This window comes from Burkholderia sp. Tr-20355, assembly GCF_017104685.1.
Lineage (GTDB): Bacteria > Pseudomonadota > Gammaproteobacteria > Burkholderiales > Burkholderiaceae > Burkholderia > Burkholderia seminalis.
Window position 1 is genome coordinate 1 of record NZ_JAAGPK010000043.1, and the last position, 51,904, is coordinate 51,904.

The 51,904-nt window shown below is 69.2% G+C and carries 41 protein-coding genes and 1 pseudogene; 25 read left to right on the forward strand and 17 right to left on the reverse strand.

Features of this window, described 5'->3' with window-relative positions; genetic code table 11:
- Nucleotides 1-150: 150 nt before the first annotated feature.
- Nucleotides 151-1,227 (forward strand): annotated as a pseudogene (locus G3N62_RS14100) (ATP-binding cassette domain-containing protein); the annotation flags it as partial.
- Nucleotides 1,228-1,243: 16 nt separating this feature from the next.
- On the opposite strand, the gene G3N62_RS14105 reads toward G3N62_RS14100, so the two are convergent.
- Nucleotides 1,244-2,323: an MBL fold metallo-hydrolase gene (locus G3N62_RS14105; RefSeq protein WP_034189165.1), complete on the reverse strand. Its 1,080-nt coding sequence runs from the start codon at nucleotides 2,321-2,323 to the stop codon at nucleotides 1,244-1,246.
- A gap of 304 nt (nucleotides 2,324-2,627) precedes the next feature.
- On the opposite strand from G3N62_RS14105, the gene aceK reads away from it, so the two are divergent.
- From aceK to bioB, 9 genes are all read left to right on the forward strand, one after another.
- Nucleotides 2,628-4,445 (forward strand): bifunctional isocitrate dehydrogenase kinase/phosphatase, encoded by a 1,818-nt coding sequence (aceK, locus tag G3N62_RS14110; RefSeq protein WP_034189164.1) that lies wholly within the window; start codon nucleotides 2,628-2,630, stop codon nucleotides 4,443-4,445.
- Between the two features lie 68 nt (nucleotides 4,446-4,513).
- A complete protein-coding gene (can, locus tag G3N62_RS14115; RefSeq protein ID WP_034189163.1) occupies nucleotides 4,514-5,284 on the forward strand; it encodes a carbonate dehydratase in 771 nt (256 codons plus the stop codon).
- A 102-nt stretch (nucleotides 5,285-5,386) separates the two neighbouring features.
- The gene (locus tag G3N62_RS14120; RefSeq protein ID WP_069706973.1) at nucleotides 5,387-6,064 is read left to right on the forward strand and encodes an SDR family oxidoreductase; all 678 of its coding nucleotides are present in this window, start codon (nucleotides 5,387-5,389) and stop codon (nucleotides 6,062-6,064) included.
- 39 nt (nucleotides 6,065-6,103) lie between these two features.
- Nucleotides 6,104-6,541, forward strand: coding sequence for a YchJ family protein (locus tag G3N62_RS14125; protein WP_034189161.1), 438 nt, complete (start codon nucleotides 6,104-6,106; stop codon nucleotides 6,539-6,541).
- A 106-nt stretch (nucleotides 6,542-6,647) separates the two neighbouring features.
- Complete coding sequence (locus G3N62_RS14130; RefSeq protein WP_034189160.1) at nucleotides 6,648-7,913, forward strand: CocE/NonD family hydrolase; 1,266 nt, start codon at nucleotides 6,648-6,650, stop codon at nucleotides 7,911-7,913.
- Between the two features lie 468 nt (nucleotides 7,914-8,381).
- On the forward strand, nucleotides 8,382-9,728 hold the full coding sequence (gene bioA / locus G3N62_RS14135; RefSeq protein WP_069706972.1) for an adenosylmethionine--8-amino-7-oxononanoate transaminase: 1,347 nt from the start codon (nucleotides 8,382-8,384) through the stop codon (nucleotides 9,726-9,728).
- On the forward strand, nucleotides 9,725-10,909 hold the full coding sequence (bioF, locus tag G3N62_RS14140; RefSeq protein WP_124670239.1) for an 8-amino-7-oxononanoate synthase: 1,185 nt from the start codon (nucleotides 9,725-9,727) through the stop codon (nucleotides 10,907-10,909). The genes bioA and bioF overlap by 4 nt, the downstream gene beginning before the upstream one ends.
- Entirely contained in the window at nucleotides 10,906-11,628 is a 723-nt protein-coding gene (gene bioD / locus G3N62_RS14145) for a dethiobiotin synthase (protein WP_034189157.1), read from the forward strand. Before bioF ends, bioD begins: the two co-directional genes overlap by 4 nt.
- Before the next feature lie 41 nt (nucleotides 11,629-11,669).
- Nucleotides 11,670-12,689: a biotin synthase BioB gene (gene bioB, locus G3N62_RS14150; protein ID WP_034189156.1), complete on the forward strand. Its 1,020-nt coding sequence runs from the start codon at nucleotides 11,670-11,672 to the stop codon at nucleotides 12,687-12,689.
- A gap of 62 nt (nucleotides 12,690-12,751) precedes the next feature.
- On the opposite strand, the gene G3N62_RS14155 is transcribed toward bioB, so the two are convergent.
- The 3 genes from G3N62_RS14155 to G3N62_RS14165 form a co-directional block, all read right to left on the reverse strand.
- The gene (locus G3N62_RS14155; RefSeq protein WP_124670240.1) at nucleotides 12,752-13,828 is read right to left on the reverse strand and encodes a suppressor of fused domain protein; all 1,077 of its coding nucleotides are present in this window, start codon (nucleotides 13,826-13,828) and stop codon (nucleotides 12,752-12,754) included.
- A gap of 50 nt (nucleotides 13,829-13,878) precedes the next feature.
- A complete protein-coding gene (locus tag G3N62_RS14160; protein WP_059558851.1) occupies nucleotides 13,879-14,604 on the reverse strand; it encodes a copper homeostasis protein CutC in 726 nt (241 codons plus the stop codon).
- A 122-nt stretch (nucleotides 14,605-14,726) separates the two neighbouring features.
- Nucleotides 14,727-16,013, reverse strand: a complete 1,287-nt coding sequence (locus G3N62_RS14165) for an EAL domain-containing protein (RefSeq protein WP_034189153.1) — start codon at nucleotides 16,011-16,013, stop codon at nucleotides 14,727-14,729.
- Nucleotides 16,014-16,296: 283 nt separating this feature from the next.
- On the opposite strand from G3N62_RS14165, the gene G3N62_RS14170 reads away from it, so the two are divergent.
- Complete coding sequence (locus G3N62_RS14170) at nucleotides 16,297-17,964, forward strand: Na+/H+ antiporter (protein WP_034189152.1); 1,668 nt, start codon at nucleotides 16,297-16,299, stop codon at nucleotides 17,962-17,964.
- A 96-nt stretch (nucleotides 17,965-18,060) separates the two neighbouring features.
- On the opposite strand, the gene G3N62_RS14175 is transcribed toward G3N62_RS14170, so the two are convergent.
- Both G3N62_RS14175 and G3N62_RS14180 read right to left on the reverse strand, forming a co-directional pair.
- On the reverse strand, nucleotides 18,061-21,633 hold the full coding sequence (locus tag G3N62_RS14175; RefSeq protein ID WP_124670241.1) for an indolepyruvate ferredoxin oxidoreductase family protein: 3,573 nt from the start codon (nucleotides 21,631-21,633) through the stop codon (nucleotides 18,061-18,063).
- Between the two features lie 1,702 nt (nucleotides 21,634-23,335).
- Complete coding sequence (locus G3N62_RS14180; RefSeq protein WP_069245716.1) at nucleotides 23,336-23,893, reverse strand: DapH/DapD/GlmU-related protein; 558 nt, start codon at nucleotides 23,891-23,893, stop codon at nucleotides 23,336-23,338.
- Nucleotides 23,894-24,253: 360 nt separating this feature from the next.
- Here G3N62_RS14180 and G3N62_RS14185 point away from each other — a divergent pair, with 360 nt between their 5' ends.
- Nucleotides 24,254-24,868, forward strand: a complete 615-nt coding sequence (locus tag G3N62_RS14185; RefSeq protein ID WP_124670242.1) for a glutathione S-transferase N-terminal domain-containing protein — start codon at nucleotides 24,254-24,256, stop codon at nucleotides 24,866-24,868.
- A gap of 23 nt (nucleotides 24,869-24,891) precedes the next feature.
- Here G3N62_RS14185 and G3N62_RS14190 read toward each other — a convergent pair whose 3' ends face one another.
- Both G3N62_RS14190 and G3N62_RS14195 read right to left on the reverse strand, forming a co-directional pair.
- A complete protein-coding gene (locus G3N62_RS14190; RefSeq protein WP_059558857.1) occupies nucleotides 24,892-25,860 on the reverse strand; it encodes an ion channel in 969 nt (322 codons plus the stop codon).
- 170 nt (nucleotides 25,861-26,030) lie between these two features.
- Complete coding sequence (locus G3N62_RS14195; protein WP_034189147.1) at nucleotides 26,031-27,050, reverse strand: sulfate ABC transporter substrate-binding protein; 1,020 nt, start codon at nucleotides 27,048-27,050, stop codon at nucleotides 26,031-26,033.
- A 451-nt stretch (nucleotides 27,051-27,501) separates the two neighbouring features.
- On the opposite strand from G3N62_RS14195, the gene dapA reads away from it, so the two are divergent.
- Entirely contained in the window at nucleotides 27,502-28,395 is an 894-nt protein-coding gene (gene dapA, locus G3N62_RS14200; protein ID WP_124670243.1) for a 4-hydroxy-tetrahydrodipicolinate synthase, read from the forward strand.
- 185 nt (nucleotides 28,396-28,580) lie between these two features.
- Here the strand turns inward: dapA and G3N62_RS14205 are convergent, their stop codons facing one another.
- Nucleotides 28,581-29,624, reverse strand: a complete 1,044-nt coding sequence (locus G3N62_RS14205) for a LysR substrate-binding domain-containing protein (protein WP_059558898.1) — start codon at nucleotides 29,622-29,624, stop codon at nucleotides 28,581-28,583.
- Between the two features lie 106 nt (nucleotides 29,625-29,730).
- Here G3N62_RS14205 and G3N62_RS14210 point away from each other — a divergent pair, with 106 nt between their 5' ends.
- Complete coding sequence (locus G3N62_RS14210; protein WP_059558860.1) at nucleotides 29,731-30,999, forward strand: MFS transporter; 1,269 nt, start codon at nucleotides 29,731-29,733, stop codon at nucleotides 30,997-30,999.
- A gap of 26 nt (nucleotides 31,000-31,025) precedes the next feature.
- On the opposite strand, the gene G3N62_RS14215 is transcribed toward G3N62_RS14210, so the two are convergent.
- Together G3N62_RS14215 and G3N62_RS14220 are read right to left on the reverse strand one after the other, a co-directional pair.
- Complete coding sequence (locus G3N62_RS14215; protein WP_124670244.1) at nucleotides 31,026-33,221, reverse strand: TonB-dependent siderophore receptor; 2,196 nt, start codon at nucleotides 33,219-33,221, stop codon at nucleotides 31,026-31,028.
- Nucleotides 33,222-33,357: 136 nt separating this feature from the next.
- Nucleotides 33,358-33,996 carry a glutathione S-transferase gene (locus G3N62_RS14220; RefSeq protein ID WP_034189142.1) on the reverse strand — a complete coding sequence of 213 codons (639 nt, stop codon included), beginning with the start codon at nucleotides 33,994-33,996 and terminating at the stop codon, nucleotides 33,358-33,360.
- A 111-nt stretch (nucleotides 33,997-34,107) separates the two neighbouring features.
- Here G3N62_RS14220 and G3N62_RS14225 point away from each other — a divergent pair, with 111 nt between their 5' ends.
- The 3 genes from G3N62_RS14225 (at nucleotide 34,108) to G3N62_RS14235 (ending at nucleotide 37,732) form a co-directional block, all read left to right on the forward strand.
- Nucleotides 34,108-35,028, forward strand: coding sequence for a LysR substrate-binding domain-containing protein (locus G3N62_RS14225; protein WP_059558865.1), 921 nt, complete (start codon nucleotides 34,108-34,110; stop codon nucleotides 35,026-35,028).
- Nucleotides 35,029-35,282: 254 nt separating this feature from the next.
- Nucleotides 35,283-35,567 carry a hypothetical protein gene (locus G3N62_RS14230; protein ID WP_124670245.1) on the forward strand — a complete coding sequence of 95 codons (285 nt, stop codon included), beginning with the start codon at nucleotides 35,283-35,285 and terminating at the stop codon, nucleotides 35,565-35,567.
- Nucleotides 35,568-35,611: 44 nt separating this feature from the next.
- Nucleotides 35,612-37,732 (forward strand): phospholipase C, phosphocholine-specific, encoded by a 2,121-nt coding sequence (locus G3N62_RS14235; protein WP_124670246.1) that lies wholly within the window; start codon nucleotides 35,612-35,614, stop codon nucleotides 37,730-37,732.
- An 18-nt stretch (nucleotides 37,733-37,750) separates the two neighbouring features.
- Here the strand turns inward: G3N62_RS14235 and G3N62_RS14240 are convergent, their stop codons facing one another.
- A complete protein-coding gene (locus G3N62_RS14240; protein WP_034189138.1) occupies nucleotides 37,751-38,374 on the reverse strand; it encodes an alpha/beta hydrolase in 624 nt (207 codons plus the stop codon).
- A gap of 350 nt (nucleotides 38,375-38,724) precedes the next feature.
- Between G3N62_RS14240 and G3N62_RS14245 the strand changes: the two genes are divergently transcribed.
- From G3N62_RS14245 to G3N62_RS14260, 4 genes are read left to right on the forward strand one after another with little or no spacing between them, the layout of a single operon-like run.
- On the forward strand, nucleotides 38,725-39,666 hold the full coding sequence (locus G3N62_RS14245) for a glyoxylate/hydroxypyruvate reductase A (protein WP_049028960.1): 942 nt from the start codon (nucleotides 38,725-38,727) through the stop codon (nucleotides 39,664-39,666).
- A gap of 31 nt (nucleotides 39,667-39,697) precedes the next feature.
- A complete protein-coding gene (locus G3N62_RS14250) occupies nucleotides 39,698-40,630 on the forward strand; it encodes a hydroxymethylglutaryl-CoA lyase (protein ID WP_034189136.1) in 933 nt (310 codons plus the stop codon).
- A 26-nt stretch (nucleotides 40,631-40,656) separates the two neighbouring features.
- Nucleotides 40,657-41,163, forward strand: a complete 507-nt coding sequence (locus G3N62_RS14255) for a YbaK/EbsC family protein (protein ID WP_034189135.1) — start codon at nucleotides 40,657-40,659, stop codon at nucleotides 41,161-41,163.
- Nucleotides 41,160-41,366, forward strand: a complete 207-nt coding sequence (locus tag G3N62_RS14260) for a DUF1289 domain-containing protein (protein WP_034189134.1) — start codon at nucleotides 41,160-41,162, stop codon at nucleotides 41,364-41,366. Before G3N62_RS14255 ends, G3N62_RS14260 begins: the two co-directional genes overlap by 4 nt.
- Before the next feature lie 243 nt (nucleotides 41,367-41,609).
- Here the strand turns inward: G3N62_RS14260 and G3N62_RS14265 are convergent, their stop codons facing one another.
- Nucleotides 41,610-42,512, reverse strand: a complete 903-nt coding sequence (locus tag G3N62_RS14265) for a DMT family transporter (protein WP_059558901.1) — start codon at nucleotides 42,510-42,512, stop codon at nucleotides 41,610-41,612.
- A 112-nt stretch (nucleotides 42,513-42,624) separates the two neighbouring features.
- Here G3N62_RS14265 and G3N62_RS14270 point away from each other — a divergent pair, with 112 nt between their 5' ends.
- A complete protein-coding gene (locus G3N62_RS14270; RefSeq protein WP_034189293.1) occupies nucleotides 42,625-43,116 on the forward strand; it encodes an Lrp/AsnC family transcriptional regulator in 492 nt (163 codons plus the stop codon).
- Between the two features lie 33 nt (nucleotides 43,117-43,149).
- Here G3N62_RS14270 and G3N62_RS14275 read toward each other — a convergent pair whose 3' ends face one another.
- Nucleotides 43,150-44,046, reverse strand: coding sequence for an alpha/beta hydrolase (locus tag G3N62_RS14275; protein ID WP_034189132.1), 897 nt, complete (start codon nucleotides 44,044-44,046; stop codon nucleotides 43,150-43,152).
- Nucleotides 44,047-44,335: 289 nt separating this feature from the next.
- On the opposite strand from G3N62_RS14275, the gene G3N62_RS14280 reads away from it, so the two are divergent.
- Nucleotides 44,336-45,295 carry a nitronate monooxygenase family protein gene (locus G3N62_RS14280; RefSeq protein ID WP_059558873.1) on the forward strand — a complete coding sequence of 320 codons (960 nt, stop codon included), beginning with the start codon at nucleotides 44,336-44,338 and terminating at the stop codon, nucleotides 45,293-45,295.
- Nucleotides 45,296-45,413: 118 nt separating this feature from the next.
- Here G3N62_RS14280 and G3N62_RS14285 read toward each other — a convergent pair whose 3' ends face one another.
- From G3N62_RS14285 to G3N62_RS14295, 3 genes are all read right to left on the reverse strand, one after another.
- Entirely contained in the window at nucleotides 45,414-46,376 is a 963-nt protein-coding gene (locus G3N62_RS14285) for a LysR family transcriptional regulator (RefSeq protein WP_059558877.1), read from the reverse strand.
- 184 nt (nucleotides 46,377-46,560) lie between these two features.
- On the reverse strand, nucleotides 46,561-47,637 hold the full coding sequence (locus tag G3N62_RS14290) for a porin (protein ID WP_034189129.1): 1,077 nt from the start codon (nucleotides 47,635-47,637) through the stop codon (nucleotides 46,561-46,563).
- 345 nt (nucleotides 47,638-47,982) lie between these two features.
- Nucleotides 47,983-48,477 carry a hypothetical protein gene (locus tag G3N62_RS14295; RefSeq protein WP_034189128.1) on the reverse strand — a complete coding sequence of 165 codons (495 nt, stop codon included), beginning with the start codon at nucleotides 48,475-48,477 and terminating at the stop codon, nucleotides 47,983-47,985.
- A gap of 346 nt (nucleotides 48,478-48,823) precedes the next feature.
- On the opposite strand from G3N62_RS14295, the gene G3N62_RS14300 reads away from it, so the two are divergent.
- Both G3N62_RS14300 and G3N62_RS14305 read left to right on the forward strand, forming a co-directional pair.
- On the forward strand, nucleotides 48,824-49,855 hold the full coding sequence (locus G3N62_RS14300) for a bile acid:sodium symporter family protein (protein WP_034189127.1): 1,032 nt from the start codon (nucleotides 48,824-48,826) through the stop codon (nucleotides 49,853-49,855).
- 185 nt (nucleotides 49,856-50,040) lie between these two features.
- Entirely contained in the window at nucleotides 50,041-51,879 is a 1,839-nt protein-coding gene (locus tag G3N62_RS14305; protein WP_124670247.1) for a phosphodiesterase, read from the forward strand.
- The last annotated feature ends 25 nt before the right edge of the window (nucleotides 51,880-51,904 follow it).

Here is a 51,904-nt window from a genome sequence, read left to right on the forward strand (position 1 = left end):
TAGAGTGGACGGTGTAGACGGTGTATGGCTCGGTGTCGATGTACACGTTGGCGCTCCCATCCTGCGTGTCGTTTTGATTGTTAATCAGCCGTGCCCCGCCCAGATCTACACTGCCCTTGACACTCTTGCCCTACACTACGCTCTTCCGATCGCGCGGCGCTCGACGGCTGGCGCGGCGGCGTCGTCATCGTCAGCCACGATCGTGCGCTGCTCGCCGGCGTGCAGCGCATCGTCGAGCTGACGCCGCACGGTGCGCGCTCGTATGGCGGCAACTACGCGCTCTACCGCGCGCAGCGCGACGCGGCGCAGCAGGCCGCCCAAGCGGCGCTCGACCATGCACGCACCGAGCGCGGGCGCGTACGGCGCAGGCTCGAACAGGAACACGACACGATCCAGCGTCACGCGGCCGCATCGCTGCGCGACGCGAAGACGGCGAACCTGTCGTCGGGGGCGAAGCAAAGCCGCAAGGGGGCGGCGCGCAACATCATGGGGGCCGTCCGGCGTCAACAGGGCGACTTCAAGGCGACGCTCGACGAACGCGTGCAGGAAGCGGCCGCGCGCGTCGAAGAAGATGCCCCCGTGCTCGTATCGCTGCCGGGTACCGAGGTCAGCGCGCGCCGCCAGCTGTTCACGCTCGACCGTGCGCAACCGCCGTGGCGCGTCGCGGGCGGCACCGGCGAAATCACGTGGTCCGCGAGCGGCCCCGTGCGCGTCGCGCTGACGGGCCCGAACGGCTGCGGCAAATCGACCTTGCTGAGGATGCTCGCGGGCGAACTCGAACCGCGCTCAGGTGCCTGCACGACGCACGTCAGCGCCGCCTATCTCGACCAGCGGCTCGCGCTGCTCGACCCCGAGCATTCGATCGTCGAGCAGTTGGGGCTGCTCGATACACCGCTCGCCGAAGGCGACCTGCGCAGCCGTCTCGCGTTGTTGCAGCTCGATGCAACGCGCGCGACGCAGCCCGCCCGGCAGCTGAGCGGCGGCGAACGGCTGAAGGCCGCGCTCGCCTGTGCGTTGTGGCGCGGCACGCCCGCGCAGCTGTTGCTGCTCGACGAGCCGACCAATCACCTCGATCTCGAATCGGTGCGTGCGATCGAAGCCGCGCTGGCCGGTTTCCCGGGCGCAATCGTGGTGGCGTCGCACGACGCCGCGTTTCTCGCCGCGCTCGAGCCGACGCACACGATGCAATGGCATCGCGACGGGTGGCGCTACGAACCCGTCGTGTAAGGACGACGAAGCGCGCTCAGCCGGCGGCGCGGAACCGCAGCACGCCGTCGTCGCCCTGCTCGCGCACGAGCTCGCCCGCGAGCCACAGCAGGTTCAGGTGCGCGAGGGCCTCGCCGAGCGCGAACGTCATCTGGTGGATGTCGAGCTCGCGGCGGCGGAACATGATCGGCACGATGTCGGCCGCGCTCGTCGGCTTTTCCGCGCACGCGACCCGCACTTCGGCGAGCCGCGCATCGTGGTGTTCGCGCAGCTGCGCGATGCGCGTGCGCACGCCGCGGAACGGCTTGCCGTGCGACGGCAGCACGAGCGTGTCGGCCGCCATCGTCTCGTAGCGGCCGAGCGACTGCAGGTACAGCGCGAGCGGGTTCCCTTCCGGCTCGAGGTCGAACACCGACACGTTCGTCGAGATGCGCGGCAGCACCATGTCGCCGGAAATCAGCACGCCGTCCGCTTCGCTGTGCAGCGCGCAATGTTCAGGCGAATGGCCGAAGCCGGTGACGACGCGCCACGTGCGCGCCCCGATCCCGACCGCGTCGCCTTCGCGCAGGCGGCGGTAGCGCGGCGGCACGGCCGGCACGAGATCCGAGTAGTAGCCGCGGCGGTTGCGCAGCTTGTCGAGCGCGGCGGGATCGGTCAGCCCGTGGCGCGCGAAGTGATCGGCGGCGGCCGCGCCGCCCGCGTTCGAGCCGTTGCCGGCCGCCATCAGGCAGCCGAACATGTATTCGCCGAGCGTCATCCACAGCCGCACGTTCCAGCGGCCCTGGTCGCCGCCTTCGCACAACCAGTTCGCGAGGCCGAAGTGATCGGGGTGGCAGTGCGTGACCAGCACGCGCAGCACCGGCAGGCCGTCGAGATGCGTGTCGAAGATCTGCTCCCAGTGCGCGCGGATCGCGTCCGACGAGATCCCGCAATCGACGATGGTCCAGCCTTGCTGCCCGTCGATCTCGTCGCGCAGCAGCCAGAGATTGATGTGATCGAGCGAGAACGGCAGCGGCATGCGCAGCCAGCGCACGCCGGGCGCGACCTCGAACGTGTCGCCCGCGGCAGGCAGCGTGTCGGCAAAGGGATAGTCGAGTTGGTGTTCCAGTGCGTTCATCGGTGGGGCGTCTCGTCGTTATCGGTGCGAATGCCCGCCGGCGGCAGGCACGGCGGGCGGTGCGTCGATTCTATCGCCGTCGTGCGAAACGCGTGCCCGGCGGCGGCCGGGCGGTCAAAAAAAGTTCGTGCCAGAATCGGTTCCGTACCCGTATCTTTACGCGAAGATGCACCGAACCGCACGCAACGGCGAACAACGCGCCGATTGGACGCCGTTGGCGCGTCACCCCGAAAGTCATTGAAACGCCGACTTGGGCGCTAAAATGGCGAGTGCTTACAGCCCCTCCCGAACGAGCCTGCACGCGATGAATCACTTCCCCAAACTGCTGTCGTCGCAGATCGGTTTCGACGTCGCGCAGACGATGCTCGAATACTTCGATCGCCATTACCGGATCTTCCGCGAAGCGGCGGTCGAGGCGAAGACGCTGTTCGAGCATTCCGACTGGCACGGGCTGCAGCGGCTCGCACGCGAGCGGATCACGTCATATGACGAGCGCGTGCAGGAATGCGTCGAGCTGCTGGAAGACGAATACGACGCGGAGAACATCGACGACGAAGTGTGGCAGCAGATCAAGCTGCACTACATCGGCCTGCTCACGTCGCACCGCCAGCCCGAGTGCGCGGAAACCTTCTTCAATTCGGTGTGCTGCAAGATCCTGCACCGGTCGTACTTCAGCAACGATTTCATCTTCGTGCGCCCGGCGATCTCGACCGAGTATCTCGAGAACGACGAGCCGGCCGCGAAACCGACCTACCGCGCGTACTATCCGGGCACCGACGGGCTCGCCGCCACGCTCGAGCGCGTCGTCACGAACTTCCAGCTCGAACCGGCGTTCGAGGATCTCCCGCGCGACATCGGCTGCGTGATGCAGGCGATCGACGACGAATTCGGCCACTTCGACGCGGCGCCGAATTTCCAGATCCACGTGCTGTCGTCGCTGTTCTTCCGCAACAAGAGCGCGTACATCATCGGCCGCATCATCAACGCCGACCGCGTGCTGCCGTTCGCGGTGCCGATCCGCCACGTGCGGCCGGGCCTGCTCGCGCTCGACACGGTGCTGCTGCGCCGCGACCAGTTGCAGATCATCTTCAGCTTCTCGCACTCGTACTTCCTCGTCGACATGGGCGTGCCGTCCGCGTACGTCGACTTCCTGTGCACGATCATGCCGGGCAAGCCGAAGGCCGAGATCTACACGTCGGTCGGCCTGCAGAAGCAGGGCAAGAACCTGTTCTACCGCGACCTGCTGCACCACCTGTCGCATTCGAGCGACCGCTTCATCATCGCGCCCGGGATCAAGGGCCTCGTGATGCTCGTGTTCACGCTGCCGTCGTTCCCGTACGTGTTCAAGATCATCAAGGACCACTTCCCGCCGCCGAAGGAAACGACGCGCGCGCAGATCATGGAGAAGTACCAGCTCGTGAAGCGCCACGACCGCCTCGGGCGGATGGCCGACACGCTCGAGTATTCGAGCGTCGCGCTGCCGCTCGCGCGGCTCGACCACGCGCTCGTGCGCGAGCTCGAGAAGGAAGTGCCGTCGCTGCTCGAATACGAGGACGACAACCTCGTGATCAAGCACCTGTACATCGAGCGCCGGATGACGCCGCTGAACCTGTACCTGCAGAACGGCAGCGACGCGGACGTCGAGCACGGCGTGAAGGAATACGGCAATGCGGTGAAGGAGCTGATGAAGGCGAACATCTTCCCGGGCGACATGCTGTACAAGAACTTCGGCGTCACGCGCCACGGCCGCGTCGTGTTCTACGACTACGACGAGATCGAGTACCTGACCGACTGCAACGTGCGCCGCGTGCCGCCGCCGCGCAACGAGGAAGACGAGCTGTCCGGCGAACCGTGGTATACCGTCGGCCCGCACGACATCTTTCCGGAGACCTACGGACCGTTCCTGCTCGGCGACCCGCGCGTGCGCGACGTGTTCATGAAGCACCACGCGGACTTCTTCGATCCCGCGCTGTGGCAGGCGAGCAAGGACCGCCTGATGCAGGGCGAATTGCCCGATTTTTATCCGTACGACGCAGCGCTGCGCTTCAACGTGCGCTACCCCGCGCGCTTCGGCGCGACGGACCAGAACGACGGCGAAGGCGATGCGCAGCGCGCCGCCTGACGCCGCGGACACCGAACCTGCCGATCGATCCGATATCGATCCGATTTCCGTCAACGGAATCCACACCGATGAATACCCCAGACAATCCGCTCTCACATCTGTTCGACAACAACGAAGCCTGGGTCAAGCGCAAGCTCGAGGACGATCCGCAATTCTTCGCGCGCCTCGCCGACCAGCAGGCGCCGGAGTACCTGTGGATCGGCTGCTCGGATTCGCGCGTGCCCGCGAACCAGATCATCGGCCTGCCGCCGGGCGAAGTGTTCGTGCACCGCAACATCGCGAACGTCGTCGTGCACAGCGACCTGAACTGCCTGTCGGTGATCCAGTTCGCGGTCGACATCCTGCGCGTGAAGCACATCATGGTCGTCGGCCACTACGGCTGCTCCGGCGTGAACGCGGCGCTGCTCAACCGGCGCGTCGGCCTCGCGGACAACTGGCTGCATCACGTGCAGGACGTGCGCGAGCGTCACGCGGCGCTGCTCGAGGACTGGCCGGTCGGCGAAGCGCGCTATCGCCGCCTGATCGAGCTGAACGCGATCGAGCAGGTCGTCAACGTATGCCGCACGACGATCGTCAACGACGCGTGGGCCCGCGGCCAGTCGCTCACCGTGCACGGGCTCGTGTACGGCGTGCACGACGGCCGGATGCGCAACCTCGGGATGGCCGTGTCGAACTTCGACGCGCTCGACGAGACCTACAAGCGCTGCGTGGCCGCGCTCACCGCCGGCGGCAACCATGCGCCGGACAACGACATGATCGCGGCGGACGCCGCGCGGCGGCTCGAAGGCGTCGCGCAGGCGGTCGCCGCCACGCTGAAGCCGTGCGACGACGCGCAGTAACGCGGCATGCGCGTGGCGGCCGCCGTCACGCGGCCGCGACCCATTTCGAACGGATCTGACACCGGCACCGCCCAGGCGGCGCCCAGGAAAGGAGCGACGGGCATGAAAACCGTATTGATCGTCGGCGCATCGCGCGGCCTCGGCCGCGAATTCGTCCGGCAGTACCGGCGCGACGGCTGGAACGTGATCGCGACCGCGCGCGACGAAGCGTCGCTCGACGCGCTGCGCGCGCTCGGCGCGCACGCGCATGCGCTCGACATCGCGCGGCCCGAGCAGATCGCGGCGCTCGGCTGGAAGCTCGACGGCGAACGGCTCGATGCGGCCGTGCTCGTGTCGGGCGTGTACGGGCCGCGCACCGAAGGCGTCGAGACGATCACGGCCGAGGATTTCGACGCGGTGATGCATACGAACGTGCGCGGGCCGATGCAGCTGCTGCCGATCCTGCTGCCGCTCGTCGAGGACGCGCGCGGCGTGCTGGCGGTCGTGTCGAGCCGGATGGGCAGCATCGCCGAGGCGACCGGCACGACCGGCTGGCTGTACCGCGCGAGCAAGGCCGCGCTGAACGATGCGCTGCGCATCGCGTCGCTGCAGACGCGCCATGCCGCGTGCATCTCGCTGCACCCCGGCTGGGTGCGCACCGACATGGGCGGCGCGCAGGCCGCGATCGCCCCGGAAACGAGCGTGACCGGCATGCGCCGCGTGATCGCGGAATCCGGTGCGGACGTGTCGCAGGCCAACGGCCGCTTCTTCCAGTACGACGGCATCGAGCTGAGCTGGTGAGCCGAACCGACAACCGAACGTCGTTAATTCCCGTTTCGCATGATTTTGAACCGACCTGACGCGTGCCCGTGCGGCGGCGCGTCCCCCGCGCCCGCCGGCAAAGCGCCGGCGCCGCGCTATGCGGCGTGCTGCGGCCGCTTCATCGACGGCGGCGAGGCCGCGCCGACCGCGCTCGAGTTGATGCGCTCGCGGTACAGCGCGTACGTACTCGGCGCGACCGACTACCTGCGCGCAACCTGGGCCGCGCGCACCTGCCCGCCCGATCTCGATACCGACCCCGACGCCCCCGACGCGCCGCGCTGGCTCGGCCTCGCGGTCAAACGCCATGCGCCGCTCGACGAACGCCACGCGGAGGTCGAATTCGTGGCCCGCTACAAGGTCGGCGGGCGCGCTCACCGGCTCCACGAGACGAGCCGTTTCGAGCGCGACGAGCACGGTTTCTGGCGTTACGTCGACGGCGAAGTAAGTGATCGCTGACAAATAGTTGCTGTGTCAGACGCCGGGTAATTCCCGCATTGCACAACCCGATTTTGTCGGGCTAGGATGACCTCGAATTGGTCATGTTGCATGGCAGGGCTTACGAATGGCGTTCAGCAAGGTATTGGTGGGATGGATGGCGGCCGGCGCGCTGTCGGCCGCTCAGGCCGGTGCGCTGCCGAACGCAACGCCGGGTGCGGGCGCGAGCGGCTCGCTCGCCCATGCCGAGCGCTTCGATTACGGCGACTCGAACCTGCCGCAGGTCGCGGCCGATCTCAACGAACAGATTCTCCGCATCCCGGCCGACGCTTCGGGCGCCGTCACGCTCGAGGCGACGCTCTTCAAGCCGGACGGCCCCGGCCCGTTCCCGCTCGTCGTCTTCAACCACGGCAAGAACACCGGCGATCTGCATCTGCAGCCGCGCAGCCGGCCGCTCGCGTTCGCGCGCGAATTCGTGCGCCGCGGCTATGCGGTGATCGCGCCGAACCGCCAGGGCTTCGCCGGCTCGGGCGGCACGTACCAGCAGGAAGGCTGCAACGTCGGCAAGAACGGCCTCGCGCAGGCCGCCGACGTCGACGCGACGGTGCGCTACATGTCGCACCAGCCGTACGTCGATGCGTCGCGCATCGTCGTCGCCGGCACGTCGCACGGCGGCCTCGCGTCGGTCGCGTACGGCACCGAAGCCGCGCCGGGCGTGCGCGGCATCATCAACTTCTCGGGCGGGCTGCGCCAGGACCTGTGCGACGGCTGGCAGCGCAACCTGGTCGATGCGTTCGACCAGTACGGCGCGCACACGGCCGTGCGCTCGCTGTGGCTGTACGGCGACAACGATTCGGTCTGGACGCCCGCACTCGTCGCGCAGATGCACGACGCGTACGTGTCGCACGGCACCCAGGCGCTGTTCATCGATTTCGGCCGCTACAAGGACGACGCGCACCGCCTGATCGTCGATCGCGACGGCGTGCCCGTGTGGTGGCCGGCCGTGCATGCGTTCCTCGCGGAACTGAACCTGCCGACCTCGGTGCGCTACGCGGTCGCGAACCCGCACGAGCCGAAGGCCACCGGTTATGCGTCGATCGATGCGGTCAACGCGGTGCCGTATGTCGACGAAGCCGGCCGCGAAGGCTATCGCCGCTTCCTGAACCAGCATCCGAGCCGCGCGTTCGCGGTATCGTCGGAAGGCGCGTGGTCGTGGGCGGAAGGCGGCGACGACCCGATGGCGCTCGCGCTCGACAACTGCGCGAAGCAGGGCGCGGGCGCGTGCCGGCTGTATGCGGTCAACGACCGGGTCGTGTGGAACACGACGCAGACGGCCGACAACGGCGACGCCAACACGCGCGACGCCGATACGCACGCACTCGCTTCGCGCTGACGCGCGGCGGATCGTCCGCCGCGCCCGTTCCGCCCGATCCGGCACCTCCTTCCGCCTTGCCCCTGCTCGCGGCCATGCGGCATGCCGCCCCGCCTGCCCTGCCGGCCGCCCCTGTTCGCCGCTGATTCCGTAGACCATTCGGCCGCCGCCTCGCGTGCGTGGCGTCACGCCGCCCCCTCGCGCCGGTCTTCGATCCCCGTTTTTCCCGGTCATGCCGGCGCGCGGCCCGCGATTTTTTTCTGTCAGGGGGGCTCACTCGAACGTCGTCATCTACGGTTATTTTCCCGCATCCGCCGCGTTCGGTTCCGAGCCCCCCCGAACTGCGCCGAACTCCCGCCCGGCAAGGCTTTGCGGGGTTTGTAACCGCTAGTGCAACGTCCGGCGGAACACGCTAATCTCACCGCGTTTCGTGTTCCGCCGCGCGGCATCCGTCGATGCCGCGCGGCCGTTTTACCCCCCGGAGTCGCCTTGAGTACGCCAGCCACCGACGACTGGGTCGCGCGCAGCCTGCGCGCGGTCTGGCATCCCTGCACCCAGATGAAGCATCACGAGCGCCTGCCGCTCGTCCCCGTCGCGCGCGGCGCGGGCGTGTGGCTGTACGACCGTGACGGCCGCCGTTACTTCGACGCGATCAGCTCGTGGTGGGTCAACCTGTTCGGCCATGCAAACCCGGACATCAACGCGGCGCTGAAGGACCAGCTCGACACGCTCGAGCACGCGATGCTCGCCGGCTGCACGCACGAGCCCGCGATCGAGCTCGCCGAACGGCTGCACGCGCTCACCGCGCGCACGCTCGGCCATGCATTCTTCGCGTCGGACGGCGCGTCGGCCGTCGAGATCGCGCTGAAGATGAGCTTCCACGCGTGGCGCAACCGCGGCCGCGCGAACAAGCAGGAATTCGTCTGCGTCGCGAACAGCTATCACGGCGAGACGATCGGCGCGCTCGGCGTGACCGACGTCGCGCTGTTCAAGGATGCGTACGATCCGCTGATCCGCCATGCGCACGTCGTCGCATCGCCCGATGCACGCGGCGCGCTGCCGGGAGAAACGGCCGCCGACGTCGCGGGCCGCGCGCTCGCGGACGTGCGGCGCCTGTTCGTCGAACGCGGCGAGCGCATCGCCGCGCTGATCGTCGAGCCGCTCGTGCAGTGCGCGGCCGGCATGGCGATGCACGATCCGTCGTACGTGCGCGGGCTGCGCGCCCTCTGCGACGAATTCGGCGTGCACCTGATCGCCGACGAGATCGCGGTCGGCTGCGGTCGCACCGGCACCTTCTTCGCGTGCGAGCAGGCCGGCGTCTGGCCCGATTTCATGTGCCTGTCGAAAGGCATCAGCGGCGGCTACCTGCCGCTGTCGCTCGTGCTCACGCGCGACGACGTGTACGCGGCGTTCTACGACGACGACACGACCCGCGGCTTCCTGCACTCGCACTCGTACACCGGCAACCCGCTCGCGTGCCGCGCGGCGGTCGCGACGCTCGACCTGTTCACGCGCGACGACGTGCTCGCGCAAAACATCCGCAAATCGGCAGCGCTGCGCGCGGCGCTGGCGCCGCTCGACGCGCATCCGCGGGTGCGCCACCTGCGCGCGCGCGGCACGCTGTTCGCATTCGACGTCGCGCTCGACGGCGACGCGGCGCGCGGCTTCTCGCGGCGCTTCTTCGAACACGCGCTGGCGCGCGAGCTGCTGCTGCGCCCGATCGGCACGACCGTGTACCTGATGCCGCCGTACGTGATGAGCGACGACGACATCGCATGGCTCGCGCAGCGCACGCGCGACACGCTCGACGCGACGCTGGAGGACATCGGCCGATGAGCCTGCTCGACACCCTGCAACGCGGCCTCGCCGATCTCGACGCGCAAGGGCTGCGCCGCGTGCGCCGCATCGCCGACACCGCGTGCGACGCACGCATGACCGTGAACGGCCGCGAGATCGTCGGCTTCGCGAGCAACGACTACCTCGGCCTCGCCGCGCATCCGGCGCTCGTCGCCGCGTTCGCCGAAGGCGCGCGGCGCTACGGCTCCGGCAGCGGCGGCTCGCACCTGCTCGGCGGCCATTCGCGCGCGCACGCGACGCTCGAGGATGAACTCGCGGGCTTCGCGGGCGGCTTCTCGGATGCACCGCGCGCGCTGTACTTCAGCACCGGCTACATGGCGAACCTCGCCGCGATGACGGCGCTCGCCGGCCAGGGCGCGACGATCTTCTCCGACGCGCTAAACCACGCATCGCTGATCGACGGCATGCGGCTGTCGCGCGCGAACGTGCAGGTCTATCCGCACGCGGATACGGCCGCGCTCGCCGTGCTGCTCGACGCCTCGGATGCCGAAACGAAACTGATCGTCAGCGATACCGTGTTCAGCATGGACGGCGATCTCGCGCCGCTCGCCGAACTCGTCGCGCTGGCCGAACGCCACGGCGCGTGGCTCGTCGTCGACGATGCGCACGGCTTCGGCGTGCTCGGCCCGCAGGGCCGCGGCGCCCTGGCCGCCGCCGCGCTGCGTTCGCCGCATCTCGTGTACGTCGGCACGCTCGGCAAGGCGGCCGGTGTCGCGGGCGCGTTCGTGATCGCGCATGAAACCGTGATCGAATGGCTGATCCAGCGCGCGCGCAGCTACATCTTCACGACGGCCGCGCCGCCGGCCGTCGCGCATGCGGTATCGGCCAGCCTGAAGGTCATCGCGGGCGACGAAGGCGACGCGCGACGCGCGCACCTCGCCGCGCTGATCGACCGCACCCGCGCGCTGCTGCGCAACACGCGCTGGCAGCCGGTCGACTCGCACACGGCCGTGCAGCCGCTCGTGATCGGCAGCAACGACGCCACGCTCACGGCGATGCGCGCGCTCGACGCGCACGGCCTGTGGGTGCCCGCGATCCGGCCGCCGACCGTGCCGGCCGGCACGTCGCGGCTGCGCGTGTCGCTGTCGGCCGCGCATTCGTTCGACGATCTCGCGCGGCTCGAAGCCGCGTTGATCCAGGCCAGCGAGGAAGCCGCATGAACCCCGCCCCGCTCTCCCTGTTCGTCACCGGCACCGACACCGAGATCGGCAAGACCTTCGTCTCGGCCGCGATGCTGCACGGCTTCGCGCGGCGCGGCCTGCGCGCGGCCGCGCTGAAGCCCGTCGCGGCCGGCGCGTACGAACGCGACGGCGTCTGGCGCAACGAGGACGCCGACCAGCTCGATGCGGCCGCGAACGTCGTGCTGCCGCCCGAGCTGCGCACCCCGTTCCTGCTGAAGGCGCCGGCCGCGCCGCACATCGTCGCCGCGCGGGAAGGCGTGACGCTCGACATCGACACGATCGTCGCGTGCCATCGCGAGGCGCTGACGCGCGCGGACATCGTCGTCGTCGAAGGCGCCGGCGGCTTTCGGGTGCCGCTCACCGACACACGCGACATGGCCGACCTCGCGGTCGCGCTCGGCGTACCGGTCGTGATGGTGGTCGGCGTGCGGCTCGGCTGCATCAGCCACGCGCTGCTGACGGCAGACGCGATTCGCCAGCGCGGCCTCGCGCTCGCGGGCTGGGTCGCGAATCATGTCGACCCGGCGATGTCGTTCCCGGACGAGAACGTCGCGACGCTGCGCGACTGGCTCGCCCGCGAGCATCGCGCCCCGCTCATCGGCCGCATTCCGTACATGGCGCCGGCCGCGCCCGAATCCGCCGCGGCGATGCTCGACATCGACGCGCTCGTCGAGTCGCTGCGCACCGCGCGGCGTTGACCCAACCGAATCCCCATTCCCGCCCAGGACAGGAAACCGAAATGACCCAAGCCCAGACCGCCGCCGTGCAACCCGACGCGATTCCCGTGGCCGCACCGGCCCCGCAGCGCTGGCGCGTCGCCGACGTCGTCGCGCTGTTCGCGCTGCCGTTCAACGACCTGATCTTCCGCGCGCAGCAAGTGCATCGCGAACATTTCGACGCGAACGCGGTGCAGCTGTCGACGCTGCTGTCGATCAAGACGGGCGGCTGCGAGGAAGACTGCGGCTACTGCTCGCAATCGTCGCATCACGACACGGGCCTGAAGGCCGAGAAGCTGATGGACGTCGACGCGGTGCTCGACGCCGCGCGCGCCGCGAAGGCGAACGGCGCGAGCCGCTTCTGCATGGGCGCCGCATGGCGCAATCCGAAGGAACGCCACATGCCGGCGCTGACCGAGATGGTGCGCGGCGTGAAGGAACTCGGCCTCGAGACCTGCATGACGCTCGGCATGCTCGAGGACGAACAGGCGCAGCAGCTCGCGAACGCCGGCCTCGACTACTACAACCACAACCTCGACACGTCGCCGGAGTTCTACGGCCAGGTGATCTCGACGCGCACGTACCAGGACCGCCTCGACACGCTCGACCGCGTGCGCGACGCCGGCATCAACGTGTGCTGCGGCGGCATCATCGGGATGGGCGAATCGCGCCGCGAGCGCGCGGGCCTGATCTCGCAGCTCGCGAACCTGAACCCGTATCCGGATTCGGTGCCGATCAACAACCTCGTCGCGATCGAAGGCACGCCGCTCGAAGGCACCGCGCCGCTCGATCCGTTCGAGTTCGTGCGCACCATCGCGGTCGCGCGCATCACGATGCCGAAGGCCGTCGTGCGCCTGTCGGCCGGCCGCGAGCAGCTCGACGACGGGCTGCAGGCGTTGTGCTTCCTCGCCGGCGCGAACTCGATGTTCTACGGCGACCAGCTGCTGACGACCAGCAATCCGCAATCGCAGAAGGACCGCGCGCTGTTCGAGCGCCTCGGCATCCGCGCGAGCGACGCGGACGCGATGTCGGCCAGCGCGTAAGCGACCTCGGCCGGCGGGCCGGGTTCGCCGACGAAACAACCGGGGCACGCCCCGGTTTTTTTTCATCCGATGGTCTGCACCGGGTTGCCGTTCGCGTCGCGGATCATCGTCTTTTCCACGCGCCAGCGCACGCCGTCGAGCCCGTCGATCGCATACTCGCCGGCGCGCGGCTTCAGCGTGCGCGCCAGCGCCCGCACCGTCGCGTCGGTCAGGCGCAGCGTCAGCGTGCCGTCTTCGTCGGTCACGCCGTTCGCGTCGGCGCGCACGAATCGCACCGCGCCGTCATGGCCGACCAGGCGAAACGACCGGTCGAACGGCAACCGCAACGGCAGCAACGCGACGAGTTCCTCGACCTGCCGTGCGCCGACGGTGATCTCGATCACGGGCGCGCGCAGCAGCCGCTTGCGCGTGCCCCATCCGAGCACGTCGGTGAACAGGTAGCCGCTCGCCGAGCCGTCGCGCTGCGTGCCGGCATCGACCTGCTCGCGCACGTCCGCCCGTTCGAGCAGCGACGCGCGGCCGAGATCGGTCACCCAGAGCGGCATGTGCGGCAGCAGCGCGTCGAGCAGCGCGCGCGTGCGCCAGCGCTTCGCGGCGCGCTCTTCGTCGAGCGTGAGCCCGACGACCTGCAGGAACGCGAGACGGCCGTGCGGCGTGTCGATCGCCGGCAGTTCCGGATCGAACGCGAAACCCATCGAGCAGAGCGCCGTGCCGGTATCGAGCGCGATCGGGCCGTTGGCCGTCATCCAGTGGCCATCGTCGAACGCATTGCCGCTCTCGAACACGTAGCGCGCGAGATTCTGCAGGAAGCTGAACACCCAGCGCGGCGGCTCGTCGTCGCCGGCCGCGCACGCGACGCGCATCGTCAGCTCGAACCCGAAGCCGCTGACGGCCGGATCGTCGGACGCCTTCTCGTACAGCTCGCTCAGCCCGTACGTGACGAAGTGCCAGTGCGGCACGGGCGCCGCGCGCTTCCACACGCTGATCCCGTCGAGCGGGTCGGGGCCGCCGAGCCGCCACTTGACCAGCGTGCCGTAGTGCTTCGGCGCCTGGCCCGGATAAAGGCGGGCCAGCGCGCCGTCGATCGCGTCCCAGCCGGGGGCGGCGTCGTCCGGTGTGTCGTGGGTTGCGTCGGTCATGTGGCCCTCGCCCTCGATGCGTGTTCTGGTGCGTGGTGCCGCCGCGCCCGTCACACGTGCGACGTCGCGCCGTCGAGCGCCGCGCGCACGCGCCCGACGCGCTGTTCGTCGACGGGCGCCAGCACCTCGCCGCGCGGCCGCACACCCGAGCCGAAATGCACCGCGCGCACGCCGGTCGCGCGAACGAAATCGCCGACCGCGTCGATCGTGAGCCCCGAGCCGGCCAGCACCGTGCAGGTCGAACCGGCGGCCTGCCGCACCAGCCGCGTGATCGTCGCGACGGCATCGAGCACCGACGGATGGCCGCCCGACGTCAGCACGGACGTGACGGCCGGCACGCGCAGCAGCGCGTCGAACGCGGCGTTGAGATCGCGTGCGACGTCGAAGGCACGGTGGAACGTGAGCGCCCGGCCGTCCGCGGCGGCCGCGATGCGGGCCAGCGCCTCGAGATCGACGTCGCCGCGCGCGTCGAGCGCGCCGAACACGACACCGTTCGCGCCGGCCGCGACGGCCGCGCGCACGTCGCGCTCGATCACGCGCAGATCGTCGGCGTCATAGACGAACGACCGGCTGTGCGGTCGCACGATCACGTTGACGGGAATCGGCACGGCGGCCACGACGGCCTCGATCAGGCCGACGCTCGGCGTCAGCCCGCCTTCGGTGATCGCGGTCACGAGTTCGAGGCGGTCGGCGCCCGCGCGGGCGGCGGCCCTTGCATCGCCGACGGTCGTGGCGATCACTTCGAGAAGCACGGAAGAAGCGGCATGTCGGTTCATGGGCGGCCCGCGAATCGTCTGGACAATTCGCGCATCCTAGCCGAGCCGCGTGACGGACGCCAGCGTGACGGCGGCCGTCCCGCGCCGCCGCGCCCCGATCGCCGCATGCGATCCGGGCGGTGCTAGCCGGCGTCCGCTTCGTCGTCGACCCAGTCGATATCGCCGCACAGCACGCGCTGCGCATCGCCGACGCGCACGGCCACCGACAGCGTCACGCACGGCTGCGCCTCGTTGATCGACAGGTACGGCCGCGTAACCTGCACGCGTCCCGGCTCGGCGATCGCCGAACGGAAATACGGGCGACGCAGCCAGTTCGCGCCCTGCGCGTCGGCCAGCGGCGAGAAGCGCGCCTCGCTCAGCGCGCGATCGGCGCGCAGCACGACGTTGCGTCCCGACTGGCGGCCGTGCGCGTCGAGCAGGAAGCAGCGCGCGGCCGCGTCGAGCGCGAGGAAGTTCCAGCACACCTCGTCGAGCGGCTCGCCGGCCGCGAGACGCTCGGCCGCCCGCTCGAACGCGCGCAGATACGGCGCGAGCCGCTGCGCGTCGCGCCGCTCGCGCGCTTCGGTCTGCTGACGGAAGCGCTCGGTCAGCTCGCCGATGCAGCCCGTCGCGGTCGCGCTGTCCGGCAGCCCCGGCGCCGGGCGCCCGAAGTAGTAGCCCTGCACGAAATCGGCCTCGCACGACAGCGCGATCTGCGCCTCGTGCTCGGTCTCGATCCCTTCGACGAGCACGAGCTTGCCGGCCTCGTGCAGCAACGTGACGAGCCCGTGCAGGATCGCGGTGAGCCCGGTGCGGTGTGCCGCGTGCGACAGCATGATCCGGTCGAGCTTCACGATGTCCGGGTTCAGCTGCCAGATCCGTTCGAGGTTCGAATGACCGGCGCCGAAATCGTCGAGCGCGATCAGGAAGCCATGCGTGCGGAATTCACGCACGGCCTCCGCGAGGCGCTCGACGTCTTCCGCGCGCTGCTCGAGCACTTCGAGCACGATGCGGCGCGGCGGCATGCCGAGCCGTTTCAGGTTCGCGAGCAGCGCGGCCGCCTGGAACGGATCGGTCAGCACGCCCGGATGGACGTTGAGAAACAGCCATTCGCGCTCGGCGCCGAGCAGCGCGAAGTTCTCGAGATGCAGCGCCTGCGCGAGCCGGTCGAGCTGCAGCAGCTCGCCCCGGCGGGCGGCTTCGCCGAACACGTCGAGCGGCGACACCGCGCGGTCGAGCGCATCGTGCGCGCGCAACAGCGCCTCGTAGCCGACCGCACGCTGGTGCGACAAGCTGAATATCGGCTGGAATACGGTCGTCAGCGTCAGGTCGTGATGCTGCGTGGCCAGACGTTCGAAGCCGGAACTCATCTCCCGCTCGAACCGGTACGGCGACGCGGCGGACGGACGCTCCTGTTGAACGATCGTCATGCCTTCCTCCTGGTCGCGCCGTCCGACGAAGCGGACAGTACGTGCAATGTCATGGTTGGACCCTCGGTTGCCCGATCGAAGCCGGGCGGCTGCCACCTTCAAGCAAGCTCCGTGCAAGGCGCCGACAACCCATATGCCATGCGGCTGCGCCGGGCCATCGCACCACCTTGGCACACGCCCGACGCACCATCTTCGTGCGCGCGCACCGGCCGCTCGAGCGCAGCCGTCACGTCGGCACGCTACACTCCGTACGATCGTTTCATTCCCCGTATTCGCCGTATCGATGGAAATCGTCTTCACAGTCCTGATTCTGCTGCTGACCGTTGCGCTGTCCGGCGCCGTCACGCGCAACCTGCCTTTGCAACTGCCGCTGCCGCTGATGCAGATCGCGTTCGGCGCGCTGCTCGCATGGCCGAAGCTGAACCTGCACGTCACGTTCGACCCCGAAATCTTCATGCTGCTGTTCATTCCGCCGCTGCTGTTCGCGGACGGCTGGCGGATTCCGAAACGCGAGCTGTACCTGCAGCGCCGCGCGATCCTGATGCTCGCGTTCGGGCTCGTGTTCATGACGGTACTCGCAGTGGGCTACTTCGCGCATTGGCTGATTCCCGAGTTGCCGCTGCCGATCGCGTTCGCGCTCGCGGCCGTGCTGTCGCCGACCGACGCGGTCGCGTTGTCCGGCATCGCCGGCAAGGGCCGGATCCCGCCGCAACTGATGCACATCCTCGAAGGCGAGGCGCTGATGAACGACGCGTCGGGCCTCGTCGCGCTGAAGTTCGCGATCGCGGCCGCGCTGACCGGCGTGTTCTCGCTGCGCGCCGCGTCGGTCACGTTCGTGATCGTCGCCGCCGGCGGCCTCGCGACGGGCGCGATCGTGTCATGGGTGTTCAGTGCGCTGTCGACGCGTTTCCTGAACGCCGAGCAGGAAGGCGATCCGGCCCCCGGCATCGTGATGACGCTGCTCGTGCCGTTCGCGGCCTACCTGTTCGCCGAGCATCTCGATCTGTCGGGCGTGCTCGCGGCCGTGTCGGCGGGGATGATGATGAATTACACGAGCTTCTCGCGCAAAAGCACGGTCGCGTCGCGCGTGCGTGCCGAAAGCACGTGGGCGATGATCGAGTTCGTGTTCAACGGCATGGTGTTCATCATGCTCGGGCTGCAGTTGCCGCACATCATCGGCCGCGCGCTCGTCGATGCGCACCACACGAGCGACGCGCTGGTCGGCCGGATGATCTTCAACGTGTGCGCGATGATGCTCGCGCTGTATGCGATCCGCTTCCTGTGGGTCTGGCTGCTGCGCTGGTTCGCGAGCCGCCGCGCCGCGCGCCAGGGCCTCGCGGGCACGATGGCCGGCGTGCGCACGATCGCGGTGATGACGGTCGGCGGCGTGCGCGGCGCGGTCACGCTCGCGGGCGTGCTGTCGATCCCGGTCGCGCTGTCCGACGGCGCGCCGCTGCCGGGGCGCGACACAGCGATCTTCGTCGCGTCGGCCGTGATCCTCGGCTCGCTGATCGTCGCGGTGATCGGCCTGCCGCTGCTGTTGCGCGGCGTGCGCTCGACGCGCAACCCGCTCGGCGACGAGGAGCGCACCGCGCGCGCGGCCGCCGCGCAGGCCGCGATCCGCGCGATCGATTCGTCGCACGATGCGATCTCGGCCGGTCTCGACGAATCGGGCGCCGCGCGCTGCGCGGACATCTCCGCACGCGTGATGGACCAGTACCGCCGCCGGCTCTCCGCGCTGGCCGAGGACGGCCCCACGCCGCGCGCGGAAGCGAAGCAGGCCGAAACGATGGAGCTGCAGATGCGGATCGCGGCCGTGCGCGCGGAGCGCTCCGCGCTGTACCGGCTGCGCAGCGACAGCAAGATTTCCGACGAGACGCTGACGAAGCTGATCCGCGAGATCGACCTGTCGGAAACCGCGCTGTCGACGCGCAAGAAAGGCATCCTCTGACTGACGGGCCGGAAACGGCCCGCGCACAACGGCCGGGACGCATGAAAAAACGGCGACGCCCAGGCATCGCCGTTTTCACTTCCCCACACGTTCGCGTTACTTCGCGACGACGACCGGAATCCCCTTCAGCATCCCCGCGCCCTTCATCTCGTCGAGCGCGTGCTGCACGGCCGCGCTCGTCGCCGCATCGATGCCGAGCTGCAGCGCGAGCTCGCGCTCCGCGCGCTTCACGCCGGCCAGGTTGCGCACCTTCACGTGACCGAAGCCGCGCACGCGGGCGTGCAGGTCGGCCAGTTGCACGACCTGCGCCGCATTGCCGGCCGTCATCGCGGCGAACGCACGCGCGAGCGTCGTCTCGTAGTCGTCGGCCAGCGCGCGCTCCATCTTGCGCTCGACGGTGCGGCCGAACGGGTCGAGCCAGGTGCCGCGCAGGCTGCGCACGCGCGCCAGCATGCCGAACACCGGCCACATCCACTGGCCGAACACGCGCTTCCTCGGCGCGCTGCCGTCGCGGCTGGCCTTCGCGACCGTCGGCGGCGCGAGGTTGAACTTCACGCGGTACGCCTGCCCCGGCACGCCTTCGAACTGCGCCTCGAGCGCGGTACGGAACGCATCGTCCGTGTACAGCCGCGCGACTTCGTATTCGTCCTTTACCGCGAGCAGCCGGTAGAACGTCGTCGCGACCGCGCGCGTCAGCGCGTCGTCGCCCTTCGCGCGGGCGGCGTTCACGAGCGCACGGTAGCGCTCGACGTAACGCGCGCCGCCGTAGGCGTCGAGACGCGCTTCGCGATCGGCGATCAGCCCGGCGAGCGTCTCGGGCGCCGCATGCACGGCCACCGTGTGACGCGCGTTCCACAACGCGTCGAGGCCCGCCGCGTCGCCGGCCGCCATCCGGCCGATCGAGAACGCGAGCTTGTTCATCGGCACCGCGACGTTGTTCAGCTCGATCGCGCGCATCATCGCGGCGAGCGACACCGGCACGAGGCCGAGCTGCCACGCGTAACCGAGCATCAGGATGTTCGCGCCGATCGAATCGCCGAGGAACTTCGCGGCGAGCGCCTGCGCGTCGCAGCTCGACAGGTAGCCGTCGCCGGCCGCGTGATGCATCTTCTCGAGCAGCGCATCCGCATGCAGGTTCGCATCCGGGTTCTGCACGAACGACGCGTTCGGGATCCGGTGCGTGTTGACGACGATCCGCGTGCGCTCGTGACGCACCGTCTGCAGCGCTTCCGCGCTCGCGCCGACGACCATGTCGCACGCGAGCAGCACGTCGGCCTGCTGCGTGTCGATGCGCACCTGGTTCAGCCACCGGTCGCTCGATGCGATCCGCACGAACGACAGCACCGAGCCGCCCTTCTGCGCGAAGCCCATGAAGTCGAGCACCGATGCGCTCTTGCCTTCGAGGTGCGCGGCCATGCTGATCAGCGCGCCGACCGTCACGACGCCCGTGCCGCCCACGCCCGTCACGAGCATGTCGAACGGCGCCGCGTCGAGATGCGTCGCCGGCACCGGCAGCCCGTCGACGCGCGCGGCGAGCGCCGCTTCGTCGAACGCGGCGCCGGCCGCCTTCTTCAGCGCCGCGCCTTCGACCGTCACGAAGCTCGGGCAGAAGCCGTTCACGCACGAATAGTCCTTGTTGCACGACGACTGGTCGATGCGACGCTTGCGCCCGAGCGGCGTCTCGAGCGGCTCGACCGACAGGCAGTTCGACTGCACGCCGCAGTCGCCGCAGCCTTCGCACACCGCGTCGTTGATGAACAGGCGCTTGTCCGGGTCGGGGAATTCGCCTTTCTTGCGGCGGCGGCGCTTCTCGGCCGCGCAGGTCTGGTCGTAGATCAGCACGGTGACGCCCGGCGTCTCGCGCAGCTCGCGCTGCACCGTGTCGAGCTCGCTGCGGTGATGGAAGGTCGTGCCCGTCGGGAACTGTCCGTGATGGCCGTCGTACTTCTCCGGCTCGTCGGACACGACGACGAAGCGCGACACGCCTTCGGCCTCGACCTGGCGCGCGATCTGCGGCACCGAGATGCTGCCGTCGACCGGCTGGCCGCCCGTCATCGCGACCGCGTCGTTGTAGAGGATCTTGTACGTGATGTTCGCCTTCGCGGCGACTGCCTGGCGGATCGCGAGGATGCCCGAGTGGAAGTAGGTGCCGTCGCCGAGGTTCTGGAACACGTGCTTCGTGTTCGTGAACATCGCGTGCGCGGCCCAGTCGACGCCCTCGCCGCCCATCTGGATCAGCCCCGTCGTGTCGCGCTCCATCCACGACGCCATGAAGTGGCAGCCGATGCCGGCCTGCGCGATCGAGCCTTCCGGCACCTTCGTCGACGTGTTGTGCGGACAGCCCGAGCAGAAGTACGGCGTGCGCTTCACCGCGTCGGCCTCGTTCGACAGGATCTGCGGCGCGACCAGATCGACGACGCGCTCGCGCCGGTCGAGCGCCGGCTTGTGGCGCGCGAGCCAGTCGGCGAACACCGGCAGGATGCGCGACGGGCGCAGCTCGCCGAGCTCGGACAGCAGGCAGGCGCCGGCGGCGTCGTGCTTGCCGAGCACGCGCGGGCGCGCGCCTTCGGCGCGGTTGTACAGGTAGTCCTTGATCTGCTGCTCGATGACCGGGCCTTTCTCCTCGATCACGAGCACTTCGTCGAGCCCGTCGACGAAGGTCTCGACGCGCGTCATCTCGAGCGGATACGACAGGCCGACCTTGTAGATCCGCACGCCGGCCGCGTCGAGATCGGCGACCGTCAGGTCGAGACGGCGCAGCGCTTCCATCAGGTCGAGGTGCGCCTTGCCGCAGGTGACGATGCCGACGTTCGCGTGCGCGCTCGGCGCGATCCACTTGTCGATGCTGTTGGTGCGCGCGAAATGGCGCACCGCGTCGAGCTTCGCGGCGAGACGCGCCTCGATCGTCAGGCTCGGCAGGTCGGGCCAGCGGTTGTGCAGCCCGCCCGACGGCGGCGTGAAGCCGGCCGGCGCCGGCCACCGCGTCTGCAGTGCATCGAGGTCGACCGTCGAGCCCGACTCGACCGTTTCCGAGATCGCCTTGAAGCCGACCCACGCGCCCGAGTAGCGCGACAGCGCCCAGCCGTACAGGCCGAACTCGAGCATGTCGGCGATATTCGCCGGGTTCACGACCGGCATGTGCCACGCGATCATCGCGAAGTCGCTCTGGTGCGGCATCGACGACGACACGCAGCCGTGATCGTCGCCCGCGACGACCAGCACGCCGCCGTGCGGCGACGAACCGTATGCGTTGCCGTGCTTCAGCGCGTCGCCGGCGCGATCGACGCCCGGGCCCTTGCCGTACCACATCGCATACACGCCCTCGACCGTGCGCTCGGGATCGGCCTCGACGCGCTGCGTGCCGAGCACGGCCGTGCCGCCGAGTTCCTCGTTGATGGCCGGCAGGAAGCGCACGCTGCTCGCGTCGAGCAGTTTCTTCGCCTTCCACAGCTGCTGGTCGACCATCCCGAGCGGCGAGCCGCGATAGCCGCTGACGAAGCCGGCCGTGTTGAGGCCCTGTTCGGTATCGACCGTGCGCTGCATCAGCAGCAGGCGGATCAGCGCCTGCGTGCCGGTCAGGAAGATCCGGCCGCGCGTCGCGGTCAGGTTGTCGGTCAGTCGGTAGTCGGACAGGGTAGGCGTGCCGTCGACGGGCAGGCGGGCAGTCATGGGGGAAGTCTCCGGATTGTGCTGTTCTGGGCTGCGCGGCGGGCCATCGGGCGGCGGGTGACCGGCGGCAGCGAATGGCTCTATTTTTTCGCGCGCAGCCGAGAATGTTTTTTCTCATCTTGCTCGACCGGCGCTTGTGCGAGAAAAACCGCGCAGGTTTTTGCCGGAATTTGAGAGAGTTTTCACGCGAGCACCGGGCGAGCGGTTGGCGGGACGCCGGGACGGCCGGCTGGCACGACAAAAGGGGCGGCCCACCAGCCCGCGCGTGCCGCAAGGCGCGCCTCGCGCCCATCGACTGGCGCTCGAACCCCGCGCGACAAGGGTTTCGCGGGAATCGGGCGGTCCCCCTCACCGTTGCAATGCACAGCGTTCCGATTGGTCCGGCGCGCCGGATGTCCACAACGTCGGACCCTTCTCGCCGACCGGGTTCGCGCGCTCACCGTTCGATTGCACAGCGTTTCGAGTGGCGTCGGGACCGGGATATCCACATCCGGAACCGGCACGCGGTTCGCTCCGGCGCCGACCCTCACCGTTGAAAGTCACAGCGCGGCGAGTGGTTGATGGCGGTGGATATCCCCATCTCGGCCTGCTCGTTTCGTCGATCCGCTGTCCACCCTCACCGTTCGAATACACAGGGCCGAGAGTGGCTTTGTCCGTCGGATCCTCACGCCGGAATACGCATGCGGCGCGGCCACCGCTTCTCCCTCACCGTCGACATGCACAGGGTTTCGACTGGCCACGGCGACCGTTTTCCGTGCCCGAACCTGCATTGCCTTCCGGCCATGCACGCCCCTTCACCGTTGGAAACCACAGCGCTTCGAGTGGCTTATGACGCCGGATATCCACATCGGAGCGCCTCGACAGATCGATCGCGAAAGCGTGTTCCAAAGCGCGCCGGCGGGCGGCAAGCCATGCCCGAAGCGGCCTGTCACCCGATCGGACGCCGACCCTCACCGTCGAAAACCACAGTGCCGCGAGTCGTTCCGATGGCCGGATATCCACACTGAAGCGCGCGCGGCGCGCCTGACCGGGCACGTGCCCCCGGCGGCGACGTCGCCCGGACAGCCGCGTCCGGACTGGCTGCCGGCCAGCCGGACGCTCATGCTCACCATTGATTCCCACAGCATGTCGAGTCGCTCGGGAGAGCACGGGCATGCGACGAAAATCGCACGTTGGAAGCCACGCGCCCGCGCTCACCGTTAGAATGCACGACCTTGCGACCGGGATCCGCACCCGGATGCCGGCATCGCGACGCACAGGGGGTTCGGTCACGCCTTCGCGCGTTCCGTTAGAATGCGCGGCGCCCCGAATCACGGCAGAGGCCGGCAAGCCTTGCTGGAACGGGTGCCTCGCGCGATCGGGTGGCGACACTCACCAGTGGATTTCACAGCATTTCGCTTCGTCTCGCGGCGAGTTGTCCACACCCCGCTTCGCCTCTTGAGCGGCATCCGGTGATCCTCACCGGTGAAATCCACAGCGCGCCGAGTCGTTTCGGGGCGAGGATATCCACAAGCGGTCGCACGACGAGACCTCCATGCACGCGCCGGCGCACCGCAACCGGAAAAGCCGGAAAGCCTTGTCCGGACGGCCTCGGCGGCACCCTCACCATTCAAATGCACAGCGTTTCGAGTCGCTGCGGGGCGAGTTGTCCACATCCGTCCGACGATGCGCCGTCGCCCCGACAGGGGCGCCCGGGCAAACGCTACTCCGCAATCGACCGGATGACCTTCGCCGGATTGCCGCCGACCAGCGTATTCGGCGGAACATCACGCGTGACGACCGCCGCAGCCGCGACGACCGCATTCTCGCCGACCGTCACGCCGCCGATGATCGTCGCGCCGGCGCCGATCCACACATTCCGTTCGATCACGATCGGCTTCGCAACGACGCAGTCGCGCCGCCGCGAAGGCTCGACCGGATGACCGGACGTGATCAGGCTGACGTTCGGGCCGATCATCACGTCGTCGCCGATCTCGAGTCCGCCCAGGTCGTAGAACGTGCAGTTCTGGTTGACGAACACGTTGCGCCCGAGCTTCATGCCGGTGCCGCCCGTCGCGTGAAACGGCGGGATCAGCACGAAGCCGTCGTCCACTTGCGTGCCGATCAGTTCGCCGAACACTGCGCGCACTGCCGCCGCATCGTCGAACGTCAGACGGTTGAGCCGCGCCGTGATCGCCATCGCGCGTTTGACCTCGGCCACCATCGCCGCCGATTCCGGCGTTCTTCGCGGAATGATCGTGGTGCGATCGTCGTTTGCCATGCGTGACTTGTCCCTGGTGATTTCCGCGTTTCGTGATGCGTCGGCGGTGGTGGTCGAATGCCTGCGAGGCCGTGTGCGAGGATGCCGCGGGACCGGCGGCGACCCCGGGTGGTAACGCCGCTTCCGTCAGGATCACTCTCGATTTTACTAACTAGTCAATATATAACTAGTTATCGCAAAACTTCCTTATGCCGTCAGGCTTTGCCCGATTTTCCGCCCGATCCGCGCTCGCCATACAACGCCCGAACAGGCTCGCTCGACCGAATGGCCCTTGGCCGGGCGCCCCTGTCCGAACCTCCCGCGCTCGGGTACGCTTGAGCATCGACCGGACCGACACCTGCACCCACACGCGGAGGCGCGATGAAGCTCTACTACTGGCCGAAGACCCGGGCATTCCGGGCGTTGTGGATGCTCGAGGAAATCGGTGTGGTGTACGAACTCGTGCCGATCGACCTGCGCTCGCACGAACAGGGCAGCGACGCGTTCGTGCAAGTCAACCCGATGGCCAAGCTACCCGCGCTCGACGACGGCAGCGCGCCGTTCGCCGAATCGGGCGCCGTGCTGCTCTACCTCGCCGACCGCTGCCCGGGCGCCGGGCTCGGCATCGCGCCCGACGATCCGCTGCGCGGCCGCTTCCTGCAATGGATGTTCTTCACGCCGACCTGCCTCGAACCGGCGATGGCCGAAAAATTCACCGGCGCATCGGGCAATCCGGTCGCGTTCGGCTGGGGCGACATCACGCGCGTCCAGCGCGCGCTCGCGCAAGCGCTCGCCCATCGCCCGTGGCTCGTCGGCGAGCGCTTCACCGCGGCCGACCTGCTGCTCGCGAGCACGTTGAAGATCGCGTTCGACGCGCATCTGCTGCCGCACGAAGGCGTGCTCGGCGACTACGTCGCGCGCGCCGAGGATCGCGACGCATTCCGCCGCGCCGTTGCGATCGAACAGCGCGAAGCGGCGCGGTTGCTGCATGCGTGACCGCTGACGGGCCGGCCCCTCGATCACGCCTGCGCGGCCGGCCCCTGCGCCGGTGCATCGGCGTCGATCACCACGCCCGGCGAGCCGCGCTCGTCGGTATCGACGTCGATCGGCACGACTTCGTGAAAATGCGTGTAGTCGATGTGCGTGATGCCGTCCTCGTCGTGCATCAGGTCGACGTAGCGATGACGCCAGCGGATCTCGCCATGCGCCCATGAATGACGCGCCTGCATGACCTGCGCGGTCGTCTCGTCCGAGCCTTCGATCGTGATCAGCAACGACGCGTCGCGCGCGGCCAGCGATTCGGGCGTCTCGCCGAACAGCGCGCTCGACTCGTCGATCACGTGCATCAGGTTCCAGCCGAGCAGGAAGATCGGATGCTCGCTGCGCACGAGCGGCAGGTCGTGGATCTTGCGCAGCGAGTAACCCTCGTGCGTGCCTTCGATGCGCATCAGCCGCAACTTCGCCTGCGCCTCGGCGATCACGTTCTGGCGCGCATTCGCGGCGCGCACCATCAGCGTCATCCGGCCGTTTAGCGGCCGCACGATCGCGTTGCGCGCGAACAGGATCTTCGCCTGCGGCCGCGAAAAGCGCGCAAACACGAGCCCCGTGGCCAGCGCGATGCCCGACATCCCGACGAAGATCTCGAACGTCGCGACGAGGTGGGCGTAAACGGTCTGCGGATGCATGTCGCCGTAGCCGACGGTCGCGAGCGTCTCGACGCTGAAGAAGAACGCGCCGCCGAAGCCGGCCGGCGACTGGTTCGCGATCGGCGCATGGCCGAGCAGATAGAGCGTCGCAAAGCCGCCGTTGAGCAGCAGGAACAGCACCGCGAGCGACAGGAAGAACACGGGCCAGCTCACCGTCAGCGCGCGATGGTAGAAGTCGCGCCAGCCGAGCGGCGGCATCCCGTACGCAATCACCGGGCGGGTGCCCGACCAGATCTTGCGGCCGCGGCCGCGGGGGGCTGGGGAAGACGAATCGACGTTCATCGCGCGGCGCCGGTTGCAGGGAGGCGATGAGCGTAGCATGCGCGGCGGCGGCCGGGAACGCGTACCGGCGCGAAACGGAAATCCGCCGCGCCGTGCCGAAAAAAAAACCGGCCGCGTATGCGGCCGGCTGCGTCGTCATCGTGCGGACCCGCGCGCGAGGCGCGCCGCGGTCACTTCCGGTCGACGATCACCTGGTCGAACGTGCCGCCGTCGGCGAAATGCGTCTTTTGCGCGTTCGCCCAGCTGCCGAAAACCTGCTCGACGCTGAACGTCTTCAGCGCCTTGAATTCGGCCGCATGCTTCTTCAGCACGTTCGCGTCGCGCGGGCGCAGATGGTGCTGCGCGATGATCTCCTGCGCTTCCGGCGTGTACAGGTAGTCGAGATACGCCTGCGCGACCTTGCGCGTGCCCTTCTTGTCGACGACCTTGTCGACGACGGCGACCGGCGGCTCCGCGAGGATGCTCGCCGACGGATACACGGCGTCGAACTGCGCACCCGATGCGCCGGTGTCCATCAGCGCGACCTCGTTCTCGAACGTCACCAGCACGTCGCCGATGCCGCGCTGCGTGAACGTCGTCGTCGCACCGCGGCCGCCCGAATCGAGCACCGGCACGTTGCGGAAGATCGCCTTCTCGAAATCGAGCGCCTGCTGGTCGGTCGCACCCTTCAGCTTCTCGAAACCCCATGCGGCGAGATACGCGTAGCGGCCGTTGCCCGACGTCTTCGGGTTCGCGATGATGACCTGGACGCCCGGCTTCGCGAGATCGCTCCAGTCCTTGATCGCCTTCGGATTGCCCTTGCGCACGAGGAACACCATCGTCGTCGAGTACGGCGAGCTGTTGTCCGGGAAGCGTGCGCGCCAGTCCTTCGGCAGCAGCTGGCCGCGCTCGGCGAGCAGGTCGATGTCGTTCGGCTGGTTCATCGTCACGACGTCGGCCTGCAGCCCCTGCAGCACCGACAGCGCCTGCGCGCTGGACGCGCCGTGCGACTGCTTGATCGTGACGGTCTCGCCGGTCTTCTGCTTGTATGCGGCCGCGAAGCCCGTGTTGATGTCCTTGTACAGCTCGCGCGTCACGTCGTACGACACGTTCAGGATCGACGTGTCCGCATGCGCGGCCGTCGCCGCCACGACCAGCGCCGCCGCCGCGCCCGTGTGCAGCCAGCGGCCGATCCCCTTGATGCTTGCCATCGTGATATGCCCCGTTTCCAGTGGTGGTGAATGTGCGTGACGGCACGCGTACGCGCTGTCATCGAAACGTAAGCGGGCATTCTAGCGGCCGGGCGCGGCGCGCCTTCCAATCAGTCGTGGAAAGCAAATCTCGAATCCTGCTAAACGGCGGCCGGCGCTCGCGCGCGCCGCCGATCCGGTGTTAAGATCGCCGCTCAGCCCACTTACGGTTCATCCATGTCCGCACCCCTGCGCCCGCTTTCGATCCTCGCCGCCGTCGCGGCAGGTACGCGCGCGGCCGGGCTGAAACTGAAAAAACGACTCCTCGACTGACGGGGACGTCGCGTCCCGTCAGGCGAATGCCGGACGGGATGCCCGCAGGTCGTTTCATTCTCCTTGCACGCACGCCTCGCTCCGGCACACCGCCGGCGGAACGGTTCCTTCCCACTCCGTTTCCACCATGAGGCTTTGCATGAACACACGTTTCGAAGGTATCTGGCTGCCGATCATCACGCCGTTTCACCACGGCGAAGTCGACCATGCGGCGCTCGCGCGGCTTGCGCGTCGTTATGCGGCCGCGGGCATCGCGGGCTTCGTCGCGGGCGCGACGACCGGTGAAGGCGTCCTGCTCGACGCGCGCGAACAGGACGCGGTGTTCGCGACGCTGCGCGACGCGGCGCCCGGGCGGCCGATCGTCGTCGGGCTGACCGCGAGCGCGACGCATGTCGCGGCCGCGCGCGCACGCGAACTCGCGGCCCTGCGGCCCGACGGCCTGCTCGTCACGCCGCCCGTCTACGTGCGCCCGACGCAGGACGGCATCCGCCGCCATGTCGAGGCGATCGTCGACGCGGCCGACCTGCCGGTGCTCGTCTACAACATCCCGTACCGCACCGGCGTGAACGTCGAACTGGACACGCTGCAGGCGCTCGCGCGCGACCCGCGCGTCGCGGGCATCAAGGAATGCGGCGGCACGCTCGACCGGATGAGCCGTCTCGTGCACGACACGCCGCTCGCGATCCTGTCCGGCGACGACAACCAGAACTTCGCGGCGATGTGCGCCGGCGCGCACGGCGCGATCGCGAGCAGCGCGCACGTGCTGCCCGAATGGCACGTGCGCATTCATGCGCTACTGCGCGACGGGCGGCTCGCCGACGCGCGGCGCCTGTCGGTCGCGCTGCAGCCGCTCGTCGCAGCGCTGTTCGCGGAGCCGAACCCGGCGCCGGTGAAGGCCGTGCTCGCCGCGCAGGGGTGGTGCGAGGACGAGTTGCGGCTGCCGTTCGTGCCGGCGAGCGAAGCGCTGCGGGAGCGATTGGCAACGATCCGTGCCGCGCTCGAAGCAAGCGAGCCGGACGCCGCCGCGGCATGAGCCGCACCACCGCACATGGCGCCGCCGGCCGATGAATGCCGGCCCGACGCAGCGGCGTATCGAAGTCATCCGCGATTCGGGTCCTTCCCTTGCAGGACTCCGGATCGAATGGGTAGCGAGGCAGGCGCGAGGTGATCGGCAGAGGGGCGAACGAATCGCGCCCGTGGCGGCGACCGACGGTATCGTCAGGCCGCCAGCGCCGCCGCCCCGTCCGTCGCCTCCCTGACCGCCTGCGTCACGATCCGCGCGAGCCGGTCGACCGTCGGCGTCGCCGGCGACGTGCGCCGCAGCAGGATCAGCGGCAGGCTCGGCAGCTCCGGCAACCCGCACGACGCCGCGTCGAGCGCGCGCACCGATGCGGGCAGCCCGTAGCGCGAGCGCACCGTGAGCCCAAGGCCGGCCGCCGCCGCGGCCCACAACCCGGCGAGGCTCGGCGTCGTGAACGCGACGCGCCACGGCGTGCCGGCGCGGTCGAGCGCATCGGCCGCCGCGCCGAAGAACCGGCACGGCCGGTCGAACACGACGAGCGGCAACGGCTCGCCGGGCACGTGCCCGGCGCGGCCGCCCGTTTCATCCGCCTCACCGTCGGCCGCCGCGTCGCCGCCCTCCGGTACCCCGAATCCACCGCTCCCCACCGCGCCGATCCATTGCATCGGGACCTGCGCGATCGTTTCGCTGCCGATCCCCGCGCGCGACCCGAAATCGGCCGACGCCGGATCGCCCCACACGAGCGCCAGATCGAGCTGGTTCGCGTCGAGCCGGTCGAACAGGTCGGCATTGCGCGCCACGCGCGCCTCGATCCTCACCTTCGGATGCGCGCGCGCGAATCGCCCGAGCACGTCGGGCAGGATCGCCTCGCCGAAGTCTTCCTGCAGCCCGACACGCACCCAGCCGTCGAGGTTCACGCCGCGCACGGCCGCCGCGGCCTCGTCGTTCAGCGCGATCATGCGCCGCGCATAGCGCAGCATCGCGTCGCCGGCATCGGTCAGCGCGAGCCCGCGTCCGGCCTTCACGAACAGCGGCGTGCCGGCCTGCTCCTCGAGCTTGCGGATCTGCGCACTCACCGCCGACGACGAGCGCGCGACACGGTCGGCTGCCTTCGCAAAACTGCCGAGATCCACGCCCGCGACCAGGCTGCGCAACGCGGCCACGTCGAAATTGGGCCGCGCCAGCGCGGCATCGGCCACGGCGAGCGGCGCGCCGCCGCGCGGAAGGTCTTGTCCGGGCATCTCAATCATCCTGTTTTATCGAACGATTCATCAAAAACTTTCCGATTTTCAGGATGAATGTAGGCCGCCAGACTGTGGATGTCAATTTCCAACCGGGCCTGCCGTCATGGACACCTCGTGCATCGCTTCCCCCTCCTCGCCCGCCCGCGACGTACGCGGCCCGGCTCATCGCTGGCGCGTGCTGGCGGCCGGCGTCGCCGCGAACCTGAGCTTTTCGGCGGCCGCAGCCGGCATTCCGACCACGGCCGTGTGGATGCGCACGGCCTATCACCTCGACAACGGCGCGCTCGGCCTCGTGCTCGGCGCGCTCGGCTTCGGCGTCGCGCTGTCCGAGCTGCCGTGGGGGATCGCCGCCGACCGCTTCGGCGACCGCCGCGTGCTGCTGACCGGGCTCGTCGCGACGGCCGCGATGCTCGCGCTGATGGTGTGCACGATCGTCCCGAGCGCGCACGCGGTGCCGCCGCTGCTGCGCGTCGTCGCGGCGATGTGCTGCGTCGGCCTGCTCGGCGGCAGCGTCAACGGGTCGAGCGGACGCGCGGTGATGCGCTGGTTCGGCGAGCGCGAACGCGGGCTCGCGATGAGCATCCGCCAGACGGCCGTGCCGCTCGGCGGCGGCATCGGCGCGGCGTTGCTGCCGTCGCTCGCGTCGCATCTCGGCTTTGCCGCGGTGTTCGGTGCGCTGATGCTGCTGTGCGCGGGTTCGGCCGCACTCACGTGGCGCTGGCTGCACGAGCCGCCGGCCGAGCCGGCCGTGGCGCACCTCGTCGCGCATCGCCCCGTCGAGCGTCAGCCGTCCGTCCCGCATGCGCGCACCCCGCTCGCAAGCGGCCCCGTGTGGCGCATCGTGCTCGGCATCGGCCTGCTGTGCGCGCCGCAGTTCGCGGTGCTCACGTTCGCGACGGTGTTCCTGCACGACTTCGGCCGGCTCGGCCTTGCCGGCATCAGCGCGGCGATGGTCGCGCTGCAGCTCGGCGCGATGGTGATGCGCGTGTGGAGCGGCCGCCATACCGACCGGCACGGCAACCGGCGCGCGTATCTGCGCGGGTCGGTACTCGTCGCGGCCGGTTCGTTCGCGCTGCTCGCGGCGGCGACGGCCGGCAGCGCGCACGTGCCGTTCGCCGCGATCGTCGGGATTCTCGTGTTCGCGGGCATCTGCGTGTCGGCGTGGCACGGCGTCGCGTACACGGAGCTCGCGACGCTCGCGGGCGCGAACCACGCGGGCACCGCGCTCGGGATGGCGAACACGATCGTCTACCTCGGGCTGTTCGCGACCCCGCTCGCGATTCCGCCGCTGCTCGCGGTCAGCTCGTGGGGCGTGGTGTGGCTCGCGACCGCGCTGATCGCGGCTGCGACCTATCCGCTGTTCGCGCGATAACCGCGACACCTATGCAGCGCACGCCGTCAGAACTTGTACACGGCCGACAGCATCGCCGAGCGGCCGTCACCGAGTTCGACCGCGGACGATCTCGCCTCGCTCCCCGACACCTGGCGCACACGCTCGACATAGGCGCGGTCGAACAGATTGTCGATGTTCAGCTGAAAGCGCAGCCGGCGGTTCACGTCGTAGCCGGCCATCAGGTTGTGCACCCAGTACGCGCCGAGCGTGCCGTTCCCCTCCGACGTCACGTTGCGCCGGCCGACGAAGTGCGAGCCGTAGCCGAGCGTCCAGCCGGCCGGCAGGCGATAGGTCGTCCAGACATTGAACGCATGGCGCGGCGTATTGCCGAGTGCCTGGCCGTCGCGACGCGGCGACGCCGGCGAACTCAGCGTCACGCTCGCCAGATACGTGTAGTTCGCGAACACGTCCCATTGCGGCGTCACCTTGCCGGCCGCCCCGAGCTCGATGCCGCGCACGCGCTGCCTGCCCGCGAGCGCGTAGCTGCCGTCGGCCATCCGTTCGCGCGCGTTCTTCTTCTCCGTCTGGAACAACGCGCCGTTCAGCGCGAGTCCCGCCAGCCCTTCCCACTTCGCGCCGAGCTCGAGGCTCTCGTTCTTCTCCGGCGCCAGTGCGCCGGTCGCTGCGCTCACGCCGGACCCGGTCGTGACCAGGTATTCAGCCGACGGATTGAACGACGTGCCGTACGCGAAATACGCGCGCCCGTTCTCGGTCGGCTTGAACACCAGCCCCGCGCGCGTGCTCAGGTGCCGGCCGGCGCTGTCCGCACGTTCGGTCGGCTGGCCGGCCGGCGTGCTCCGCGACCAGCCGTCGATCCAGTCGTGGCGCAGCCCCACGTCGATGTTCCAGTATCGGCCGACCACAATCGTATCGAAGGCATAGAGCGCCTTGACGACGAGCGCCGTGTCGTTGCGTCCGCTGTCCCGACGCTGCGCGGGACCGCGCCATTCGCCCGGCGGCGCGGCCAATGAAAAACCGCCCGGCGGATAGAACCGGTTGAGCCCGTACGAGTATGTGGTGCGCCCATAGGTTTCCCGCGAGAGGTCGAAGCCCGCGACGAGTGTATGGCCAAGCCCGAGTGTGTCGAACGCGGCCGTGACGTTCGTTTGGTTGGCCCACATCGCCGTCGACGAATCGCGGCCGTAGCCTTGCGGCCCGGCCGGCCTGTAATGCCCGGGCGACACCCCCTGGAGATTGACGTGCGATGCGGAGATCGCGGTGTCGCGGCCCAGGTGCGCATACCGGCTCAGGTTCTGCAGCTTCAGGTTCGGCGAAAAGTCGTGCTCGGCCTTCACCGTGACGGCATCCGACGCGATGCGCTCGCGATCGAGGTTGCGCCACCCGAAGTAGCTGTCGCGCGACACGCCGGCCAGCACCTGTCCGCCGCGGGCCGGCAACCCGTAGTCGGGCAGGTTGTTGTCGTACTGATGGAAGTAGCCGAGCGTGACGCGCGTGGGCGTGCCGAGCCCGAAGGCAAGCGAGGGCGCCACGCCCCAGCGCCGCTTGCGGATGTCGTTCCGGCCGGGAACGTCGTTGACGTGCGCCATCGCGTTCAACCGGAATGCCGCACGGCCGTCGGTGCCCGGCAACGGCCGGTTCGCGTCGAGCGTCACGCGCCGGTAGTCGGACGTGCCGAGCACCGTGCCGGCCTCGACGAATGCGTCGCGCTTCGGCGCCTTGCTGACCAGGTTCACGGAGCCGCCGGTCGTGCCCGCGCCGCCGAACACCGAGTTGGGCCCCTTGATGACCTCGACCGCCTCGACGTTGAACAGATCGCTGCGATTGTTCTGCGCGCTGTCGCGCAGGCCGTCGAGCTGCAGGTTCGCATTCGCGCCGAAGCCGCGAATATTGAACATGTCACCCGACCCGCCGCCCCCCTCGCCCGCATTGAACGTGATGCCGGCGACGTTGGCCAGCGCGTCGCGCAAGCTCGTGACCTGCTGCTCGTCGAGCACCTCGCGCGGCACGACGGTAATCGTCTGCGGCACGTCGAGCAGCGGCGCCGCATACTTCGCCGAACCCGAGCGGTCGACGCGCGAGCCGGCGTCGCGGCTGCCCTGCACGACGATCGGGTCGAGATGCGGCGCCGGCCGCGGATCGGTTTCATCCGCGGACGCGGACGCGCACGTCATCATTGCAAGCGCGACGGAAGCCGTCGCGCGACGCGGCGGTGTCGCGCTCGACCGGATGCGGTATGTCATGGTCACTCCATTTCTTGGATGAGAATGATTCCCATTCAAAAGAAATGGCTGCAACATGGCAATTGGACACGTTCGAATTTCGTGATCCGAACGAAATGACAGACCCAGTATCGCGCCGCGCGAGATCCCCAACGTGTCAGCCGGCCTCGCGCGCCAGCGCACGCCGCGCGGCCGGCCGTTCGGCCTCGCGCTGCGCATGGGCCGTCCACGCCGCATGCCGCGTCATGTCGAGTCCGATCGCGGCGCCCCAGCGATACAGCACGAACAGGAACGGATCGACGATCGAATGCGCACCCGGTTCGGCCCACGTGCGGCCATCGGCGAGCGCTGCTTCGATCGACGCGTTCGCCGCTTCGATCGTGCCGCGCCCGTGCGCGCTGACCGCGCCGTGCAGCGCCGGATCGCCGATGAAGCGGCCCGGCCGCCACAATGCGCCGTAACCGACGCCGTGCACCCAGCCGACCAGCCACGCAAGCCACTCGTGACACCGCGCCTCGCGCAGCGGATCGCCGAGCGGCAGCAATTGCGCGTCCGGATAGCGGCGCGCGAGATACGTGAGGATCGCCGGCGTTTCGGTCAGCACGCGCGGCTCGCCCGGAATCGCGAGCACGGGCACGCGCGCCTTCGCGTTGATCGCGAGATAGGGCGCCGCGAGGTTCTGCTGCTTCTGCACCGAGACGATCTCGACGTCGAACGGCGCGCCGGTTTCCTCGAGCGCGATGTGGGCGGCAAGCGAGCAGGCGCCCGGCGAAAGATAGAGACGGTAGGCGTTCATGGTGTGTGCCCCGACGGGGATGTGGAAGACGGAACCGAGTGTAGGAACGCGTACCGACGGGCGGCAAACGATGAATTGTCGTGCTCGGCCATTAGTGTTACTAATACCCGCATGCGACGCATCCACCTCCCTCCGCTGCAGACGCTGCGCGCGTTCGAAACCGCCGTGCGGCTGCAGAGCTTCACGCGCGCGGCCGACGAACTCGCGCTCACGCAAGGCGCGGTCAGCCAGCACATCCGCGCGCTCGAGGCGCAGCTCGGCTATCCGCTCTTCACGCGCGAACGCAACGGCGCGACGCCGACGCACGCCGCGCATGCCCTCGCGCTGCAGGTGCGCCAGGGCCTGAGCGTGCTCGAACGCGCGTTCGAGCCGGCACTCGCGGTACGCCGCCGCCCGCGCACCTGCGACGTGACGCTGAACGTCAGCGTGCTGCCGAGCGTCGCCGAGCGCTGGCTCGCGCCGCGCCTGCCGCGCTTCACGGCCGCGCATCCGCACATCGCGATCGCGCTGCACCTGGACGTGGCGCTCGCGCCGCTGCGCAAGCGCGACCGCATCGACGTCGCGCTGCGTTACGGGCCCGGTACCTGGCCGGGCGTCGTCGCCGAAAAACTGATGAACGAGACGATCTTCCCGGTCGCGAGCCCCGCGTACCGCAATCGTGACGGCATCGCACCGCGCACGCCCGCCGATCTCGTGCGCGCGACGCTGCTGCGCCATCCGGCGCAGCCGTGGGAACCGTGGTTCCAGGCGGCACGACTCGACCTCACCGAATCCGCGCGCGCGCCACGCTTCACCGACGCGAACGCGCTGATCGACGCGACGCGGCAAGGCCGCGGCGTCGCGCTCGCGCGCCGCTCGCTGATCGAGCCCGAACTCGCGGACGGCACGCTCGTGCGCGTGTCGACGGTGCGCATCACCGACGTGTATGCGCATTACGTCGTGTGGCGCCCCGGCCATCCTCACGAAGCGGCGATCCGCACCTGGCTCGACTGGCTGCGCAGCGAAGTGCGACGCAGGACGCCGCGGCGCTGACGCCGCGCGATCGGCCGCGCACGCCCGTCGCGAACGGTCATGCCGTCGCGTATCGCGTTGCGCGTCCGCGTAAAAGTGCCGGGCCCGCCTCGCGCGCCGGGAAATATTGCCGCCCCGCGATCGCGCGAAAGTGTTTGGTCAGGCGCGCGAAAGCATTCCGCGATCATGCGCCGGTCGCAAACGATTCACCGAAACGTCGCATCGCATCGGCATACTCGAAAACGTTTCCCGATCAGCCCGCCAGGAGAGAAGTCATGCGCCGCGTTTCCGTCGCCGTCGTTCTTTGTGCCGCCGTTTTCGTCGCCGCCTGCAGCGACGACGCGCCGCACGACGCTCACGCGACCGACGCCTCCCAGCAAGGCAGCGCATCGGCCGGCTCCGCCAGCGCGTTCAACAGCGAGGCAGCCGCGGGCGGTGCCGCATCCGATGCCGCGCCGCTCGCGCCGCCCGTCGTGCACTACCCGCCCGATGACGACGACGACGCGAAGCCGGCGCCGAACGCGGCCGCGTCGAGCGCCGCGGCGTCGTCGCCGGGCTGATCCCGCCGCTTCCGTCCCCCGACCGCAGAACCGAGGTGAACCACATGACGTCATCGAGCCGCCGCCGTTTCCTGCATACCGTCGCACAATCCGCGGGCGCCGCCGTCGCGCTCAACGCCTTTCCCGAATCGATCCGCCGCGCGCTCGCGATTCCCGCCGCGCGCGGCACCGGCACGATCCGCGATGTCGAGCACATCGTCGTGTTCATGCAGGAGAACCGCTCGTTCGATCATTACTTCGGACACCTGCGCGGCGTGCGCGGCTACAACGACCGCTTCCCGATCCCGCTGCCGAACGGCAAGCCGGTGTGGTACCAGCCGTCGAAGGCCGATCCGGGCAAGCCCGTGCTGCCGTTCCGGCTGAACACGCTGACGACGAGCGCGCAGTGCGTCGGCGATCTCGACCACTCGTGGTACAAGACGCACGCGGCGATCGACGGCGGCCGCTACGACCAGTGGCCCGCGAACAAGACCGACATGACGATGGGCTATCACGTGCGCGAGGACATTCCGTTCCACTACGCGCTCGCCGACGCGTTCACCGTATGCGACCACTACTTCTGCTCGCTGCCGGGCCCGACGCATCCGAACCGTTCCTACCTGATGACGGGCACGGTCGACCCGACCGGCAAGTTCGGCGGCCCGCTGCTCGACAACAGCGACTACGTCGACGGCGACGGGCCGCCCGCCTACCAGCTGCTGTCGTGGACGACCTTTCCCGAGCGTCTCGACGCGCACGGCGTGTCGTGGCAGATCTACCAGCAGGGCACGACGGGCAACGATCCGTACAACGGCAACTACGGCACGAACGTGCTGCAGAACTTCGCGAACTTCATCAACGCGAAGCCCGGTTCCTCGCTGTACCAGCGCGCGCAGACGGTACGCACGCTCGACCACCTGAAGGACGACGTGATCAACGACCGGCTGCCGCAGGTGTCGTGGCTGTGCCCGCCGGCCGCGTTCTCCGAGCATCCGAAATACACGCCGGCGTACGGCGCGAACTACACGTCGCAGATCCTCGATGCGCTCACGTCGAACCCGGACGTGTGGCGCAAGACCGTGCTGTTCATCATGTACGACGAGAACGACGGCTTCTTCGACCACATCGTGCCGCCGCAGCCGCCGACGTCGGCCGCGCAGGGCGCGTCCACCGTGACGACCGACGGCGAGCTGCATACGGTCGTGAACCCCGGCCGCGGCGGCAGCTACACGGCCGACGGCCTGCCGTACGGCCTCGGGCCGCGCGTGCCGATGACGGTCGTGTCGCCGTGGACCAAGGGCGGCTACGTCTGCTCGCAGGTGTTCGACCATACGTCGGTGATCCGCTTCATCGGCGCGCGCTTCGGCATCGACGAACCGAACATCACGCCGTGGCGCCGCACGGTGTGCGGCGACCTCACCGCCGCGTTCGACTTCCGCTCGTCGGATACCGCGTTCCCGCCGCTGCCGGATACCAGCCAGTACCGTTCGATCGCGGACCAGCAGTGCACGTCGCAGCCCGCGCCCACCGTGCCCGCGACGCCGTCGCCGGTCGATCCGCAGGAGGCCGGCGTGCGGCCCGCGCGCGCCCTGCCGTACGAACTGCATGTGAACGCGACCCTCGACGGCGGAACGAAGCTGCGCATCGAATTCGCGAACCGCGGCAACCAGGGCGCGCACTTCCACGTGTACGCGACGAACCGCACCGACGGCCCGTGGCGCTATACGGTCGGCGCGCGCCGCGTGCTGCACGCGGACTTCGACCTGACGGCGACGCACGGCGTGTATGCGTTCGCGGTGTACGGGCCGAACGGGTTCGTGCGGATGTTCTCCGGCAACGTGCCGGCCACGGCCGCGCCGCACCGCAATCCGGCCCAGCCGGAGGTGAAGGCCGGCTACGACGTCGCGAACGGGAACCTGTACCTGAAGCTGCGCAACCACGGTGGCGCGCATGTCACGCTGACGCTGACCGACAACGCATACGGCGCGCCGTCGCGGCAGGTGACGCTGCACGGCGGCGACGAGCGGGTCGAGCAGTGGGCGCTCGCGTCGAGCCACCAGTGGTATGACGTGACGGTCAGCGACGGCGCGAGCGGCACGTTCTCGCGCCGCTTCGCGGGCCACGTCGAAAACGGCCGGCCGAGTTATTCGGATCCGGCCGCCGTCAAGCCCGTCGCCGCGTCGTAAGCGCGACGGCCCGCGCCGTCAGACCGCGTGCGCCAGCGCGCGGTCGACGAGCGCGGCTTCGAAGCCGTCGTCCGCGTCGCGAAAGCGCAGCGGCGCCGCGCAGTGCACCAGCGTATCGATGAAGTATTTCGCGCGCGGCCACGGCCCGAAGCCGGCCGCCGTGTTGATGTGCCCGGCGTCGCCCAGGTTCACGAACGCGCTGCCGAGGCGCTGCGCGAGCGTGCGCGCGTCGGCGAGCGGCATCCACGGATCGGTCTCGCTGCCGATCACGATCGACGGCACCGCGAGCCGGCGTGCGTCGAACGGCCCGGCGAACGTGAATTTCTTCGGGCTGGCCGGCGCGACGAACAGCACGCCCGCGACATCGCCCGTATGCGGCCCCTGCGCGAGCGCATGCGCGGTCGCGAGGCAGCCGAAGCTGTGGGCGGCGAGCACGAACGGCCCGCGCTCGCGTTCGAGCAGCGTGCGCACCGAGTGCGCCCAGCCGGCGAGATCGGGGGCGTCCCAGTCGTCCTGCTCGACGCGCAGCGAACGCGGGAATTGCCGCTCGAGCCAGGTCTGCCAGTGAGCGCCTTCGCTGCCGTGCAGACCCGGAACGGTGACGAGCCGCGGCGGCCACGCCGATTTGCTGCATGCGCTCATGATTGCCCTCGCTTGCTTGAAGACGAGGTTCGATTGTGGCGCCGCGTCCCCGGCGGCCGAACCAATATTTTGTGCTTTGCTTTTGCGTGGGGCGGCCATCCGTGGGCCGGCCATCCCGCGCGGCCATCCGCGTGCCGGCCGCCTGCGCGGGCCCGCGCGACGGCGCAATGTGCCGCGAAACCGTAGAATGTGGGCTTCCCGTCAGCTTCACACCGAGCCGGGCCGGGCGCCGATGCGCCGGGCCCGCTCGCCAGGAGACGCCCGATGTTCGCTACGCCTGCCGGCGCGCCGCGCCCGGCTCCGCTCGCCTTGCCCGTGACGCGCCCCGCCGGCGCGCACGCCGTCACGCAATGAAGATCCTGTTCTACTCCCCGCACCAGGAAGCCGGCGCATGGCGCGACGAGATCGCCCACGCGCTGCCGGAAGCCGAGCTGCGCGCGTGGCAGCCGGGCGACACGGCCGCCGCCGACTACGCGCTCGTGTGGCGCGCGCCGCGCGAATTCTTCGCGCCGCGCGACGGCCTGCGCGCGATCTTCAATCTCGGCGCGGGCGTCGACGCGCTGCTCGCGCTCGAGCGCGCGCATCCGGGCACGCTGCCCGCGCACGTGCCGCTGGTGCGGCTGGAAGATTCGGGCATGGCACGGCAGATGGTCGAGTACGTGACGCACGCGGTGCTGCGCTACCTGCGCCGCTTCGACGAATACGACGCGCTGCAGTGCGAGCGCCGCTGGCAGCCGCTCGACCCGCATCCGCGCGCGAGCTTCACCGTCGCCGTGCTCGGCCTCGGCGTGCTCGGCACGCAGGTCGCGCGCGCCCTCGCCGCGCTCGGCCTGCCCGTGCGCGGCTACAGCCGCAGCGCGAAGCAGCTCGACGGCATGACGACCTTCGCCGGCGACGGCGCATTCGACGCCTGCATCGACGCCGCGAAGGTGCTCGTCAACCTGCTGCCGAGCACGCCCGACACCGACGGCATCCTGTCGGCGCGCGCGTTCGCGCGGCTCGCGCCCGGCGCGTACGTCGTCAACGTCGCGCGCGGCGCGCATCTCGTCGAGGCCGACCTGCTCGACGCGCTCGCGAGCGGCCGGATCGCCGCGGCCACGCTCGACGTGTTCCAGCACGAACCGCTGCCGGAAGACCATCCGTTCTGGCATACGCCGCGCATCACGATCACGCCGCACAGCTCGGCCGAGACGCTGCGCGCGGAGGCCGTCGAGCAGATCGCCGGCAAGATCCGCGCGTTCGAGCGCGGCGAACGCGTCAGCGGCGTCGTCGACTACGCGCGCGGCTACTGAATTCCGCCTCGAGAGAAACCAGGAGACAACCATGACGTTCCCCACCGCCGTCAAGATCGTCGAAGTCGGCCCGCGCGACGGGCTGCAGAACGAGAAGACCTTCGTGCCGACCGACGTGAAGATCGCGCTCGTCGACCGGCTGTCGCGCGCCGGCTTCCGCAACATCGAGGCCGCGTCGTTCGTGTCGCCGAAATGGGTGCCCCAAATGGCCGACGGTGCCGACGTGATGGCCGGTATCGAACGCCGCGCGGGCACCGTGTACTCGGTGCTCACGCCGAACCTGAAGGGTTTCGAGAATGCGCTCGCCGCACGCGCGGACGAGGTCGTGATCTTCGGCGCGGCGAGCGAGGCATTCTCGCAGCGGAACATCAACTGCAGCATCGCCGAGAGCATCGCGCGCTTCGAGCCCGTCGCGAAGGCCGCGAAGGATGCCGGCCTGCGGCTGCGCGGCAGCGTGTCGTGCACGCTCGGCTGCCCGTACCAGGGCGAGGTGCCGGTCGCGTCGGTCGTCGACGTCGTCGAGCGCTTCGCGGCGCTCGGCTGCGACGAGATCGACATCGCCGACACGATCGGCGTCGGCACGCCGAAGCGCACGCGCGAGGTGCTCGCGGCCGTCACGCGCGTGTTTCCGCGCGAGCGCCTGTCGGGCCACTTCCACGACACCTACGGCCAGGCGCTCGCGAACATCTACGCGGCGCTGTTCGAAGGGATCGAGATCTTCCACGCCTCGGTCGCGGGTCTCGGCGGCTGCCCGTACGCGAAGGGCGCGACCGGCAACGTCGCGACCGAGGACGTGCTGTACCTGCTGCAGGGCCTCGGCATCGACACCGGCATCGATCTCGCGCAGGTCGTCGCCGCCGGCGACTTCATCTCGAACGCGATCGGCCGCGCGAACGTGTCGCGCGCCGGTCGCGCATTGCTCGCCAAGGCACAAAGCGCGGCCGACGACGCGGCCTGCGTGTAACCACGGCACTCCATGGATTCATCAACATGACGACACCTGCTTCATTCGATTCCCTCCCCGATTCCGCGCGACGCGTCGCGCTGTTGCTGCGCGAGCGCGGCCACGCGAAAGGCATCGTGATGCTCGCCGAAACCGGCAAGACGTCGGCCGAGGCCGCGGCCGGGCTCGGCTGCTCGGTCGCGCAGATCGCGAAGTCGATCCTGTTTCGCCGGCAGTCGGACGGCGCGCCCGTGCTGGTGGTCGCGAGCGGCGTCAATCGCGTCGACGAGAAGAAGGTTGCCGCGCAGGTCGGCGCGGTCGGCCGCGCGGACGCGAAATTCGTGCGCGACAACACCGGCTACGCGATCGGCGGCGTCTGCCCGATCGGCCATCTCGTCGAACCCGTCACGCTGATCGACGCCGACCTGCTCGCGCTCGACAGCCTGTGGGCGGCCGCCGGCCATCCGCACGCGGTGTTCAACCTGTCGCCGCACGAACTCGTGTCGTTGACCGGCGCGCCGGTCGCGGACGTCGCGTTGCGGGACCCGGCATGAGCGACGTGCCGCTGCCGGTCGGCACGGTCGCGTCGCCGTGCACCGACGTCTGCCGGATCGATCCGCGCACCGACTGGTGCGCGGGCTGCCTGCGCACGCGCGGCGAGATCAAGGGATGGCGCACGTCGGACGACGACGCGAGGCGTGCGCTGCTCGCGCGGCTCGACGCGCGGCGGCGCCTGCTCGCCGGAAGCGAGACATAAAAAAAAGCCGTTCAGCCTCGCGGGCGAACGGCGTCGAGATCGGAATCCTGTGAACGTGATCAACGTCACAGCCCGCATCATACGAGCGACGCGGCCGCATTGCATCGGGTGTTTCCCTACAACTTCTTACAGCGTTTTCCACGCGTGCGCGCGGGCCGCTTTCGCGCGCAATCGTCGCTCCCGAAACGGGCGCCCGGCGGGCGGCGGCGGCATCGTTCGGCCATGCCGAATCGTACGATCGTTTCAGTTGCCGATCGCCGCGCGACGCGCGGGCACGATGCGCCAGCCGAGGTTCACGCCGGCCGCCGCGAGCAGGATCAGCAGCGCGCCAAGCACCTGCGACCACGCGAGCGTCTGCCCGAACGCGAAGTGATCGACGACGATCGCGACGACCGGGTAGACGAACGACAGCGCGCCGGTCATCGCGGTCGGCAGCTTCTGGATCGCGCCGTACAGCAGCACGTACATCAGGCCCGTGTTGACGACGCCGAGCACGATCAGGTCGAGCCACTGCCCGGCCGTCGCGGGCAGCGTGCCGAAGTGCGCGAACGGCGCGAGCAGCACGATGCCGATGCCGGCCTGCAGCAACGCGAGCAGGTGCGGCGGCGTCCCCTTCAGATGCTTCGTGACGATCGACGAGATCGCGTACAGGAACGCCGCGCCGAGCGACAGCGCCACGCCCTCGAGATACTCGCCGGGCACCGCGAGCACGGACGGCTCGACGCGCACCACGAACACGAGCCCGGCGAAGGCGAGCGCGAGCCACGCGACCGTCGACGCGGTGATCCGTTCGCGGAACACGATCGCGCCGAGCGCGACGAGCATGAACGGCTGGGTGTTGTAGACGGCGGTGGCCATCGAGATCGACGCCCGCGAATACGCGGCGAACAGCAGCAGCCAGTTCGCGACGATCGCGACGCTGCCGAGCGTCGCGAGCGCGAGCATGCGCGGCGAGAACAGCGAGCGGCGCAGGAAGCCGAACGCCGCGCAGACGATCGCGAGCGTCGCGGCGCCGAACAGGCAGCGGAAGAACACGACATTCGTCAGCGGCTGCTGCGACGACATCACGAGCCAGCCGATCGTGCCGGACATCAGCATCGCGACGACCATCTCGGCGCCGCCGCGGCGAATTTCATTCGAGGCCATCATGAACTCCGTTGAAGAGACTGGATGACTTCGATTCTAGAAACTTGCTTTCGCCGAAACCACGGCTAAACTGAAGCGAATCAGCCGATTGACCTTCGAAAGCAAAGCAATCATGCCGAAACGCCTTTCTCCTCCCGCCGTCGCGTCGCTCGACGCGACCGACCGCGCGATCCTCGCGGCGCTCGCCGACGATGCGCGCATCGCGACCAGCGAACTCGCCCGGCAGATCGGGCTGTCGGCGCCCGCCACCGCCGACCGCGTGCGGCGGCTCGAGGCGCAGGGCGTGATCGCCGCGTTCACCGTCGAGCTCGACCCGCGCGCGCTCGGCTACACGTTGCAGGCGATCGTCCGCGTGAAGCCGCTGCCGGGCCAGTTGCACCTGGTCGAGGAGTTGTTGCGGCGCATTCCCGAATTCGTCGAATGCGACAAGGTCACCGGCGAAGACTGCTTCATCTGCCGGCTCTACCTGCGCACGATCGCGCACCTCGACGACATCCTGTCGAAGGTGACCGAGCGCGCGGAGACGAGCACCGCGATCGTGAAATCGACACCGGTGCCGCGACGCCTGCCGCCGCTGGCCGACGACGACCACGCGCAGCGCTGAGCAGCGGGCCGCGCGCGCTGCCCGCACGCACCGCTACGCAGCCGGGTCGCGCGCTTCGAAGAACGCGAGCAGTTCGTCGATCAGCGCGACGGGCGCCTCTTCCGGAATGTAGTGGCCGCAGTCGAGCGCACGGCCGCTGACGTCGCGCGCGACGCGTCGCCATTCGTCGAGCGGATCGAAGCAGCGGCCGACGATCCCGTGCTCGCCCCACAGTACGCGCAGCGGGCACGCGACCTTGTTGCCGCGCTCGAGATCGGCGCGGTCGTGCTCGAGGTCGATCGTCGCCGACGCGCGATAGTCCTCGCACATCGCATGCACGGCGCCCGGCTGCGCGAGCGCCGCGCGATAGGCGTCGAGCGCCGCGGGCGCGAACGGCGCGAGCCCGGCCGAGCGGTTGCCCATCACGCGCTCGATGTAGGCATCGGTATGGGCGCCGATCAGCGTCTCGGGCAGCGGCGCCGGCTGGATCAGGAAGAACCAGTGGAAATACGCGGTCGCGAATGCGCGGTCGGTTTTCTCGTACATCGCGAGCGTCGGCGCGATGTCGAGCAGCATCATCCGCTCGACGGCGTCCGCGTGATCGAGCGCGAGGCGGTGCGCGACCCGCGCGCCGCGATCGTGCGCGCACACGTGGAACTGCTCGAAGCCGAAATGCCGCATCACCGCGACCTGGTCGGCCGCCATCGCCCGTTTCGAATACGGCATGTGCCGCGCGTCGCTCGGCGGCCGGCCCGACGCGCCGTAGCCGCGCAGGTCGGTGGCGATCACCGTGAAATGATTCGCAAGCGTCGCGGCGACGCGATGCCAGATCATGTGGGTTTGCGGATGCCCGTGCAGCAACAGAAGCGGCGGACCCGCGCCTCCTTTGACACCGAAGATGTCGGTGTCCTGCACCGTCACGCGAAACGGTGCAAACGCCTCAAACGACATGGTTTGTTTCTCGTTGGTTTGTTATGGCGGCTATTTTAGGAGCGCCGGTGCGTCTACACAGCGGGGTAACCACCCGAAACCGTAGAAAGAGAACACTCCCTCGATTGCCGCCCCACCGCGCATTTTGTTAAGCTCGCGTAGAATCGCACGACCGTTCGTATTAATATGAACGCCATCGAGCGCACCGCGGTTCGCGGCTACACTCGAATCACCGTTCGCACGCCAAGCATGGTGTCGGCGCCACGCGACCGCGCGGGCGCCGACGGCCCCTGGAGACTGGAGACATCACATGGCATTGCCCGCTGTCCTGCAGAACCTGACGCTGCCCGTCATCGCGTCGCCGATGTTCATCGTCAGCTACCCCGAACTCGTGCTCGCGCAATGCAAGGCGGGCATCGTCGGTTCGTTCCCCGCGCTCAACGCGCGTCCGGCCGAGCAGCTCGACGCGTGGCTCACGCAGATCCAGTCGGAGCTGGCCGACCACAAGGCGAAACACCCCGACGCGGTGATCGGCCCGATCGCGGTCAACCAGATCGTCCACCAGTCGAACGCGCGGCTCGAGCACGACGTGCGCGTGTGCGTCGAGCACAAGGTGCCGATCTTCATCACGAGCCTGCGCGCGCCGGCGCGCGAGATCGTCGACGCGGTGCACAGCTACGGCGGCATCGTGCTGCACGACGTGATCAACCTGCGCCACGCGCAGAAGGCGCTCGAAGCCGGCGTCGACGGGCTGATCCTCGTCGCGGCCGGCGCCGGCGGCCACGCGGGCACGACGTCGCCGTTCGCGCTGGTCGGCGAAGTCCGCAAGATCTTCGACGGCCCGATCGTGCTGTCCGGCTCGATCGCGAACGGCGGCTCGATCCTCGCCGCGCAGGCGATGGGCGCTGACCTCGCGTACATGGGCACGCGCTTCATCGCGACGCAGGAAGCGCACGCGGTCGAGGACTACAAGCGCGCGATCGTCAACGCGAAATCGTCGGACATCATCTACACGAACCTCTTCACCGGCGTGCACGGCAACTACATCCGCGAGAGCATCGAGAAAGCCGGCCTCGATCCCGAGGCGCTGCCGGAATCCGACAAGACCAAGATGAATTTCGGCAGCGACAAGACGAAGGCGTGGAAGGACATCTGGGGCGCCGGCCAGGGCGTCGGCCTGATGGACGACCTGCCGAGCGTGGGGGCGCTCGTCGAGCGGCTGAAACGCGAGTACGACGACGCGAAGACGCGGCTCGGCATCCCGCGCTGACGCATGCGGCGGCCCCCGCCGCCGCGATCGACACGCCAACCGTCGGCACCAACAAAAAAGCGCGAACCGCTGCGGTTCGCGCTTTTTTTTGTTGCCCCGCCGCGGCGGAATCCGCGGCTCAGACCACCCGCTTCATCCGCGTGATCGGCAGCACGCGCAGGCGCGATTCGATCGACGGGCACAGCGACTGCCCTTCGAAACGCGCCGCGAGGAAATCGACGAACGAGCGCACCTTCGCGGACACGTGACGACGGCTCGCGTACACCGCATAGATCGGCGCTTCGTGCGGCGGCACCGAATCGAGCAGCACCGGCACGAGCCGGCCCGACTCGATGTCGTCGCCGACCACCTCGGTGCCGAGCAGCGCGATGCCCGCGCCGGCGAGCACGGCTGCGCGCAGCCCTTCGAGATGATTCACGATCAGGTTGCCGTTCAGGTTCACGCGCGACGCGGCGGCCGCGTCGATCACCAGCGAATCGAGCATCGTCGAATTCGAATCGCGCCGCAGGTAGTTGTGGTGCGCGAGATCGGCGATCGTCTGCGGCGTGCCGTGCTTCTCGAGATACTCGGGCGACGCGACCAGCAGGATGTGCGCAGTCGCGATCTGCCGCGCGACCAGCGACGACGATTTCAGGCCGTTCGGCGCCGCGCGCACCGCGACGTCGTAGCCTTCCTCGATCAGGTCGACCACGCGATCGGACAGCGTCATGTCGACGGTCACGTCCGGGAAGCGGCCCGCGTAATCGGTGACGGCCTGCATCACGTGCCGCAGCCCGAACGCGGACAGCGACGTCACGCGCAGCCTGCCCTGCGGCACCACGCTCGCGGCGCCGACGGCCTGCCCGGCTTCGTCGAGTTCGGACAACGCCTGCACGAGGCGCTCGTAGTATTCGCGTCCCGCCTCGGTAGGCGCGACGCGTCGTGTCGTGCGATGCAGCAGGCGCGCGCCGAGCTGCTGCTCGAGATGCATCACGTGCTTGCTCGCCATCGCAGCCGACATCTGCATGCGCTCGGCCGCGCCGACGAAGCTGCCCACTTCGACGACGTAGCGAAACACATTCATGCTGACGAGGGTATCCATCGAACTAGCTCGTAATGACGGGGGGAATGGTCCAATTACGAGATAGGGTAACAAAGGCGAGGAAACAGAAAGGTCAAGAAAGGCAAAACGGCGCCGCGTGTGGCGGCGCCGTTTCTGGCGGGAAAACATGCAGCCGGAACGCGCGATTTACACGCGCGGCCCGCGCACCGTTCGCGCGTGCGCGTCAGAACTTCGCGCGGATACCGGCACCGAACGTGTTGCCGGTCGACAGGCCGCTGATGTGGTCGTTCATGTAGGCCGCGTAGACGTCCGTGCGCTTGGACAGCGGATAGTCGTAGCCGACGGCCCAGGTCTGGCGCGTCTGGTCGAGGCCGCCCGCGTCGCGCGAGTACGCGTACGACGCCATCGCGTTGCCCACGCCGAGCGGCACGGACACGCCGCCCTGCGCGGTGTTCACGTGCCAGCTTCCCGCGACCTGGTCGTTCTTCGTATACATGTACTGGCCGAACAGCTTCACGAGCTTCAGGTCGTAGGTCGCGCCGACCAGCGCGATCCCCTGACTCTTCATGCCGGCGACGAGCGCGCTCAGATCCTGCGGGCCGTTGTTGAAGTTCACGTACTGATACATCGCGGTCGCCGCGAACGGGCCGTTCGCGTAGTTGAACTGCGCGCTCCACTTCTTCGAACGGTTGTCGCCGGCCTGGTTGCCGAGCGCGTACATCGCGCCGAAGTTCAGGCCGCCGAACGAAGGCGACGTGTACGACAGCGCGTTGTTCCAGCCCGAATCGCCGACCGCGCCCTGGTCGCTCGGATAGGTCGGGAACGTGCCGAGGCCGAGGAACACGTGATACACCATCGGCGAGAAGGTGTACGAGTCGTAGAACGGGTTGAACAGGATCGTCGACAGGAACAGGTGCGTCGTCAGGCGGCCGGCCGTCACCGTGCCGTACGGCGAGCTGATGCCGACGTACGCGTTGCGCGCGAAGAACGTGTCGCCCTGGAAGCGGCCGTACTGGCCGTTCTGCGCACGGAAGAAGCTTTCCAGCGTGAAGATCGCCTTGTAGCCGCTGCCCAGATCCTCGGCGCCGTGCAGGCCCCAGTACGACGTCGACATCCCGCCGCCCGACACGTTCCATGCGCGATCGCTGCCCGGGAACTTGGTCGCGCCGACCCATTCGTCGACCTGGCCGTAGAGCGAGACGCTCGATTGCGCGTGGACGGGTGCGGCGGCCGCCACGCAGGCGGCTGCGGCGATCAGCTTGACGGACGTGCGCGAGGCACGGCGAGCGAATCCTTTCATGGGATCTCCAGGTTTTGTCGAATAGTCGATAAGTGGCGCGAGCGTTGTTTTTTGGAGCCGAGTGCTTGCGTCGTATGGGGCGCAGCCATCTTTACGGATCATTCGTCCGGTCAAAATTGCGCACACTTATTGCGGGTATAGCGGCGGCATTAACTTCGCGGGATCGATACATGGCCGGATGCACGGCGGCGGCCCGGCGCGAACGCGGTCGCGCGGCGCAGCGGCGGCGTGGCATACGCGTGCCGGGCGCGAAAGATAGCGCAATGCGACGGGAAAATCAGCGGAAATCTGCGCGCGACTGTGGCGAATTCGCATCAGCCGGCGGGGGGGCGAATGCCGGGGCGCTCAGTTTCGGTAGAACGGGGAGAAAAACGGCGAGTGCGAAGGTTCTTCCTGCGAGCGGGGCGGCGGCATCGGACGGCCGCCGCGCTCCTCGTTGTAGCGCGCAACGTCGGCGCGGATCGACCCGGCACGCAGCGGCACGTTGCCGCCGCCCGGCGGGCGCGGCATCTGGCGCGCCTCGGCGCTGATCGGGCGATACGGGCTTTGCGCGGCGTAGTGGCCGTACGACGGCGTCGGCCGCAGCCCCCAGCGGGAGCCGGAGCCGCTCACGCCGCCGGGGCGCATCCCGCCGGGCGGCGGAACGCGGCGCCAGACCGGCACGCCGCCGGGCCCGCCGCCATTCGGCTGACCGTACGCGCGCATGTCGCCGCCACCGAAGCCGTGGCCGCCGAACCCATGACCGCCGTGGGGCGGTTGCGCGAGCGCGAGCGGCATCAGCAACGTGCCGAGCACGCCTGCCACCCATCGTCCGATCTTCCGTTTCACCCGTTCCGTCATCGTTCAGTGCCCGTCCACGCCCGCCGCCGGCTCCTTTCGGCCGACCCAAGGCTTTCAGCAGTAATTTATGAGCGGCCCGAAACTGTGTCGAGCCAAAAAGTGTTATGTCGCGGGCACCGGTGTAACACCATGTTACTGCTAGGTTTTTTCACTTCAGGGCGCGATCGCGACAGAACATTCTTCTGCCATCCCGCGTGTCGCCGGGCCGCTGCGACAGCCGCCGTTACATGCAATCAGTTCATCAATCGATTCCCACAATGAATTTGTGTAGTGAATCGTCAACCGGGACAATGACGCCATCCGCGCGCGCGACGCGCGCCTCCGTCGTTTCCGAATCGAGTTCCCGATGGCCCGTCCCCGTTTTCTTCCCGACAACTTCACGCTCGCGCTCGTCGGCACCGTCGTGCTCGCGAGCCTGCTGCCCTGCCGCGGCCCGGCCGCCCACGCGTTCAACTGGGCGACCAACATCGCCGTCGGCCTGCTGTTCTTCCTGCACGGCGCGAAGCTGTCGCGCGAAGCCGTCGTCGCGGGCGCGACCCACTGGCGGCTGCACGCGGTCGTGCTGCTCAGCACGTTCGCGCTGTTCCCGCTGCTCGGCCTCGCGCTGAAACCCGTGCTGCAGCCGCTCGTCACGCCGACGCTGTATGCGGGCGTGCTGTTCCTGTGCACGCTGCCGTCGACGGTCCAGTCGTCGATCGCGTTCACGTCGATCGCGAAGGGCAACGTGCCGGCCGCCGTGTGCGCGGCATCCGCGTCGAGCCTGCTCGGGATCTTCGTCACGCCGGCGCTCGTCGGGCTGATGATCACGTCGCAGTCGGCCGGCGCCGCGTCGCCGTGGAGCACCGTCGGCAGCATCGTGATGCAGCTGCTCGTGCCGTTCATCGCCGGTCAGTTGCTGCGCCCCGTGATCGGCGGCTGGATCGACCGCAACCGCGGCGTGCTGCGCTTCGTCGACCAGGGCTCGATCCTGCTGGTCGTCTACGTCGCGTTCAGCGAGGCCGTCAACGAGGGCCTGTGGCACCAGATCCCGCCGCGCGCGCTCGGCGGCCTGCTCGTCGTCAACCTCGTGCTGCTCGCGATCGCGCTGCTGCTGACCGCGTTCGTCAGCAAGCGGCTCGGCTTCAACCGCGCCGACCAGATCACGATCATCTTCTGCGGATCGAAGAAGAGCCTCGCGGCCGGCGTGCCGATGGCGAAGGTGATCTTCTCGGCGAACGCGGTCGGCGCGGTCGTGCTGCCGCTGATGCTGTTCCACCAGATCCAGCTGATGGCGTGCGCGGCGCTCGCGCAGCGCTGGGGCGCGCGCGACATGAGCGGCGAGCACGACGAGGGCGACGCGACGTCCGCGTCCGGCGCGCTGAGCGCGGGCAAGCGCTGACGCGGGGAAGGCAGGACGGCCGCCGGAAGGCCGCCGCCCCTTCTCCTGCCGGCCTTCCGGGCGTGCACCGACACGCGTGCGGCGCGATGCGCCATCGGCGCCCATCGTGTCACGAAATCTTCATTCAATTCCGCGCGAGCGCTGCCGTTAAGCCGGACGTCCCGTCGATTCGGCTGCCCTCGCCCATGCCCGCGCTCCCCACCGACTCCGCTGCCGCCCGCACCACGCGCCTGATCGCGGATCGCGCGCTCGCGGCCGTCTTCCAGCCGATCGTCGACCTCCGGTCGGGGATGGTCGTCGGTTACGAAGGACTGATCCGCGGCCCGCGCGGCACGGACCTCGAACCGCCCGCCGCGCTGTTCGCACAGGCCGCGCGCGAAGGCGAGACCATCGCGCTCGAGCAGGCCGCCGCGCTCACCTGCCTCGACGCGTTCGCGGCGCTCGGCTGCGACGGCAAGCTGTTCCTCAATTTCAGCGCCGGGACGATCCTCGCGCTCGCCAGCAAACGCGAGCGCGCACGGCAGTTCCTCGGCCGCGCGCGGGTCGGCGCCGAGCGCATCGTGATCGAGCTGACCGAGCAGAATGCGATGCCCGATGTCGCGCACATCGGGCCGGCGGTCGCGTCGCTGCGCGACGCCGGCGTCCAGTTCGCGCTCGACGACTACGGCACCGCGAACGCGAGCATGAACCTGTGGCTGCGCCTGCAGCCGGACGTCGTGAAGATCGACCGCTTCTTCATCCACGACATCGCGCGCGACCCGCTCAAGTTCGAGGCCGTGAAGGCGATGCAGCACTTCGCGCAGGCGAGCGGCGCGCAACTGATCGCGGAAGGCATCGAGAACGAATGCGACCTGATCGTCGTGCGCGACATGGGGATCTGCTGCGTGCAGGGCTTCCTGCTCGGCCGGCCGAACGCGCGGCCGTCGCGCGTCGTCGCGCCGGCCGCGCGCGACGCGATCCGCGCGCCGCACATCGCGGTGTTTCCCGGCGCGACGCGCTCGGTGCGGCCGGCCGGCACGATCGCCGGGAAGATGCTGGTGCCCGCGCCGGCGCTGCCGCGCGACGCGACCAGCAACGACGTGCTCGAGCTGTTCAACCGGATGCCCGACCTGCACGCGGTCGCGCTCGTCGAACGCGGGCGGCCCGTCGCGCTCGTGAATCGCCGCGGCTTCATCGACCGCTTCGCGTTGCCGTATCACCGCGAGGTGTTCGGGAAGAAGCCGTGCCTGCAGTTCGCGAACGACGCGCCGTTGATGATCGACAACGCAACGACGTTCGAGCAGCTCGCAAGTCTGCTCGCGAGCCACGACCAGCGCTATCTCGCGGACGGCTTCGTGATCACCGAACACGGCCGCTACGTCGGGCTCGGCACCGGCGAGAGCCTGGTGCGCGCGGTGACCGAGATGCGCATCGAGGCCGCGCGCTACGCGAATCCGCTGACATTCCTGCCCGGCAACATCCCGATCAGCGCGCACATCGACCGCCTGCTGCAGCGCGACGCCGGCTTTCACGCGTGCTACGTCGACCTGAACCAGTTCAAGCCGTTCAACGACCAGTACGGCTACTGGCAGGGCGACGAGGTGCTGAAGTTCGCCGCGACGGTGCTGGCCGGCGTGTGCGATCCGCAGCGCGACTTTCTGGGCCACGTCGGCGGCGACGATTTCCTCGTGCTGTTCCAGCGCGACGACTGGCGCGAACGCGCGGCCGACGCGATCGCGCGCTTCAACGACGGCGCGCGGCTCTTCTACACGCAGGCCGACCGGCAGGCGGGCGGGCTGCACGGCGAGGACCGCCACGGCAACCCGGCGTTCTTCGGCTTCGTGACGATGGCGATCGGCGCGGTCGGCGTACCGGCCGGCGCGCATGGCGCCAAACGGTACGGCAGCGACGAGATCGCATCGGTCGCGGCGCTCGCGAAGCGGCGCGCGAAACAGCAGCCGGACGGGCTGGCGGTCGTCGATCTCGACGCGGGCCGCGCCGCGCTGCGCCATCGCGGCGAACCGCCGGCCGCGGCGGCAGGCTGAGCGGCACGCGGTTCGCCGCGATGGC

Coding starts and splice junctions, on each gene's coding strand:
- G3N62_RS14105 (WP_034189165.1), bottom strand. CDS start 2,323: ATGAACGCACTGGAACACCAACTCGACTATCCCTTTGCCGACACGCTG.
- aceK (WP_034189164.1), top strand. CDS start 2,628: ATGAATCACTTCCCCAAACTGCTGTCGTCGCAGATCGGTTTCGACGTC.
- can (WP_034189163.1), top strand. CDS start 4,514: ATGAATACCCCAGACAATCCGCTCTCACATCTGTTCGACAACAACGAA.
- G3N62_RS14120 (WP_069706973.1), top strand. CDS start 5,387: ATGAAAACCGTATTGATCGTCGGCGCATCGCGCGGCCTCGGCCGCGAA.
- G3N62_RS14125 (WP_034189161.1), top strand. CDS start 6,104: ATGATTTTGAACCGACCTGACGCGTGCCCGTGCGGCGGCGCGTCCCCC.
- G3N62_RS14130 (WP_034189160.1), top strand. CDS start 6,648: ATGGCGTTCAGCAAGGTATTGGTGGGATGGATGGCGGCCGGCGCGCTG.
- bioF (WP_124670239.1), top strand. CDS start 9,725: ATGAGCCTGCTCGACACCCTGCAACGCGGCCTCGCCGATCTCGACGCG.
- bioD (WP_034189157.1), top strand. CDS start 10,906: ATGAACCCCGCCCCGCTCTCCCTGTTCGTCACCGGCACCGACACCGAG.
- bioB (WP_034189156.1), top strand. CDS start 11,670: ATGACCCAAGCCCAGACCGCCGCCGTGCAACCCGACGCGATTCCCGTG.
- G3N62_RS14155 (WP_124670240.1), bottom strand. CDS start 13,828: ATGACCGACGCAACCCACGACACACCGGACGACGCCGCCCCCGGCTGG.
- G3N62_RS14160 (WP_059558851.1), bottom strand. CDS start 14,604: ATGAACCGACATGCCGCTTCTTCCGTGCTTCTCGAAGTGATCGCCACG.
- G3N62_RS14165 (WP_034189153.1), bottom strand. CDS start 16,013: ATGACGATCGTTCAACAGGAGCGTCCGTCCGCCGCGTCGCCGTACCGG.
- G3N62_RS14170 (WP_034189152.1), top strand. CDS start 16,297: ATGGAAATCGTCTTCACAGTCCTGATTCTGCTGCTGACCGTTGCGCTG.
- G3N62_RS14175 (WP_124670241.1), bottom strand. CDS start 21,633: ATGACTGCCCGCCTGCCCGTCGACGGCACGCCTACCCTGTCCGACTAC.
- G3N62_RS14180 (WP_069245716.1), bottom strand. CDS start 23,893: ATGGCAAACGACGATCGCACCACGATCATTCCGCGAAGAACGCCGGAA.
- G3N62_RS14185 (WP_124670242.1), top strand. CDS start 24,254: ATGAAGCTCTACTACTGGCCGAAGACCCGGGCATTCCGGGCGTTGTGG.
- G3N62_RS14190 (WP_059558857.1), bottom strand. CDS start 25,860: ATGAACGTCGATTCGTCTTCCCCAGCCCCCCGCGGCCGCGGCCGCAAG.
- G3N62_RS14195 (WP_034189147.1), bottom strand. CDS start 27,050: ATGGCAAGCATCAAGGGGATCGGCCGCTGGCTGCACACGGGCGCGGCG.
- dapA (WP_124670243.1), top strand. CDS start 27,502: ATGAACACACGTTTCGAAGGTATCTGGCTGCCGATCATCACGCCGTTT.
- G3N62_RS14205 (WP_059558898.1), bottom strand. CDS start 29,624: ATGCCCGGACAAGACCTTCCGCGCGGCGGCGCGCCGCTCGCCGTGGCC.
- G3N62_RS14210 (WP_059558860.1), top strand. CDS start 29,731: ATGGACACCTCGTGCATCGCTTCCCCCTCCTCGCCCGCCCGCGACGTA.
- G3N62_RS14215 (WP_124670244.1), bottom strand. CDS start 33,221: ATGACATACCGCATCCGGTCGAGCGCGACACCGCCGCGTCGCGCGACG.
- G3N62_RS14220 (WP_034189142.1), bottom strand. CDS start 33,996: ATGAACGCCTACCGTCTCTATCTTTCGCCGGGCGCCTGCTCGCTTGCC.
- G3N62_RS14225 (WP_059558865.1), top strand. CDS start 34,108: ATGCGACGCATCCACCTCCCTCCGCTGCAGACGCTGCGCGCGTTCGAA.
- G3N62_RS14230 (WP_124670245.1), top strand. CDS start 35,283: ATGCGCCGCGTTTCCGTCGCCGTCGTTCTTTGTGCCGCCGTTTTCGTC.
- G3N62_RS14235 (WP_124670246.1), top strand. CDS start 35,612: ATGACGTCATCGAGCCGCCGCCGTTTCCTGCATACCGTCGCACAATCC.
- G3N62_RS14240 (WP_034189138.1), bottom strand. CDS start 38,374: ATGAGCGCATGCAGCAAATCGGCGTGGCCGCCGCGGCTCGTCACCGTT.
- G3N62_RS14245 (WP_049028960.1), top strand. CDS start 38,725: ATGAAGATCCTGTTCTACTCCCCGCACCAGGAAGCCGGCGCATGGCGC.
- G3N62_RS14250 (WP_034189136.1), top strand. CDS start 39,698: ATGACGTTCCCCACCGCCGTCAAGATCGTCGAAGTCGGCCCGCGCGAC.
- G3N62_RS14255 (WP_034189135.1), top strand. CDS start 40,657: ATGACGACACCTGCTTCATTCGATTCCCTCCCCGATTCCGCGCGACGC.
- G3N62_RS14260 (WP_034189134.1), top strand. CDS start 41,160: ATGAGCGACGTGCCGCTGCCGGTCGGCACGGTCGCGTCGCCGTGCACC.
- G3N62_RS14265 (WP_059558901.1), bottom strand. CDS start 42,512: ATGGCCTCGAATGAAATTCGCCGCGGCGGCGCCGAGATGGTCGTCGCG.
- G3N62_RS14270 (WP_034189293.1), top strand. CDS start 42,625: ATGCCGAAACGCCTTTCTCCTCCCGCCGTCGCGTCGCTCGACGCGACC.
- G3N62_RS14275 (WP_034189132.1), bottom strand. CDS start 44,046: ATGTCGTTTGAGGCGTTTGCACCGTTTCGCGTGACGGTGCAGGACACC.
- G3N62_RS14280 (WP_059558873.1), top strand. CDS start 44,336: ATGGCATTGCCCGCTGTCCTGCAGAACCTGACGCTGCCCGTCATCGCG.
- G3N62_RS14285 (WP_059558877.1), bottom strand. CDS start 46,376: ATGGATACCCTCGTCAGCATGAATGTGTTTCGCTACGTCGTCGAAGTG.
- G3N62_RS14290 (WP_034189129.1), bottom strand. CDS start 47,637: ATGAAAGGATTCGCTCGCCGTGCCTCGCGCACGTCCGTCAAGCTGATC.
- G3N62_RS14295 (WP_034189128.1), bottom strand. CDS start 48,477: ATGACGGAACGGGTGAAACGGAAGATCGGACGATGGGTGGCAGGCGTG.
- G3N62_RS14300 (WP_034189127.1), top strand. CDS start 48,824: ATGGCCCGTCCCCGTTTTCTTCCCGACAACTTCACGCTCGCGCTCGTC.
- G3N62_RS14305 (WP_124670247.1), top strand. CDS start 50,041: ATGCCCGCGCTCCCCACCGACTCCGCTGCCGCCCGCACCACGCGCCTG.